Here is a 57,671-nt window from a genome sequence, read left to right on the forward strand (position 1 = left end):
CACAAACCTCTGGCGAAGGAGAAATCCGACAAAGGAGGTCTGCGGAAGGGCTGAGAGGCCGAACGGGCACCATGCCTGAACGGCGACCCCCACGACCTGAACCGGATAATGCCGGCGGAGGGAGTTCGCCTCGCAGGTCTTCGCGTGCCGACGGAGACGTAGCAGCCGAGGACACGGCGAGCCCGGCGGGCGAATCCGATGACGGAATTGAGTTCGCCGCGGCGGTGAGGGGCGGGGGATGACTGCTCGGATCGTGCCAGGGACCGCGAATCGTCCGCTCGCGGGTGGCGTGGCGGCGGCACTCGGCACTGAGGTGGTGCCGTGTGAGGTGAAGCGGTTTCCCGATGGTGAGCTCCGGCCGATCGTCGGCGATGTGCGCGGTGAGGATGTCTATGTCGTGCAGCCGACGGGACCTGCCGTCAACGAGCACCTGGTCGAGCTGCTGCTGTTGCTGGATGCCTGCCGTCGAGGCGGCGCCGGTCGGGTCACCGCGGTCGTCCCGTACTTCGGCTACGCCCGGCAGGACCGGCGTGGCCGAGCCGGCGAGGCGGTCGGTGGCCGTGTGATGGCCGACGTGCTGGCAACGGCGGGGGCACAACGGCTGATCGTCGTGGACCCGCACACGGCGGCGCTGGAGGCGATGTGTGGTGTTCCCGCAGAGATGCTGACGGCCGTTCCCGTCTTGGCCGAGGCGCTCACCGCGATGGCGATCCCGGACGAGGCCATACTCGTGGCTCCCGATCTCGGCGCGGTCAAGCTCGCCGAACACTACGCCGCGTTGCTGCACCAGCCCGTCGCCGTGGTACGCAAGACCCGCCTCACCGGCACGGCCGTACAGGCCGATGAGATCATCGGCACGGTCGAGGGACGTCCCGCCGTGATCGTCGACGACATGATCAGCACAGGCGGAACGATCGAGGCGGCCATCCGTGTCCTCCTTGCCCACGGGGCCACCCCCGACATCGTTGTGGCCGCCACGCACGGCCTGCTGGTGGCGGATGCGGCCGATCGTCTGGGCTGCCTGCCGATTCGCCGCCTTATCGTCACCGACACCGTGATGCCGATCCCGGCACCGGACCTGTCGGTCCAGGTGCGACCGGTGGCGACACTGCTGGCCGAGGCGATCGGCCGTGCGCACCAGAACAAGCCGCTGGATGATCTGATGATGCGCACGTGACCCGTCGCGGCCATCCGGCCTCGTGCTCGCAGGGCCGCAGGAAGGAATAGGAGAACGCTGTGACGAGGGAGGAGTCCGCCGGTCACCGCATCGTGCCGCACACGGCCGATCTGCGGATCGAAGCCTGGGCTCCGACACGTGAACAGTGCATCGCCGAGGCCGTTTACGCGATGGTGGGTGCCTTCACCGACCTCACTTCGACCGTACCGGCCGTGCGCAGGGAGTTCGTCGTCCCGGCGGCACCAGCACAAGATCAGCTCGTCACCGTTCTAAATGAGCTGATCTACCGGATGGACACCGATGACGAGGTTCCCCGGGCCGTCGAGGTACGCCGTAAGGGCGCGGATCTGCAGGTGCTCCTGGCGATGGCAGACACCGCGCGGGTGACCGTCATCGGTGCGGCGCCCAAGGCCGTCACTCGTCGCCGATTGTCCTTCGGCCCCATCGACACGGGATGGCGCTGCATCGTGACACTCGACGCCTGAGCGCCGTTCAGCGGCACGGATGCGTTGCCGGCCAGGCTCGGGGACCTTTGGCTCTGCCGCCGGCCACGTCGATCAGGTTGCGTTGAAGGACGAGCTTGGGCGAGCGGAGCCCGGGGAGACGGGGCCGGTGGCGGTATTTCTTGACCGTGTCGATGCGGGTCGGCACCTCGCTGCGGTGATGCGGCACCTGGGCGCCGATGAACCGCTGGTTCTGGGCGTACCGCGTGGCGGTGTCATCGTGGCCGCCGAGGTATCGCGGGCGTTGGATGCTCCGCTGGATGTGCTCGTCGTGGGCAAGCTCAGTGTTCCCGGTCAGCCGGATCTCGTCATGGGCGCCATCGGCGAGGACCAGGTCACCGTCATCAACGACAATGTCGTACGGCTGGGCGGCGTGAGCTCGAAAGAACTCGCGACGGTGGTCTCGCGTGCCCGGGCGGAGCTGGGGGAGCGGGCGGGCCGGTTGCGTGCCGCCCGGCCGGGCATGACGCTGACCGGCCGGGCGGTCATCGTGGTCGATGACGGTATCGCGACGGGCGTGAGTGCCCGTACGGCGTGCCGCATCGCACGGGCGCGGGGCGCGCGCCGGGTCGTGCTGGCGGTACCGGTTGGTGCGGCCGACTCGGTGGCATGGCTGCGCCGCCAAGCTACGGAGATCGACGAGGTGATCTGTCTGGATGCCCCCGAGGACTTCAGCGCGGTCGCCGACAGCTACGCGGATTTCGCCGAAACGACCGATGACGACGTCATCGGCCTGCTGGAACGGCACGGATGCCACTACGGGGGCAGCGATACTGAAAGAGTCCTGGTCACGGCCGGCCGTGCGTGCCTGCCCGGGCGCCTTGCGATCCCATCCGATGCCGCCGGGATCGTCGTGTTCGCCGAAGACTTCGCCGGCACCCGGCTTTCGGCGCGCGGCGAGTTCATGGCCGATGCGCTGCATCGGGCACGGCTGGGCACACTGTGCGTCGACCTGCGCACTCCCGCCGAGGAGTTCTTCGGTCCCGACGTCGTCGACGTGCCGCTGCTGGCGCGGCGTTTGGGTGAGGCCACCGACTGGCTGCGGCGTGATCCGTTGATCCGTGAGCTTCCCGTCGGGTATCTCGGCAGGGGCTTCGGGGCCGCTGCGGCCCTGTCGGCCGCGGCGAGGCCGGTCGCCCCGGTCACGGCGGTGGTGTCCTCGGGCGGCCTGCCGCATCTGGCCGGCCGGCTCCTGTCCTCGGTGCGTGCCGCGATCCTGCTGATCGTGGGCGGCGGGGATCAGCGTACGCTCGACCTGAACCGTCAGGCGCAACAGGAGTTGACGTGTGAGAACCGGCTCGTCGTCATCCCCGGTGCCGCCCATCCGCTCGACGATCCCGCCGCGCTGCGATCGAGCGCTGATCTGGCACGCGAGTGGTTCACCGCCCATCTGATGACGCCGAGCCGCTGACGGCTCTGTTCTCCTCCGGCTCGTCGACGTGATGGCGGCCGTGCTCGCGGGCGATGAGCACCGGGCAGGCGACGTGATGGATGACGGCATATGCGGTGGTGCCCAATGCCAGGGTGTAGGTCCCGAAGCGTTCGCGTGCCCCGACCACCAGCAGTTCCGCTGTTCGAGACGCCTCGATCAGCGCGTGACGGGAGCTGTCGCACACGACCGACTCCACGACGCGCACGCCGGGATGGCACTCGCGCCATGGGACGAGCGTACGGGTCAAGGTCTTCTCCTCGTTCCGTTCGAGTTCGGCGAAGGTCATGGGAGTCAGCCCGCTCGGTCCGGCCGGCATGATCGGCCGCCAGGCGTGGATCACTCGCAGGCGTACGCCGCGGAGCTCGGCTTCGGCGAACGCGGCCCGCAGGGCCGCCTCACGACCGGCACCGACGACGATCTCGCGGTCGTCGATCGGTGGCCGCCATCCGGCATGGGCCAGGACCACCGGGCAGAGGGCGTGGCCGGCGACCTGCAGCGCGACCGACCCGGCCAGCAGGTCGCGGAAGCCGCCACGGCCGCGCTTTCCCAGCACGACCAGGCCCGCTTCGGCCGACCGTCGGATGAGTGTCTCGGCCGGGCCGCCCAGTACCACCTGGCTACGGACGTGCAGCTCGGGCGCGATCTTCTCGGCCCTGCGATGAGCATCCTCCACCGCATGGTGTGCTTCCTCCCAATCGAGGCCGCGACCGATGTCGTCGACCAGCGGGGCACCCGCGAACACGTGGAGCACACGCAGGCCGACGCCTCTCAAAGACGCCTCATGCGCCGCCCATCGCAACGCCGCGTTACCAGGCGCCGAACCGTCGACCCCGACCAAGATCGGACGTAGCGGCACACCACGCTGCCTGGCCCGCCATGGACCCGCCATGAACCCATCGTGGGCCGTCGGACGGTCCTCGACCAGGGACGTTGGCCCCGGTTTCGGCCCTCCCGACCCGAGCAGGGAACCAGGCAGAAAGAGGATCGGAGGAATTGGGGGATCGGTATGACCACGGCACGTGAGGTCATGCATTCCGGTTGTGAGTGCATGAACATCAACGAGAACCTCGCCACTGTAGCCCGGCGCATGGCGGAGCTGGACATCGGCGCGATGCCCGTGTGTGGGGACGACAACCGGTTGAAGGGCATGGTGACCGACCGCGACATCGTGGTGAAGGCGGTGGCGCAGGGCAAGGATCCCGCTCAGGTAAAGGCCGGCGACATCCTCGATGGAGGCACCGTTTGGTGGGTCGACCCGGGCACCGACGTCGAAGAGGTCCTGCACGAGATGGCCGAGCACAGGATCCGCCGCCTGCCCGTCCTGGAGAACGAGGAGCTGGTCGGGATCATCAGCCAGCCCGACCTCGCGGCCAAGCTACCTAAGGACAAGATCGGGGAACTCGTCGAGACCATCTCCGGTTCGTCGCACTGAGCCTGAGTACCTGCGGTACGACGCGAGTGAGAAGGCGCCCGGGACCTTTGGCATGCTGACCCGCCGTCGTACGGCCCTACTGGCCGTGTAGCGGATCCGCCGATGATCGGGTCATGGATCGTTCTCTCGTTCGGGACTACATGACGACGGACGTCGTGGTGTTGCGGCCGGATGACGGTTTCAAGGAGGTCGTCCGGGCGCTGGCCGATCGTGGCGTCAGCGGCGCTCCGGTCGTCAGTGAGACCGGTCGTGTCATGGGTGTCGTCTCCGAAGCAGACCTGTTGCACAAGGAGGCGTTCATGCCGGTCGCGGAAGAGCCTCGGCGGTACTTCGCGAGCCGCAGCAGCACACGTGCGGCGCAGGCGAGGTCGGCCGCGGACACCGCAGCCGACCTCATGCACACGCCCGCCATAACGGTGACGATGGACACTCCCATTACCAGGGCGGCACGCACCATGGCCGTGCAGGGCATCAAGCGGCTCCCCGTAGTAGGGGACGACGGCGCCCTGGTCGGAATCATCAGCCGCGCCGATGTCATGGGGGTCTTTCTCGCGCCGGATGAGGAACTCCGCCGTGAGGTCATCTCCGAGGTCGTCGAACGCAGCCTCTGGGAGGACCCAGAGCGGATCCGGGTGGAGGTCCGCGACGGGGTGGTCACCCTCAGCGGGCGGCTCGCGTCCAAGAGCCTCATTCCGCTCACCGTCGCGCTGACCCAGAGCATCGATGGTGTCGTCGACGTCATCGACGAGCTCTCCTACGAGAGAGACGACACGGTCTTCGACAGGCCAGGGCTGCGGTGATACTCATGCGGCCAGCGGGCTCGTCGTGCCGATGAGGCACCGATGATCACCCGTGTACGGCAGCCATTCTCGGGCAGGCACGAGACGCGGTCGGCCAAGCCCGGACCTCCGAACGAGCCGCCCAAGCCGACTCCGCCCTCGCCGCCGTCCTGGCGTCGCTGGCTACTGCCGATCGGCATCGCCATCACCTTGCTTCTGCTGATCGGCCGGGGGATGTCCGCCGGGCCACTGACCGCCTCACTGCCCTACAGCGACTTCGTCACCGACGTGAACGCGGGCAAGGTCGCCGCCATACGGATCAACGAGACCGGCGACGTCCACGGAACTCTCAAGGACGGCAAGGGCTTCGCCAGCCGGATCCCGACCGCGTTGAACAACACCCAACTCGAGGGCCGGCTACGCGCGAAAGGCGTGAAGATCACCGCGACGCACAGCGGCGATTCCGCCACGGCCTTCTTCTGGATGTTCCTTCCACTGCTGGTCATCATCGGCCTGTTCATGTGGAGCGGACAAGCGGCACAGCGTTCCATGGCGGGTGGAGCCGGCGGGTTCGGCCGGTCCAAGGCGAAGATCATCGAGGCGGAACGGCCCACGACCCGCTTTGCCGACGTGGCCGGCTATGAGGGCGTCAAGCGTGAGATCAGCGAGATCGTCGACTTCCTGCGCCACCCCGACCGGTACGCCGCCGCAGGCGCCAAACCACCCCGCGGTGTGATCATGGTCGGACCACCCGGGACCGGAAAGACCCTCATCGCGCGCGCGGTGGCCGGGGAGGCGGAGGTGCCCTTCCTCTCGGTGACCGGCTCGGCGTTCGTCGAGATGTTCGTCGGCGTCGGCGCCTCGCGCGTACGGGACCTGTTCGACAACGCACGCAAACGCGCTCCGTCGATCATCTTCATGGACGAGATCGACGCGATCGGCGGCAAACGCGGCGCCCGCCTCATCACCGGAGGCCACGACGAGCGGGAACAGACACTGAACCAGCTACTCGCCGAGATGGACGGGTTCGACCAGTCCAGCGGCATCGTCCTGCTGGCGGCCACCAACCGGCCCGAGACACTCGATCCCGCCCTCCTGCGGCCAGGCCGCTTCGACCGGCAGGTCATCATCCCGTTGCCGAACCAGGCCGAACGCGCCGCGATCCTCGCGGTACACGCCAAAAGCACCCATCTCGCCGAGGACGTCGACCTGGACCGCATCGCCCGCGGCACGCCGGGCTTCTCCGGCGCCGACCTGGCCAACCTCATCAACGAAGCCGCCATCAACGCCGTACGCGCCGGACGCACCGTCATCAACGCGGCCGACCTGGACGCCGCACGTGACCGCGTGCTGCTGGGCCGCCGCGAGACCTCCAACGCGCTGCTGCCCGAAGAGCGGCGTGCGGTAGCCGTACACGAATCCGGTCACGCCCTGCTCGCGGCCCTCTGCGAACACGCCGACCCCGTCGCCAAGGTCACCATCCTGCCCGCCGGCCTCACGCTCGGCGTCACCGAGCAGCTCCCCGAAGCCGAACGCCACCTGTACAGCGAGGGTTACCTCACCGACCTGCTCACCGTACGGCTCGGGGGACGGGCCGCGGAACTGATCGTGTTCGGCGAGGGATCGACCGGCGCCACCGACGACCTCGCCGGAGCCACCCAGGTCGCCGCACGCATGGTCCGCGAGTTCGGTCTGTCCTCCACCCTCGGCCCGGTGGGGTACGCCACCGGCAGCCCGCAGTACCTCGGCGCTCCCACCGAAGACGCCCTACCGCGCCCGTACTCCGAACAGACCCAACGGATCATCGACGAGGAGACCGCGCGTCTGCTCCGCCGCGCCGAGGAACGCGCCACCAAGCTGCTCCGCGACCATCGCCGCGCACTCGACCGGCTCACCGAACTTCTCGTCGAATACGAGACCGTCGCCGGCGACACCGTGCTCAGCGTCCTTCGCGACGAGGAGGACGGCGACATCGCGCTTCTTCGAAGATCGAATCCCTTGTCAGCCCGTTCACGCATGTGACGGACCGTGGGAGGAACGGGAACCATGAGAGGTCCTCCTCGCGAGGTTCGCAGGCGGGATGGGACGGTCATTCCCTTCGACCCTGGGCGCATACGGAGGGCGGTCGAGCACGCGGCCGCCGAGGCCGGGTGTAGCGATCCGCGCTTGACGGACGAGGTCACCGGACGTGCGGTGGCCGCGCTGGCCGAAGATTTCGGTGACCGGGTACCCGGTGTCGAGGACGTGCAGGACACGGTGGAGCGCGCGCTCATGGCGGCCGGCGCCGGCGACGTCGCACGCGCCTACATGCTCTACCGGACCCGGCGTACGGAGCTTCGCGAGTCCAAGCGAATGCTGGGGATGCGGGATGAACTCAAGCTCGGCCTCGAAGCCGCCGCCGTTCTCAAGGAGCGGTATCTGCGGCGCGACGAGACAGGGGCGCTGCGTGAGTCGACCGGGGAGATGATGGACCGGGTCGCCCGTCACGTGGCCGCTGCTGAAGAGGCGTTCCGGCCGGGCTCCTCATCGCGCTGGGCCGAAGCCTTCGCCGCGATGCTCCGCGCCTTGGAGTTCCTGCCGAACTCACCGACACTGATGAACGCCGGCACAGAGCTGGGGCTGCTGTCCGGGTGCTTCGTCCTGCCGGTCGAGGACTCGCTGGAGTCGATCTTCACGACGGTCAAGGACGCCGCGCTCATCCACCAGGCCGGCGGGGGAACCGGATTCGCCTTCTCGCACCTGCGTCCCGCAGGCGACATCGTGGGCAGCACCTACGGCTGCGCGAGCGGACCGGTGTCGTTCATGCGCGTCTTTGACACGGCCACTGAAGTGATTCGCCAGGGAGGCCGGCGACGAGGCGCCAACATGGCAGTGCTGGATGTTTCGCATCCGGATATCGCCGAGTTCGTCACGGCCAAGTCCGAGCCTGGCCGGTTCGAGAACTTCAACCTGTCCGTGGCGGCCGGCGATGCTTTCATGCGGGCCGTCGAGGCCGGTCAGTCCTGGACACTCGTCAACCCGCGCACCGGGCGGGCGGCGGCGGAGATCGACGCCGGCGGCCTGTTCGACCTTCTCGCCGCGCAGGCGTGGAGTTCCGGCGATCCGGGGCTGATGTTCCTTGATCGCGTCAACGAGGCGAACCCGGTGCCGTCGCTGGGCCGGATCGAGGCCACCAACCCGTGCGGTGAGGTGCCGCTGTTGCCGCATGAGTCCTGCAACCTCGGTTCGGTGAACCTTCCCCGGTTCGTCACCGGCGGTCGCCTCGACTGGGAACGGCTCACCGCGAGCGTGCGGCTTGCGGTCCGGTTCCTCGATGACGTCATCGAGGTCAATCGCTATCCGATCCCCGAACTCGACTACGCGGCGCGGCGAACGCGCAAGGTCGGCTTGGGCTTCATGGGGCTCGCCGAACTTCTGGCCGCGCTGCGGATCCCGTACGGCTCGGCGGACGCCGTCCGGCTGGCGGGCGATATCGCCCGCCGGATCACCGAGGCGGCCCGGCGCGCCTCCGCCGAACTCGCCACCGAACGCGGCGCCTTCCCCACGTTCGGCGAGAGCGCCTTTGCGAAAGACGGCATGCCACAACTGCGCAACGCGCAGTTGACCGCGGTCGCGCCGACCGGCACGATCTCGATCATCGCCGGAACCACGTCGGGCATCGAGCCGATGTTCGCCATCGCCTTCGTACGTGCGGTGCTCGGCCGGCACCTTCTTGAGATCAACCCGCTCTTCGAACGCACGGCCCGCCGACTCGGGTTCTGGTCCGAGCAGCTCATGACCGATATCGCGGGTACCGGAGTCATCCCGCAGGACGCACGCGTGCCCGCGGACGTGCGGCGCGCCTTCATCACCGCCACCGAGATCTCTCCGTCCGCCCACCTGGCGATGCAATCCGCCGTCCAGCGGCATATCGACGCCGGCGTGTCCAAGACGGTGAACCTTCCGGCATCGGCGTCCGTGGATGACGTGAAACGCATCTACCTTGAGGCCTGGCGTACGGGCGCGAAGGGCATCACCGTCTACCGCTACGGCAGTAAGCCGGGCCAGGTACTCACCTTTCTCGGCGAGCGGCGCAAGCAACCGCCCGTCCAGGTCAACGCTCCGTACGCCGGGGGCTGCATCGGGCACATCTGCGAATACTGAGCCTTCGAGGCGGTCAGTCGGGCGATATCTGTGGGCGGCGTTGCCAGACGTGGTCGGCGCCGGCCGGGCGGATGACCCGCAGGGCGCTCTCGACGGAGGACTCGATCGGCCCGGAGGTGTCGATCAGGGTGGCGTCCGGCCATGGATCCGCGATCTCGGCCATACGCGCGGCGATCGCCGCGTCGGCGTCCGAGACACCCGGGGCTCGCGTCCGCAGACGCTCCTCCGCGAGAGGAGTCTGGCAGTCCAGAGCGATCAGGTCGGCATTGTCGGAGAGCGCGGCGGCATCCACCCGGAACTGGGCGGAGGTCCAGGAGGCATCCAGGATGACCGATTCGCCGTAGGAAAGGAGCCTCGCGGCGCGCTTCAGCATCTCCGCGTAGGTACGCCGGTTCCAGAAGGCCGTGTAGATGCCGGCGCCGAACGCCGCCGCGGCGGAGATGTCGGGGGAGATGTCGGCGAGTTCCTTGCGGATCCGGTCGCTGTTGATGACGGTGAAGCCGAGCCGGTCGCCGAGAGCCTCGCTGAGCGCGGACTTGCCGGTGCCGGGCAGCCCGCCGACGAGGACGAGAGTGACCGCGCCGGCCTTCAGATGGCGGAGCGCGATCTCGGCGTAGTGTCCGGCCGCGGTGGCGGCGCCGGTCTCGCCCTGTCCCCAGCGCAGGCAGGCGACCTTGGCGCGGACGAACGCCCGGTAGGCGACGTAGTGGTGACGCAGGGACGGTGGGGACGGGTCGGCGGCGTATTCGGCGTACCAGGCGGCGAAGTGCTCGGCGAGCCCGGGGGCGCCCAGCCGCTCGAGGTCCATGCAGAGGAACGACGCGTCGTCGAGTCCGTCCAGCCAGCGTAGGTGGTCGTCGAAGTCCAGGCAGTCCAGGATCCGCGGCCCGTCGTCGAGGCAGAAGATGTCGTCGGCCATCAGGTCGCCGTGTCCGTCCACGACGCGTCCTTCGTGGATCCTGGCGTTGAACAGCGGCTCGCGTCCGTCGAGGAACCTCAGCGCGAGCCATTCGATCTCGGTGGCCTCCCCGGTGTCGATCGCGCGCCCGTGGAAGGGCCGGACCTGGTCGAAGCTGTCCGTCCAGCGCCCGCGTAGGGCATCGCGGGTGCCCTCGGCCGAGATGTGGTCTCCTCGCGGCGCGGCGGCGTGTGCGCCGGCGAGGAGGCGGGCGATCGCCCGGAGGGCGTCCGCCATCGGGACACCTGTCTCGACGAGGTGAGAGAGCCGGCGGTCGGCGGGCATCCGCCGCATCACGACGAGATGATCCATGGGCTCTCCGGAGGAGAGCGAGACGTCGGCGACGCCGAGGTAGACGTCGGGAGAGAACCGCCGGTTGAGCTCGATCTCGCGACGGCATGCCCGTTCTCGCCGGTCACGCGTGGAGAAGTCCAGGAAACCGAGGTTGACCGGTTTTTTCAGTTTGAAGGCCCGGTCACCGACGAAGAAGACCACGCCGGCATGCGTCTCCGCGACGTCTGCGGCTGTCATCGCCGTCGCCCCGGTTCGAGGCGGGTGTCCGCCGGCGGTGGTGCTACCGCTAAGCATGTTCCTCCAGGTGGCGATCGGCATGGCTTGTGGCCCGGTTCACGCTGTGAATTCCCACAATGGCTCCGCGACGGGGCACCGGCCAGGGCCTTCCGTCCTGTGTGTTCCGGCCCGAACGGCGCGGACCTGTGTGGATGGGGGGCGGGGCGTTCGGCTTGTCGCACCGGGACCGAAGCCCCTGTCCGGTCGGCTCCGTGAAGAGGGATGGTCGAGATGCATGGAGGGGGGATCGACCGATGCGGACCAGGACCGGCCAGTGTGTGCTCGGAGATCGGACTCAGAGCATCGAGTCGGTGATCTTCGGCGTGGATGCGATCATCGACGGCGAAAAAGCCGCGGCAGCGGCGTGGAAGTCGGTGTTCGATCCATTCCTACGTGGGCATGCGGCGGTGCACGAAACCACGTTCGTGCCGTTCGACGTGCGTGCGGACTATCTGCGGTACCTGCGGGGAAAGCCACGGCTGGAGGGCGTGCGTGACTTCCTGGCCGCCCGTGACATCGCTCTGCCTTACGACGATCTTCGCGGCCTGGCGATGAGCCAGCGGGAGTTCTTCCTCGGCGAGGTTCGCAGGCACGGCCTGGTGCCCTACACCTCCACGATCGCGCTGGTCCGCGAGCTTCGGCGCCGCGGTGTCCGTACAGCGGCGGTGTCGGTACATCGAGATGGCGCCGAAGTGCTCAGAAGGGCTGGAACCGCAGGCATGTTCGATGTGGTCATGGACGGTCTGGACGCGCCAGGTACGGCAGTGCCCGAACACCCGGACGTACACCTGTACCTGCAGGCGGCCCAACGGCTGAACACCCCACCCGCCAAGACGGCGGTCGTCGAGGAGTCGTCCGACGGCGTCGCCGCAGCATACGAGGGGGCTTTCCAGACCGTCATCGGCGTCGACCGCACGGGCGGTACCGCGGCTCTGGAGAAGCATGGTGCGAATCTCGTGATCAGCGATCTGTCGGAGTTGCACCTCACGGACACGCGCGTTCCAGCGCGGCAAGCCGTTTCCTAAGGCGGGTGAGCGCGCTCACTCGCTCTTTCCCTTCTGCTCCTCCCGCTCTTCGCGTAGGGCGGCGACCTCCTCGGTCAGGTCGATGCCGACGGGGCACCACACGATGCAGCGGCCACATCCGACACAGCCGGAGGAGCCGAACTGGTCGTGCCAGGTGCCCAGCTTGTGCGTCAGCCACTGGCGGTAGCGGCTCTTGCCCGAGGTGCGCACGCTGCCGCCGGGCAGGTGGGAGAAGTCCAGGTCGAAGCAGGAGTCCCAGCGCTGCCAGCGTTCGGCGTGCTCGCCGGTCAGGTCGGTGACGTCCTCGACGGTCGTGCAGAAGCAGGTCGGGCAGACCATCGTGCAGTTGCCGCAGGTCAGGCAGCGGGAGGCGACGTCGTCCCAGCGGGCCGCGTCCAGGCTGCCGGCCAGCAGGTCCCGCAGCCCCTCGGGCTCGGGCATCTGGCGTCCCATGCGGTCGGCGGCCGCGGCGACCTCGGCCAGTGCCCGCTCCGTCGTGGTCTCGTCCGCCTCTTCGTGGGGGATCCGCTCCAGCATCGCCGTGCCCGCGCTGGTACCGACCTCGACGAGGAACCGTCCTTCACCGATCACCTCGGTGAGCGCGAGATCATAGCCCGCGTCGGCGCGCGGGCCGGTGCCCATGGACGCGCAGAAGCAGGTCTCGCCGGGCTCGGTGCAGTTGACCGCGATGATGAACGCGCCCGTACGGCGCGCGCCGTACGCCTCGTCGGGGTGCGCGCCGCCGGTCATGACGTGGTCCAGCACACCGATCGCCCGCAGGTCGCAGGGGCGGACGCCGAGAAAGGCATACCGCGGCGGCGTGTCCTCGGCCTCCTGGATCGAGAAGCCGCCGTCTCCGGTGCGCCGGCCCTCCCACAGCTTCACCCGCGGCGGGTGCAGGAACGGTTTCCACGACTGGGGCCCCGCGGAGTGGGCGAACGCCGCGTCATCGTCGCGGCGGCGAGTCCGGTAACCGCCCGGCTCGAGTGTGACGCCCCAGCCGTAGGGGAGATCGTCAGCGGACGCGAGTTCGGCCAGGACGATCGCCCCGTCGCGATGGGTGGGGCCGATCACGGTGTAACCGTCGGCGCGCAGCGCACCGTGCAGATCGGCGAGCCCGTCCAGAATCCATGGCATGGCCACCCTCCTCATCCGTGGGGCCGTACGACCGCCACGGAACACGGCGCGCTGTGCAGCATGGCGCTGCTGACCGAGCCGAGACGCAGGCCCTCGACACCGCCCAGGCCGCGTCCGCCGACCACCAACAGCCCCGCGTCCTCGACCGCGTCCAGCAATGCCTCCCGTGGTGGCCCGGGAACCAGTGACGTGCGGGCGTCAACGTACGGATACTTCTCGCGCCAGGGCGCCACGGTCCGCTCCAGCGTGCAACCCGCCGTTCGGGAAAGTTCCTCCTGGTCGATGTACCCGTCCACGCCCGCGGACATGATCGCCTCAGGCTCCCAGTAGCCGTACACGGCCAGGAGCGGCCGACCGCGCAGGGCCGCCTCCTCGAATCCGAAGCCGACCGCGGCCTCAGAGGCGACGGATCCGTCGACGCCGACCACGATCGGACTCCCAGGGGCGACGGTCGGTCGTCGCACCACGATGACCGGGCAGTGAGCGTAGGACGGGAGCTGGACTGCCGATGAGCCGACGAGCTGCTCGGGGCATCCACTCGCTCCACGCGCACCGACGACGGCGAGCGCCGCGCCGTGTGACTGGTTCACCAGCACCTCTTCTGCCGAACCGACCACCAGGCGGTCCCGCGCGACGGTCCGGGGAGAGGCCTCCCGGGCGATTCGGACGCCGCGGTCCAGGACGTGCTGGGCCATCTTCCGGGCGGTGTCGAGTGCGACCGGTCCCGACGGCGGCACCGGGTAGGGCCAGTCCCAGGCATGGCAGATGAGCAACCGCATCCGGCGAAGCTCCGCCTCACGGACCGCCCAGCACAACGCGCGCTCGCTGCCCGGGGAACCGTCGAAGCCGACCATGACCTGGGAACCGTTCATCGGTTTCAGCATGGCTCGATGGACGCCTCCCCCGGACCGGGCAAAGGTCCTGCGGCCCGAGGCCGTTCGACACTCACCGGCACCTGGTGATGACAACGTGCACCGTGGGTACGGACTCAGTTACTGATGAGGCGTCGGCATGAGGCATGGCTCCAGCCGCCTGGCGTGAACCCCGAAGAAGCCGCCGAGCTGCTACTTCGTGATCTACGCAGTTCACGTCGGGGGTTGTCAAGTGCGGACGCGCGGCGGCGGCTGTTGCAGTACGGCCCCAACGAGCTGCGGCGGCGGGGCGGACGACGCTGGCCGGGGGAGCTGGTCCGTCAGCTCGCCCACCCTTTGGCGTTGCTGCTGTGGCTCGCGGCGGCTTTGCTGTTCACCGTCGGCTCACTCGTCGTGGCCGTCGCCGTCGTATTGATCATCATGTTGAACGCCGCCTTCGCCTTCGCCCAAGAGCTGCAGGCCGAGCGGGCGGTCGAGGCGCTGGCGGAGTACCTCCCGCTGCGGGCGAAGGCCGTACGCGATGGGCGGCCCGTGGAGATCGACGCGACTGAGCTGGTGCCGGGCGACATCGCGATCCTCGAGGAGGGCGATCGGATCGCGGCCGATGTCCGGTTGCTGGCCGGGGCCATCGAGGTCGACATGTCCGCATTGACAGGGGAGGCCGTTCCCGCGCTGCGATCAGCGTCCATCCTGGATGTCAATGTGCCCGTGCTCAGGGCGCACGACCTGGTGTTCAGCGGCACGAGCTGCACCGGGGGCCAGGCGCGCGGCGTGGTGTTCGCCACCGGCATGATGACCGAACTCGGCCGGATCGCCGCGCTGTCCGAACGCGTCAAGCAGGACCCCAGCCCGCTGGAACGGCAGGTCCGGCGGGCCGCTTGGCTGATCGCCGCGGTGTCGGTGGCGCTGGCGTTCGCGTTCATCCCGGTCGCGAGATTCGGCGCCCACCTGTCGCCGGTCAATGCGCTGGTGTTCGCGGCCGGGCTGCTGGCCGGAATGGTCCCCGAGGGTCTGCTGCCCGTCATCACGCTGGCGCTCGCGGTGGCCGTGAAAGTGCTCGCCACACGCGGCGCGCTGGTCAAACGGCTGAGTGCGGTGGAGACCCTCGGCTCCACCGATGTGATCTGCACCGACAAGACCGGCACGCTCACCGAGAACCGCATGCGGCCGATGGGGGTGTGGACGGCCGCAGGCCGCACGGACCTGAACGGCACCGGAGCGAGTCTTGCCGGCGCCCCGCCCGACGCGGCGCTGGACGCCGTGGCCCGAGCCGCCGCCACGTGTAACAACGCGCGGCTTCGGCCGGACCGGGAGCCGAGCGGTGACCCGACCGAGGTGGCCGTACTGCTCGCCGCGCAAGCATTGGGCGCCGACACCGACGCGGACCGTAGGGAGACCGGACGCCGCTGGCAGTTCCATTTCGACCCCGAGCTCAAGCTGATGTCGACTATCGACCAACACGGTGATGGCCTGGTCGTGCACACCAAGGGCGCTCCGGAGGCCGTCTTGCCCCGCTGCTCGGCGTTGCTGGACCAGAAGGGCCGGCGGATGCCGCTGAGCGTTCCAGACGAGGAGCGCATCACCGCGCAGGTGGACGCCTTCGCCTCTGATGGGCTTCGCGTGCTCGCTCTCGCCGAGCGGGCTCTGCCGATCCAGCGACGGCCGCCACATCGGCGCACGGACGCCGAGCGGGATCTGTGTTTCGTCGGTTTGATCGCGATGCTCGACCCTCCGCGTCCGGAGGTCCCGCAGGCGGTCGCGGACTGCCGTACCGCCGGGATCCGCATCATCGTCATCACCGGTGACCACCCGCTGACCGCCGTCGCCATCGCCCGGCGGGTCGGCATCACCGACGGTCATCCCCGGGTGGTGAGCGGCGAAGAACTGGATCGGCTCCACGAGTGTCAGATCGCTGAGCTGGTGCGGGACGAACCCGACATCCTCTTCGCCCGCGCATCGCCGGAGGCCAAACTGCACATCGCCGATGCCCTACGCGAGCAAGGGCATGTGGTGGCGATGACGGGTGACGGCGTCAACGACGCCCCGGCGCTGCGCCGCGCCGACATCGGAGTCGCGATGGGCCGCTCGGGCACCGACGTCGCCCGGGAAGCGTCCACGATGATCCTCACCGACGACAACTTCGCTTCGATCGTGGCGGCCGTACGGTCCGGGCGGCGCATCTATGACAATGTTCGCAAGTTCATCATCTATATCTTTGCTCACGCCACGCCCGAGGTGACCCCGTTCCTGGTGTTCGCCCTCGCCGGTGGGGCGGTGCCGCTACCGCTCACCATCCTTCAACTGCTGGCCTTCGATGTCGGCAGCGAAACACTGCCGGCCCTTGCCCTGAGCCGTGAGCCGGCCGAGCCCGGTCTCATGCAGCGGCCACCACGGCCACGCTCTGAGGGAGTCATCCGTGGCCCCATGCTTCTGCGTGCGTGGTTCTTCCTCGGCGTTCTGGTCTGTTCCCTGCAGATGGCGGGCTTCTTCTACGTGCTGACCCGCGCGGGCTGGCATCCGGGCGCACCGATAGGCGCCGGTACGCATCTGCACCATGCCTATCGGCAGGCGACGACCATGGCGTTCCTCGGGATGATCGCCGGGCAGGTCGGGACCGCCTTCGCCGTACGCACCCAACGAGCGTCGCTGCGTTCCGTCGGCGTGCTGTCCAACCGCTACCTGATGGCGGGAATAGCCGGCGAACTCCTCCTTGCCATGGTGTTCGCCTACACCCCAATGTTCCAGCAACTTCTGGGGACCACCGCGCTCCCTCCCACGGATCTGCTTCTGCTGCTCCCGTACCCGTTCATCGTCTGGGGAGCGGACGAACTGCGCCGTTACCTGACCCGACGCCACGCCGCCCGGCAGTGATCGTCACCGCGATGTACCGGTGGGTTTGGGGAACGATGTCCGGATTCGGAGAGTGTCATGAGAGTGTGAGTGGGAGGCCTTCAGTGTGTGTGTCGGCTCTGACGTGAGCCGCGTTTTCGGGGGGTTTCGTGGCCGAGGAACTGCCACCGGTCGTGGTCGGCGTCGATGGTTCGGATCCGTCGCGCGTGGCGCTGCGGTGGGCGGCCGAGGAGGCCGTGCTGCGTGACCGACCGCTGCGGATCGTGTATGCGGTGGGGCCCTGGGCCTGCGACATTCCCTTTTATCCCGAACCGATGATGGCCGAGTCCCTGCACGAGGCCGGACGGGCGATTCTGGAAGAGTCGGCTGAGGAGGTTCGCGGATGGCATCCCGGGCTGGGGGTGACGACCGTGCTCGGCGTTGAACCCCCGGCCGTGGCGTTGCGACGGCAGGCCGAGGAGGCCTACGAGGTGGTCGTCGGGCATCGGGGGCGTGGTGGCTTCGCGAGCCTGTTGCTCGGTTCGGTGAGTCTGCATATGGCGGGCTACGCGAACGCCCCGGTCGTGGTGGTCCGTGACGGCGAACGAACTGTAAGGCGGGAGATCGTCGTCGGCATCGACCTGTCGAAGCACGCCGCCGCCGCGCTGCGGTACGCCTTCGACGCGGCAATCCTCCGCCAGGCGCTGGTCCGGGTGATCTTCGCCTGGTGCCCGCCCGAGGGCCGGTACGCGGTTCTGGAAGTCGGTGAGCTGGCCGTGGCCATCCGCCAGGAGGCACATCGGATCGTGGCACCCTGGCGCGAGCGGTACCCCGATATCGCGGTGGCGGAGGACACCCCCCGCGACCATCCCGTCAAGACGCTCGTGGAGGCATCGGCGGATGCGGATCTCGCCGTCGTGGCCGCGCGCGGCCACACCGGCCTACGACTCGGCTCGGTCAGCCACGGCCTGATCCACCACGCTCGATGCCCCGTCGCGGTCGTGCCGTCCGGCACGGATGGCGAGGCCGGATGGACGCGACGGGGTCATCCGGACAGACCTATCGTTTAAGCGTAGGGCTGCAGCGCGGAGGTGGGGGCGATGGGGGATAGCCGAGATCCGCGGGAACTGGCGATCGCGCTGGCGGAGGTGGCGCGCCGCCTGGTGTCCGAGCCGTCGTTGCAGGCCACGCTGGACCGGATAGTGGTGTGCGCCATCGACCTGGTTGAGGGTTGTGAGGTGGCGGGGATCATGGCCATTGCGAATCATAAGGTCCATACGCTGGCGGCGAGCGATGAGAAGGTTCGCATCTCCGACCGGATGCAGGGCGACGTTGGTGAGGGGCCGTGTTTCGACGCCGTCCGTTCCGGCGAGGAGGTCTTCCGTATCGCCGATACCAGGGCCGCGGCCCCTGGCTGGCCGCGGTATGCGCCGTGCGCTGAGAAACTGGGGATCCGCAGCATACTCGGCTTCAAGTTGTTCACCGGCGAAGAGACCCTGGGCGCGCTGAACCTGTACTCCACGCAGCCCAGGGCCTTCACCGCACGTTCCGAGGAGACCGGCTGGCTGCTGGCCTCCCATTCGGCCGTGGCTCTCGCCAGCGCTCGCAGCGAAGCTCATCTGCAGGCGGAGATCCCCGTCCGACAAGGCGTCGGCGAAGCCATCGGCATGCTCATGGAACGCCACGGACTTTCCGAGGATGAGGCCTTCGCCGCTTTGGCCAAGGCGGCGCGGGAGCAGAACATCAAGGTGAGTCAGGTCGCACGGTACGTCATCGAAGCTGCTCGATGACCCCGTACGGGGTCCGCCGGCCGCCGTGAAAGCGCATACGATGGGTTTGAAAGCGGGGGGCGGTCTCGCACGTCAAGGCGTGGAGAGGGCCGGGTTGATGTGGCCAGCGATCAGTTCGTTCTGGGCGGTGTCTCGTCTCAAGGTGAGTCGGTGTGCCCGGATCCGTTCGCTGGTCGAACAGCAGCAAGCACTGCGACACGTGGCGACGCTGGTCGCCTCTGGCGCTCGCCCACAGGCGGCTTTTCAAGCGGTGGCCGGTGAGGTCGGCAGCCTGTTCAAGGCGGACTATGTCTCGATCTGTCGCTACGAACCTGGCGATGTCATGTGCCTGGTCGCGTCGCCGGGCTTGTCCGTTGGAGGGCACCCGGTTCCGCCGACCTGGGCTCGCCTTTGGGCGGACGTTGGCTGATGGGTGAGGATTCCTCCTCTGCGGCGGTCCGGCGGAGCGGAAGACCGGCGCGGCTCCCGGCCGTGACGATCACCAGTGAGATCGGCGGCTGGCTCCAGGCCCAGGGAATCGGCCAGGTACTGGCGTGCCCGCTCACCGTCGATGGTCGCCTGTGGGGCGTGATGGTGTTGGAATTCCTCATATCCCGGCCAGTGCCGGCCGATATCGAAAGCCGCGTCGACGAGTTCGTGCAGCTGGCGGCGTGCACCATCGCGCAGGCGGAAGGCCGCGCGGAGCTGATCGCCTCCCGCGCCCGCCTGGTCATGGCCGCCGATGAGGCACGCCACCGGATCGAGCGCGACATGCACGACGGCGCGCAGCAACGTCTGATCTCGCTCGGCCTCATCCTTCAAACGGCGCGGGCGAGCGTGCCACCCGGGATGGAGATACTCAGCAGACAACTGGCGCAGGCCACCGAGGAACTGTCACTGGTCCAGGCGCAGATCCAAGACCTCTCCCACGGACTTCACCCCTCGGTCCTGAACGGTGGAGGCCTGGGCGCGGCCGTCAAAACGCTCACACGCCGCTTCCCGGTACCGGCCGCGTTGGACATCGACGTCGGCCGGCGCCTGCCCGACCCGATCGAGGTCACTGCCTACTACGTGATGTCCGAGGCACTGGCGAACGTCCTGAAACATGCGAGCGCCTCGCTGGTGCGCATCACCCTCAACAGCAATGATGAATCCCTCGACCTGACCATCCACGATGACGGTGTAGGAGGCGCGGATCCGCGAGATGGCTCCGGGCTGGCCGGCCTCATGGATCGCGTGGCGGCTGTCGGCGGCACTATGTGCATCACCAGCCCGACCGGAGCCGGCACATCTCTTCGCGTTCAAATCCCCGCCGGGTCGGACGGAGACGTCTCGACCGCTTAGGGTCACGACCGGCCTGACAGGTCCCGCGCAGGCAGACGTGAGCCGGCACGCCGTGGCACAGGAGTCGAACGCCGCGTGGCACAGGAGATCATCGTGACCCGTCAGCGGATCCGCGCGCTGCAGGACCGATGGATCCCCCTCCTGACCACTGCCATCGAGCACATCGACCTCGCCCTCAACGAGGCCGAACGCTCCGATACCGCCCGCCTCCTGCAGGTCGGCTAGGTCGTTTGGGCGACCGCGCCGGGACTGAAGCCCCTGGCCGGGCATTGCCGTGATCGGTGATGTTGAGAAAACCTTTGGGGGTCTCATGATGCGAACCAGAACCGACGGCCGCTGCGCGCTCCGCGAGCCGGCTCCACCCCGCGAGAGCGGGTTCGCCGCCGTCGTCGGCGTCGATCCCACAAGCGCGATCACACCTCTTCGTGAGCACGGCGCGAGTCCGATGGTGACGGACCTGGCGGAGCTGAGATTCTGGAGTGCACGCGCTGCCTGAACGACCGCTCAGCACGAAGTCCTGGCATGTCGTCTACCAGGGATTCGAGCCGGCCGAAGAACGGCTGCGCGAGGCGCTGTGCACCCTGGGCAACGGCTACTTCGCCACTCGTGGAGCGGCACCCGAGGCGAGCGCGGGAGTCGTCCACTACCCCGGTACCTATGTCGCCGGCTGCTACGACCGGCTGCCTTCACGGATCGCCGGGCGCACGGTGGTCAACGAGGATCTGGTCAACGTGCCCAACTGGCTGCCGCTGACGTTCCGCGCTCAGAACGGTGACTGGTTCGCTCCAGAGCGGTTCGACCTGCTGGACTACCGCCAGGAGCTGGACTTGCGCCAGGGGCTGCTGAGCCGGTGGCTCCGTTTCCGCGACGCCGCCGGGCGCGTGACCGAGGTCGCCCAGCACCGACTGGTCTCGATGGACGACCCGCACCTCGCGGCGCTCCAGACCACGATCCGCGCGGTGAACTGGTCCGGGGCGCTGGAGATCCGTTCCGGTCTCGACGCGCGGGTGAGCAACCGCGGCGTCGCCCGCTATCGCGGGCTGGCGAGCAAGCATCTGACGGTCGGCTCGACCGGCGCGGACGGCGACCTCATCTGGTCGGACGTCATGACGGAGACTTCAGCGGTGCGGATCGCGCTGGCATGCCGCACGGTCGTCCGCGCCAGTGAGCCCGCCCGCGGGGAGACCCACGCTCAGCCCGGCTGGATCGCGCGGCACCTGACCGTCGCGGTAGGCCGCGACGAGGCTGTGACCGTCGAGAAGATCGTGGCCTTGCACACTTCACGTGATCGAGCGGGGGACGGGCCCGCTCCCGTGGCCGCGGCCCGGCGCGCCGTGGCGCGGGCTTCGGACTTCGCCCGGCTGCGCGAACGGCACCGCCTTGCGTGGGCGCGCCTGTGGCGCCGTGCTCACCTCGACATCGGGGGCGGTCCGGCGCAGCGGACGATCAACCTGCACCTGTTCCACCTGCTGCAGACCGTCTCGCCCCACACCGTGGGCGTCGATGCCGGCGTGCCCGCCCGAGGGCTGCACGGCGAGGCGTACCGCGGCCATGTCTTCTGGGACGAGCTCTTCGTGCTGCCCTTCCTCAGCCTGCGGTTCCCCGAGGTGGTCCGGGCCCTGCTGTCGTACCGCGTGCGGCGGCTGCCCGCGGCCCGGCGCGCGGCGCGGGAGGCCGGTCACACCGGCGCGATGTATCCCTGGCAGAGCGGCAGCGACGGGCGTGAGGAGACGCAGGTCCTTCATCTCAACCCTCGCTCCGGCCGCTGGCTGCCGGACAACTCGCGGCTGCAGCGGCACGTCGGGCTGGCGATCGCCTACAACATCTGGCAGTACTACCAGGCGACCGGCGACCTGGACTTCCTGGCGAGCGAGGGCGGGGAGGTGTTCCTGGAGATCGCGCGGTTCTGGGCGAGCGCCGCGACATTCGATCCCTCAACGGACCGGTACGACATCCGCGGCGTGATGGGGCCCGACGAGTACCACGACGCTTACCCGGGCGCGGCAACGCCCGGTCTGGACAACAACGCCTACACCAACGTGATGGCGGCATGGACCCTGTGGCGGGCGCTGGATCTGCTGGACCTGCTGCCGCCCCGGCGGCAGAAGGAACTGTGCGAGCGCGTGGCCCTGACGGAGGACGAGCCGGCACGGTTCGAAGACGTCAGCCGGCGACTGCGGGTGATCTTCCACCATGACGGCGTCATCAGCCAGTTCGAGGGCTATGAGAATCTCGCCGAGTTCAACTGGGAGGGCTATCGGAGCAGGTATGGCGACATTCGTCGTCTCGACCGAGTCCTCGAGGCCGAGGGCGACAGCACGAACCGGTATAAGGCGTCCAAGCAGGCCGATGTGCTGATGCTGTTCTACCTCCTATCCGCCGACGAACTGCGAGCGCTGTTCGCCCGGCTCGGTTATCGCTTCGACCGCGAGACGATCCCCAAGACGGTGGCGTACTACCTGACCCGCACCTCGCACGGCTCGACGCTGAGCGCCGTCGTGCACGCCTGGGTGCTCGCCCGCTCCGACCGCCTCGCCTCCTGGCGGTTCTTCCTGGAGGCCCTGGACAGCGACCTGCACGATGTCCAGGGCGGTACGACCGCCGAGGGCATCCACCTGGGCGCCATGGCGGGAACGCTCGACCTCGCCCAACGCTGCTACACCGGGCTCGAACTTCGTGGCGACGTCATGCGCCTCGCCCCCGCGCTGCCACCCGGTGTCCCGGGGCTGGCCATGGAACTGCGGTACCGCCGCCACGTTGGCCTGCGGCTGCGTGCCGGCCCGGACGGTGTCCGCGTCGGCCTGCCGCCCTCGGCGCGGCCACCGATCGAGGTCGCCCTCGGCGACGGCCCGGTAAGCACACTGCCGCCCGGGCACACCCTCTGGCTCCGGCCGGGCCGTACGGACGGGCGAGCATGACAGGAGACCGCCTGCGCTGTGACCTCGGCCACTGGGGCCCATGGGACTTCCCCGCGGCCCGACCCAATCAAGATGAGGTGAGGTGGGCATGGTGGCGTAGGAACCAGCTCCTAATCGTAGGGAGCGAATTCGCGAGCTGACCGCGGTGGGTGCAGCTTCCTCCGTTCCTCGCCGATCTGTACGAGGCGTTTGTCAACGACGCGCGAATGTGGGCTCTGGCACGGATTCCGTGATCTTGGCCCGGTGGCTCCGTCGGGCTTGGTGATCATGGTCGGTGGCGATCTCGGAGTTGCTGGCGGTCTTGTTTCCGCACCTGGCGTGCTTGTGTATCGATCGGGTGTTCCGTGCGGGCAGGTCGGTGCGGATCCAGGCGAGGACGCGCACGTCGCAGGCGGTGTGTCCGTCGTGTGGGGTCTTGTCGGGGCGGGTTCATAGCCGGTACGAGCGCCGGTTGTCGGACCAGGCGATCGCTGGTCAGGAGACGGTGATTCACCTGCAGGTTCTGCGGTTCCTCTGCCGCAACGAGGTGTGCGCCAAGAAGACCTTCGCCGAGCAGGTGCCGGGCCTGACCGTCCGTTATGGCCGGCGCAGCATCGGGTTGGGCGAGTGCCTGCGGGCGATCGCGCTGGCGCTGGGCGGACGGGCCGGGGCCCGGCTGACGCACCGGCTGGCGGCAGCGGTGAGCCGGATGACGCTGATCAGGATGATCCGGTCACTGCCCGACGCCGCCGCTGATTCCAGGCCGCAGGTCCTGGGCGTGGATGACTTCGCGCTTCGCCGCGGCCACCGATACGGAACCGTCTTGATCGACATGGCCACCAGCCGGCCGATCGACGTGCTGGCCGAACGGTCTGCCGAGTCCCTGGCCGCCTGGCTGCAGGACCACCCGGGCATCGAAGTCGTCTGCCGGGACCGGGCCGGCCGCTACGCCGAAGGCACCACGCGCGGGGCACCAGATGCCATCCAAGTCGCCGACCGCTGGCATATGTGGCGAAACCTCGGTGAAGCCGTCGAACGAACCGTGACCAAACACCGCCACCACCTACGCGAACTTCCTCAGACGACAACGCAGACCGACCCCGCCCCGCCCAGCGATCCACAGCCCGACAGCGACCCGAAGCCACGAGAAGGACGCCTGGCCGAGCGCACCCGGCAACGGCACACCGCCATCCACGACCTGCTCGCCCAGGGGCGCCAGATCAGGCAAATCGCCCGGGAACTCGGACTGGGCCGCAACACCGTCCGCCGGTTCGCCCGCGCTACCAGCCCCGAAGAACTCCTGGTCAACAACGGCACTGGACAACGGCCCCAAGCTCTCGATGAGTTCGCCGACTACCTGCAGCGACGCTGGAAGGAAGGCTGCACCAACGCCGAACAACTCCACCGTGAACTCCGTGCTCAGGGATACCGAGGCGCACGCACCACCGTCCGCCAATATGTCCGGCCCTGGCGCAGCAACGCCGTCCCTCTCAAGCCGCCACCGACACCACCGACCGTCCGGCAGGTCACCGGCTGGATCCTACGCCACCCGGACAATCTCCAACCCGATGAGCGACACCAACTCGAGACACTCACCGCCGCCAGCCCAGCGCCGGCCAGCGTCCGAGAACACGTTCGCGGATTCGCTCACATGATGCTCCACCTGCACGGCGACCAGCTCGAACGCTGGATGAGCGCGGTCGAATCCAGCGACCTGCCCGAACTGCGCTCTTTCGTCACCGGGCTACGCCGCGACCTGGACGCCGCCCGCGCCGGCCTGACCCTGCCCTACAGCTCCGGGAAGGTCGAAGGCCACGTCAACCGCATCAAGATGATCAAACGGCAGATGTATGGCCGCGCCAACCCCGACCTGCTGCGCAAACGCATCCTGCTCGCCGACTGAGAAGGGTCCGCTTCACGGAATCCGTGCCAGAGCCAGTTTTCACGTGTCGTCGACAGCGTTGCTGGAGGACTGCGACCGCTCCTTCGTCTTCGTGGGTGAGAAGGGCGGCGTCCTGCGCCGGAGCAACTTCGGACGGCGGTTTTGGCGCCCAGCGTGGGACGGCGTCGCGCGTGACCGAAGGACGGGCCAGCGGGTCCCGCCGATCCTGCCCGGCTTCACCTTCCACGAAGGGCGGCACAGCCACCGGACGTGGCTGGCCGATGATGGATTCTCGAGATCGGCCGTGCGGCCCGCCTCGGGCAGAAGATGCGCGGCATGGGCGGCATCTACGAGCACGTGACGCCCGAGACCAAGAAGCGGATCCTCACCGTCCTGCAAGCCCGCTGGGAGTCGTCACTCCTCGCACTGCGGCCTCACGAGCAGGCGGGGCTCATCGCGCTCCTGTCGCGGATGGAAGAGACGATCAAGCAACTGACAGCCGTACAACAGGCCGGAGCGGGCAGCGGCGCCAAGATCATCGCCCAAATATCGCCCATGAACGCCTGAGGCCCTGCCCCTCCAGAGAGGAGGCAGGGCCTCTGACCTGCGCTTTCACGTGGTGGGCGATACTGGGATTGAACCAGTGACCTCTACCGTGTCAAGGTAGCGCTCTCCCACTGAGCTAATCGCCCTCGCGAAGCTGAGTGCTTCAGAGGTGGAGACGGGATTTGAACCCGTGTACACGGCTTTGCAGGCCGTTGCCTCGCCTCTCGGCCACTCCACCGAGTGAGGCCTTCGGCAAGACCTCTCCGAGCGGACGACGGGATTCGAACCCGCGACCCTCACCTTGGCAAGGTGATGCTCTACCAACTGAGCCACGTCCGCGTGGTGTCTCCCGGGGGCTTGACCCCCCTGGCGACACGCCAAACACTAGCGGATTCTCAGCCCGACCCCCAACTCGGTAACGCCTTCCGGCCCACCGGCGTGGCGTTCCTTCGACGGACGTCTAAGCGTCCTGGGCGTAACGTCGTCGTATGCCCGAACCGTACGGCTCTGACATCGCGCCGGTGGCGGCGCTGCTCGCCGATCGTGCGCGGGCGGCGATGCTCACGGTGCTCCTCGACGGAAGGCCCCTGTCCGCCGGTGAGCTGGCCCGTACGGCCGGTGTCACCCCGGCCACGGCCAGTTCGCATCTCGGCAAGCTCCTCGACGGTGGTCTCGTGAGCGTCGTCAAGCAGGGGCGGCACCGCTACTACCGGCTCAAGGGCGCCGAGGTCGCCTCGGTGATCGAAGCGCTGAGCCTGATCAGTCCCAAGGTGCAGGTGCGCAGCCTGAGGCAGTCGAGGCACGCGGCGGCGCTGGGGGAGGCGCGTACCTGCTACGACCACCTCGCCGGGCGGGCCGGGGTCGCGTTGTTCGACGCGATGATCGGCCGTGGCCTCCTCGAACCCGCGCTCGACGCCGTCGCCGACGAGCCCGAGCGCAGCGCGTACGAGGTGACCGACAAGGGGGAGGAGAGCCTCGCCTCCATCGGCGTCGACGTGGCCGCGGCCCGGGCGTCGCGGCGGAGGTTCGCCGGGCACTGCCTCGACTGGACCGAGCGCCGCCCTCACCTCAACGGCGCTCTCGGCGCGGCGGTGACGGCCGGCGTGATCGAGCTCGGCTGGTTCGAACGCGGCGCGTCCCGCCGTTCCCTCGTCCTGACCGACAGCGGGCGCGCCGGTCTCGCCGACGTCTTCGGCTGTGTCATCGGCTGAGCGCCGCTCGGCCTCGCCACACGGTGGATCGGAGCCATCACCGCGGCGGAACCGCGGGCTTACGAGGAACCGGCTCGCCCGTTCGCGCGTCCAAGGGCTCGAAGCAAGCGACACCGGGCCTACGGACGTCCTCTTCCACGGAAAACGACGTCCATTTCGGTCACTCACCGTCGCTGGTCAGAGAAGTGTGTCACCAATTGGGCACTACCGACATTTGACCGGCTTGGACACATTAAGGTGACCCTTGCATCACCGATAGGCCGGGGTGTGACGCGCGGGAGGTAGGAACGGGTGAGCGGGGAGCGCAGGTTCTTCCGTCGTGATCGGCTGACCGGGCACATCGCGATCGGAGTCGTTGGCGTGCTGTGTGCCGCCGCCGTCGTGTTCGGCGTCGGAATGGCCAGCGCGAAATACCACCTGTCGGACGTCGGCGGCTGGCTGACGTCCGTCCGGCGTGGCGAGCTCGTCCACGTCAACGGGCTGTCCGGCAAGGTGGACGGCAAGGTCACGCTGTCCGGTTCGAGCGGCCACCCGATGAAGGTGATCCAGCAGGGCGGCGTCGTCCTCATCGTCGACGAGGTGACCGGCGTGGTCAGCCGCGTCGACCCGGCGCATCTCAACGTCGTGCAGGGCGCCACGTACCGCGGTGCCGCCGGCATGCAGGTGGTGTCCGGCTCCGGCCAGGCGTACGCGCTGGACCAGCAGAAGGGAAGCGTCCAGCGGCTCGACCCGATGACCCTCGCGACGATGGGTTCGCCCCTCGCCCTCACCGGCCCGCTCGGCTCTTCCGCCATCGACGCGACCTCGGTGCTGTGGGTCCCGGTTCCCGCCAACGGCCAGGCCGCGCCCGTACGCAGCGGGCAGGCCGCGCAGCCCATCGGCATCGGCCGGGCGGGTGACGACCTGGCGCTCACGATCGCCGCGGGCGCTCCGGTGGTCACCGACTTCACCTCCGCCCAGGCCGTCATCATCGGCAGGAGCGGTACCCAGGTGAAGGTCCGCCTGCCCTCGACCGTCGCCCAGGCGGCCAAGGGCTCGGTGCTGGCGCCCGCGACCACCGACGGCCAGCTCGTCCCGCTGCTCGCCGGCAACTCCCTCGTCGTGCTGAACGCGGGCAGCGGCTCGCTCAGCAGCGTCGCGCTGAAGCTCCCGGCCAAGCACAAGCTCGCCCCGCCGCAGGCGCTCGGCCAGAAGGTCTACATCCCGGACCAGAGCACCGGCAGCCTGATCGTGTACGACCAGGCGACCAACCGGATGGGCCAGCAGGTTCCGGTCACCGGCCAGGCCGGCCCGCTCGACGCGTTCGTCAAGGACGGCCTGCTCTGGGTGAACGGCCCGGACAGCGCCAAGGGCGTCGTGGTCGACGGTGCGGGCGGGCACAAGCCGATCCAGAAGTACACGCCGGACGTGCCGGGCAGCCACAACAGCCCCATTCCGCGAGTGGGCGTGCCGGCCGGCGGTGCCAGCGGCAGGCCGAAGGCCGGCGGCGGTGACGGCCCGCGCGGTGGCCCGACCCACCCGCGGCTGCCCAGCAAGCCGCCCATCACCCCGCCGTCGCACAAGCCCGACCCGCCCAAGGTCACGCCGCCGAACGCGCCGACCAACCTGCGGGCGACCCCGCAGCCGGACGGCACGATCAAGATCGACTTCGAGCCGGGCGGCGGAGGCGACGCGACCGGATACAGGTTGCTCACGTCGGACGGGCTGACCGCCACGCCGGACAAGATCGGGCCGCACGGGCCCGACTACACCTTCACCGTCAAGGGCGGCACCTGCGGCCAGGAGTACCAGTTCGCCGTGGCCGCGCTGTACAACAACCGCGACCATGAGTCGGAGGTCGACTCCCAGTACACGACGCCCACCCTGTCGTGCACCGAGCCGGACGCGCCGAGCAACGTCACCGGTACGGGCACGGCCCAGGGGGCGAAGATCGACTGGCAGGCGCCGCCGAGCGCCGACGCCAAGAAGGTCACCTACGCCGTGAACGTCACCGGGCCGAAGAGCGGCTCCAACCCGAACGTCTCCGGCACCTCGGTGACGTTCGGCAACATCTGGAAGAACGGCACCTACACGGTGAAGGTCACCGCCTCCAACCCGGCGGGCAAGAAGATGACCAGCAACACCGTCGAGCTCGCCGGCCCGGTGAACACCTACGGCATCCACCACGGCGGCCTCAAGCAGGACGTCAGCTACGTCACAAAGACGCCGAACGCCAACGACCTCAGTGACAGCAACGTCGCCGAGGAGATCCCGGACGCCAACAGCCAGACGGTCCAGGTCATATGCCAGAAGATGGGCACGGCCTACAGCCACGGAGGGTTCTCCGGCAGCCTCTACGACTACGTCAAGCACAAGGCCACCGGCTACCTGATCGGTTACCTGCCGAACACGCCGCACACCCCGTGGCAGGAGCTCGCCGGACCGGCCATCTGGGAGTGTGCTGACTGATGACGGCGGAGGCGTACGGGGCGCCTGACGCGGAAGCCTTGGTCGGACGGTTCGCCCAGTTGTTCGGCGCGTTGGCCGGCAACATCGAGCGGGTGATCCGCGGTAAGCGGGATAACGTCGAACTCGCGATGCTCTGCCTGCTCAGCGAGGGTCATCTGCTCCTGGAGGACGTGCCGGGCGTGGGCAAGACCACGCTCGCCCGCGCGATCGCGGCGAGCGTGGACGCGCAGTGGACGCGCATCCAGTTCACGCCGGACCTGCTGCCCTCCGACGTGACGGGTGTCTCGATCTTCAACCAGGCGACCAGCAAGTTCGAGTTCCACCCAGGGCCGATCTTCGCGAACATCGTCGTCGCCGACGAGATCAACCGCGGCTCGCCGAAGACGCAGTCGGCGCTGCTGGAGGTCATGGAGGAGCGGCGGGTGTCCGTTGAGGGGCGGCCGCAGTCGGTGCCGCGGCCGTTCATGGTGATCGCGACGCAGAACCCGGTCGACATGGACGGCACGTACCCGCTCCCGGAGGCCCAGCTCGACCGGTTCCTGATGAAGATCTCCATGGGCTATCCCGACCACACGTCGGAGGTCGCCGTCCTGACCGGGATGCCGTCCGGGCCGGCCGTCGACCACCTGCCCAAGGTCGCCGGGCGCGAGGACATCAAGAACATGATCGACTTCGCGAGCCGGATCCACGTGGCGCCGCCGCTGTACGACTACCTCGTGCACATCGTCGCCGCCACGCGCCAGCACTCCGACATCCGGCTGGGCGCCAGCCCGCGTGCCAGCCTCGCGCTGCTGCGCGCGGTCCGCGTCCGCGCCGCCGCGGCCGGCCGCTCGTACGTCGTCCCCGAAGACATCAAGGCCCTGGCGCCGCACGTGATCGGGCACCGGCTCATGCTCACGCCCGAGGCGGAGCTGCGCGGCCGTACGGCCGGCGACCTGGTCGCCGAGGTGCTCGGCCGGGTTCCCGTGCCCCAGGCGGCCGGGGTCTGACCGTGCTGACGCGGCTCGGCTGGGGGATCGCCGTGCTCTCGGTGCTGCTGTACGCCGCCGGGGCCTGGCTCGGGTACGCCGAACCGGTCGTGCTGGCCACCGGCGGCCTGGTGGCCGTCGTCACGGCCGTGCTGTGGACGCTGCCCCGGCCGCGGCTCGACGTCCGGCGGGAGATCACGCCGGACCGGGTGGCGCGCGGCGAGGCGGCCGGCGGCGTCCTGCACGTCACCAACACCGGGCGGCTCCGGCGCGCCGGGATGCGCGCGCACGACGCGTGCGGCGCTGACGCCATCGACGTGGAGCTGCCCGGCCTGCGGCCGGACCGTCCCGAGACGGTGACGTACGCGCTGCCCACGGACCGGCGGGGAGAGATCCCCGTCGGCCCGCTGCGCCTCGTTCGCGCGGACCCGTTCGGCCTGGCGCGGCGCGTGCGGGAGTACGGCGACGTCCAGAAGCTTCTCGTACGCCCCCGTACGGTCGGGCTTCCGCTGATGCCCTCCGGCCGCAACCACCACCTCGAAGGCCCGACGACCGACACGGCCCCGGCGGGCACGGTCACCTTCCACGCGCTGCGCGAGTACGTCGTGGGCGACGACCTGCGGTACATCCACTGGCGGTCCAGCGCGCGGACGGGCACTCTCATGGTCCGCCAGCTCGTGGACGCGAGCCTGCCCCAGACGACCATCGTGATCGACACGAACGAGAACGCCTATCCCGACCAGGACGACTTCGAGCTGGCCGTCGACGCCGCCGCGTCGGTCGCGGCCGGCGCCTCCGCGGCGAACTTCCCCGTACGGGTCCTGACCGGCGACGGGACTCTCGTCGAGACGCGCGGCGGACCGCACGACATCGAGCTGATCCTGGACCGGCTGGCCGTGCTCCAGGCGCACGACGTGCCGCACGAGGCGCTCGACGTCGCCCGCCGGGTACGCGCGGGCGGGTCGCTCGTGGTCCTCACCGGCGCGCGGGGGGACATCACGCGAGCGGGCACACTGCGGCGCCGGTTCGACCGGGTCGTGTGCGTGCGGATCCGCCCGGAGGCCCCTGGACCCGGCCTGCCGGGCATCGCGCTGATCGAGATGGCGAACCTGGACGAGCTGCGCGCGGCATGGGCGGGAGCCGTTCGATGACCACACCGGACGACGTGCCGCCGCCCCCGGCCCGCGGCCCCGTGGACGAGCCCCGTCCCGCGCCGGGTCCGGCGACCGGCCCTCGCGCCGGCGACCGATTCGGAGCCGAGGCTCCGCGCCACGCGGGAGCGCCGTACGACCCGGAAACCGCCCATGACCTCGGCACGGCCCAGGGTCCGCGCATCGACCAGGGTCTGATCACCAATCAGGGCCCGGGCACCGATCAGGGACTGATCACCGACCAGGGTGCAAGCGCCGTCCATGCGGCCCAGGGCCCGGGCGCCGCCGAGCCATCCGCCGGGAACGGCCCGGACCGCCCCGCCGTGAAGCCCTCGCCCGTACGTCGGACTCCGGCTCCCCGGCCCGTCTCCGCCGTACGCCTGGGTCTCGCGCTCGTCGTCACCGCGGCGCTGGCGGCGGCGGCCGGACTCGGCTTCCAGCGCGTCTTCGCCCTTCGCGACATCGCGCCGGTCGTCGCGGTCGCCGCCGTCGTTCCCGTGCTCCTGTCGGCGCTGGTCTCCTGGCCCCGGCGCCGCAGCTGGCCCCTCTGGATCGCGATCCTGCTGACCGTGGGCGGCTGGGTGCTCGTCGCCGGTCTCGTCCTCTTCCACGGCGACTTCGGGGTGATCGGCGGGTCCCTGCGCGACTCCTGGAAGGCCATCCTCACCACGCTCATGCCCGCCCCGGGCCGCCCGGAGCTGCTCGTGCTGCCGCAGGTGCTCACCTGGTTCGCGGCGGCCACCGGGGCCGAGACGGTGCTGCGCTCGAGGACGAAGGCCGTTCCGGCGCTGCCGTCCGTGGCCGTTTTCGGGGTCGCGCTCCTGCTCGGTGTGGGCGGCCCCCGCTCGAACCTGCCGGTGGCGGCGGCACTGGTCGGCCTCGCCGCCGTGCTCATCCTCGTCCGCGGCGAGGGCCGGGCCGGCCGCGCGCCCGCCGGAGTCGCCGCGGCGGTCGCGCTCGGCCTGGTCGCGATGCTCGCCGGGCCCCTGCTGCCCGTCGCCGGCACGCCGTACGACCCGCGTCAGTCCGTCAAGGCGCCGCCGCCGGAAAAGCGCGACAGCGTCAGCCCCCTCGACCGGGTCTCGGCGTGGCTGCAGACACCGGACCAGCCGATGTTCACCGTGCACACCACCGCGCCGGAGAACTGGCGGCTCGCCGTGCTCGACCGGTTCGACGGCGTGAACTGGATCTCCGGGGGGAACTTCGTCGCGGCCGGCAACCGGATTCCGGCGCCGGCGCATGTGACCGAGCACCGGCACGGCACCCGTGTCGACCAGCGTTTCCGAATCCAGGACCTGCCCGGCGTGTGGGTGCCGGCCGCCGACCGGCCCACGACCGTCACGGGCCTGGGCGTCACGGTCGACCCCGAGAGCGGCGTGCTCACCACCGTCCGGCCGCTGCGCACCGGCCAGACGTACTCGGTGCGGTCGACGGCGCGCGACTACGACGCGGACGAGCTCGCCGACGCGGAGCCGGCCCGCGACCCCGAGGCGCTGGCCGCGACGGCCCTGCCCGAGTCGCCCGGCACGACCGCCGCGAACGCCCAGGTGCCCGCCTTCCACAAGCTCGCCGAACAGATCACCGCCGGCCAGAGCACGGGCTTCCTGCGTGCGGCCAAGCTCGCCGACTACCTGCAGAAGGCGGCCACATACGACGTGTCCGGCCTGCCCGGCCACACCTACGCGCAGCTCGACTACTTCCTCACCCGGTCCAAGCGCGGCACGTCGGAGCAGTTCGCCACCGCGTACGCCGTGCTGGCCCGCTCGCTCGGCCTGCCCACACGTGTGGTCGTCGGTTTCCGGCCGGGCATCGGCGGCGACGGTGAGTTCCAGGTGCGCTCGGGCGACGTGCTGGTCTGGCCCGAGGTGGACTTCACCGGGCTGGGCTGGGTGCCGTTCTACCCGACGCCCGAACAACGGGGCCGCTCGCAGAAGTCCGGCTCGGTGCCGGCGGGGAGCGCCCAGCAGAAGCTGGAGCAGGCGCAGAAGAACGCCGCGGCCAAGAACAAGGGCAACGGCGGCTCCACGCAGCCCAAGCAGCCGACCCCGCCGCCCGCCCCCAAGAAGACGCCGCACAAGGCGACTCCCTGGTGGGTGTACGCGGCGGCCGCCGCCCCGCTCATCCCCATCGCGTACCTGGTGGCCGTGCTCGTCCTGCCGATGCTGCGCCGCCGCCGCAGACGCACGGCTGACACGCCGGCCGAGCGGATCGCCGGAGCGTGGGAGCAGACCGTCGAGACGCTGCACGCCGTCGGGCTCCCGCGGGCGACCGCGCTGACCGCGCACGAGGTGGCCGGGTTCGGCGGGCGTACCGTCGCCGGCACCGAACGCCACCTGCGCCCGCTCGCGGACCTGGTCAACCGCGCGGAGTACGCGGAGCGACCGCCGGATCCGGCCGCCGCCGAGGCCGCGTGGCGGCACACGGACCAGATCGGCCGGCTCGTCGCCCGCGCGGCGAGCCCGGTGCGCCGCGCGGGCCGCCGCCTGCACCCGCGCAAGCTGCGAGCGCGCTGACCTCTGGGGCCATCGAAGCGGCGCCGAGGACGCCGCGTCGTCCGGCGGCCTGAGTCGTCGCGTGAGCCCCGCCGCCTGCACCCCTGCAAGCTGCGAGCGCGCTGACGCCCGGGGTCATCGAAGCGGCGCCGAGGACGCCGCGTCGCGGGGACCTATCCGGCGTGCGCGCCGCGGATGCAGGCCGGTTTCGACCAGGCGATCGTGGCGGACTGGCCGTCGCTCTGGCCCATGGCGACCATCGCGCCCACGACGAAGCAGTAGCCCTTCGCCGGGTCGAGGCCGCTGATGGTGGTGCTGAGCGTACGCGGTGGAAGGGCCTGGGGGGCCTCCGAGCCCGCCTGGTCGGCCTGCTGCACCCAGATCGGGTAGTTGTTGTCCTTCGTCAGCTTCCAGCGCAGGCTGACGAGCTGGCCTCGGCCGACCGCGCGGACCGCGCGCGGCGTCGCGGCGCGGAGGACGGCCGTCGGGACCGCGGGAGTCGTGTTCGGCGCGGACGGAGTCGTCGGGGCCGCCTGCGTCGGGGTCGGCTTCGGCGGGGGCGGCTTGTCGTCGCCGCCGAACACCAGCACACCGGTGACGCCGGCGCCCGTACCCACGACCACCACCGCCAGCACGCCGGCGATGAGGCCGCCGCGCCCCTTCAGACCACCGGCCCGGGGCGGGCCGCCGGCCTCCTGGAGCATGCGGGGCGTCGGCGTGTGCGCCGGGGGAGAGGTCGTCTGCGGTGGCCCCGGCTGGGGCGCCCACGCCTGCGTCTGCGGCTGCGCCTGGGACGGTGTCTGGGCCTGGGTGGGCGGCGACGGTGCCGTCGGCGGCTTCGGCGGCGGCCCGGTGTCGGGCCCCGTCCGGTGCGGGGCGGCGTCGGGGTGGGCGGCCGGCACGTGCGGCTCGAACGAGCGCACCAGCATGTCGAACCCGGGCCCGGTGAACCCGGAGTGGTCGACCTCCGGCGAGGACGTGCTCGCACTGGACACCGCGCCACTGCTCGCCAGCTCGGTCACCGGCAGCCGCAGCTCCATCTGCAGATGCTGCAGCCGCGTGGCGAACGCCACCGCGCTCGGGAAGCGGTCGCGGGGCGACTTGGCCATGGCCTTGGCGATGACCTCGAAGACCTGGGGCGGCACGTCGGCGCGTTCGATCGGCGGCGGCGGCTCGTTGAGGATGCGCATCATCAGCGGGCCGATGCCCGAGCCGGAGCCGGCGCGGAAGGCCGGCCGGCCCGCCAGCAGCTGGTACATCGACGAGGCCAGTGCGTAGATGTCGGAGGTCACGCCCGGCGGCTGCCCGTTGACCACCTCCGGCGCGGCGTGGTGCGGCGTGAACGCGTTGGTGTGCGTGGCCTCGGAGGAGTCCACCAGCCGCGCGACGCCGAAGTCGGCCAGCGCCGGCTCGCCGTAGCGGGAGACGAGGATGTTCTGCGGCTTGACGTCGCGGTGCAGCACCTCGGCCTCGTGCGTGGCGGCGAGCGCACCGGCGATCTTCACCCCGATGCGCAGGACGTCCTGCAACGGCAGCGGGCCCTCGCGCGAGAGCCGGTCGCGCAGCGAGCCGTGCTCGAAGTAGTCCATCGAGATGTACGGCTTGCCGGTGCTCGTCATGCCGGTGTCGAGGACCGTGACGACGTTCGGGTGGCCGGTGAGACGCCCGGTGATCTGGCATTCGCGTTCGAACCGGCGCATCGTGTCGTCGTCCACGGCATCGACCGACAGCACCTTCAGCGCGACGATGCGGTCGAGGCGCTCCTGGTGAGCCCGGTAGACGACGCTGAAGCCGCCTTCCCCCGCCCGCTCGAGGATGCGGTAGCCGGGGACCTCGTCGATCATGCGGTCCCTTCTTCGTCGATCACGGGCATGACAGGCAACGGGGGGTGTGTCGTGTTGATGGTAGTACGTGTCCCTGACAACGGAGAGAGGTTGCAGGCATGGACACGACCCCCGTCATCGCGCCCGTTCAAGGCATTGTCGTGAGTATCGACGTGACCCCCGGCCAATCCGTTCCCGCCGGGACCCCGTTGGTCGTGCTCGAGTCGATGAAGATGGAGTACGTCGTGGTCGCGCCGGTCGCCGGTGTCGTACGCGAGGTCGCGGCCGTCGCCGGCGCGCTCGTCGGCGAGGACGAGACGCTGGTCGCCATCGAGGAGGGCGACGTCGAGGCGGAGGCCGCGCCGGCCGAGGCCACGGCGGGGGAGCGGCCCGACCTGGCGGAGGTGCGCCGGCGCCACGAGATCGGCCTGGACGCCGCGCGCCCGGAGGCCGTACGGCGCCGGCGCGCGACCGGGCACCGTACGGCACGGGAGAACGTCGCGGACCTGTGCGAGACGTTCACCGAGTACGGCGCGCTGGCCGTCGCCGCGCAGCGGGCGCGCCGGCCCCTGGAGGAGCTGATCGAGAAGACCCCCGCGGACGGCCTGGTCGCCGGGGTCGGGGACGTGAACGGCCGTCCCGCGGTCGTGCTCGCCTACGACTACACGGTCCTGGCGGGCACGCAGGGCGCGACGAACCACTACAAGAAGGACCGGATGCTCGAGCTCGCCGAGCGCCGGCGGCTGCCCGTCGTCCTGTTCGCCGAGGGCGGCGGCGGGCGGCCCGGCGACACCGACACCGCCTCCGTCTCGGGCCTGGACACCATGGCGTTCCACCTGTTCGCGCGCCTCAGCGGCCAGGTGCCGCTGATCGGCATCGCCTCGGGGCGGTGCTTCGCCGGGAACGCCGCGCTGCTCGGCTGCTGCGACGTCGTGATCGCCACCGAGGACGCCAACATCGGGATGGGCGGCCCGGCGATGATCGAGGGTGGTGGGCTGGGCGTGTTCGCGCCGGAGGAGATCGGCCCGATGGCGGTCCAGGTGCCGAACGGCGTCGTGGACGTCCCGGTCGCCGACGAGGCCGAGGCCGTACGTGTCGCCCGGCGGTACCTGGCCTACTTCCAGGGACCGGCCGGCACCTGGGAGGCCGCCGGGCAGGAGGCGCTGCGCGGCCTCGTCCCGCTGGACCGCAAGCGCGTCTACGGCGTCCGCATGGTGATCGAGACGCTCGCCGACACCGGCTCGGTGCTGGAGCTGCGGGCGGCGTACGGGCCCGGGATCGTCACCGCCCTCGCCCGGATCGAGGGCGTGCCGGTCGGCGTGATCGCCAACAGCCCCGCCCATCTCGGCGGCGCGATCGACGCCGACGGCGCGGACAAGGCCTCCCGGTTCATGAAGCTGTGCGACGCGTTCGGCCTGCCGCTGGTGTCGCTGTGCGACACACCGGGGTTCATGGTCGGCCCGGAGGCCGAGAAGACCGCCACCGTGCGGCACTTCGCCCGCATGTTCGTCACCGGCGCGAACCTCGGCGTCCCGCTCGTCATGGTCATCCTGCGCAAGGCGTACGGGCTCGGGGCGCAGGCCATGGCCGGCGGCAGCCTCAAGGTGCCGGTCGCGACCGTGGCCTGGCCGACCGGCGAGCTCGGGGGCATGGGCCTGGAGGGCGCCGTGCGCCTGGGGTACCGCCGGGAACTGGCCGCGGCCGAGGACCCCGACGCCCTGTTCGACGAACTCGTCGCCCGTGCGTACGAGCGGGGTAAGGCCCTGTCCGCCGCGACGGTCTATGAGATCGACGACGTGATCGACCCGGCCGAGACCCGCCGCTGGATCGGCACCGCGCTGCGCTCGGCGCCGCGCCGCGAACGCCGGATCCCGCTCGACACCTGGTGACTCGGCAGACTGGTGTCATGTTCGCCCATGCCGGGGGGTTGCTGGCCACCGAGCTGACCGATGTGACCGATGATCTGGCCGCCCTCGACTCATCGGGGTACTGGGCCGTCGTCGTCACCTATGAGGGCCAGGTCACCTGCGCGCGGTTCGGCACCGTACGGCGGGCGCCGCTCCCGTACGCGCCCTGGCAGGGGCCGCCGCGCGAGTCGTGGACCAGCTCGCTCGGCCGGGACGCCTACGTCGCCGGGGTGGAGACGATCCGCGCGGCGATCGCGGAGGGCACGGTCTACCAGGCCAACCTGTGCCGCGTGCTGTCCGCCCCGCTGCCGGAGGACGACCTCGTCGGCCTGGGCCACGCCCTCGCCCGCGGCAACCCGTCCCCGTACGGCGCGGTCATGCGCTTGCCGGGGCTCCAGATCGCCTCCGCCTCGCCGGAGCTTTACCTGTCCCGCGCGGGCGACGTGGTCGAGTCGCGCCCGATCAAGGGCACCGGCCGCACACCAGAGGACCTTCTGCCCAAGGACCGCGCCGAGAACGTCATGATCGTGGACCTGGTCCGCAACGATCTCGGCCGGGTGGTCGAACCAGGTTCGGTTTCGGTCCCCGCCCTGTGTGCGCTGGAGGAACATCCCGGTCTGGTGCACCTTGTCTCGACCGTACGGGGCCGGCTCCCGCCCGGAGCGGGCTGGCCGGAGCTGATCGCCGCGACCTTCCCGCCCGGATCGGTCACCGGCGCGCCGAAGTCCAGCGCCCTGACGCTCCTTAATGAGCTCGAACCGGTGGCCCGCGGCCCGTACTGTGGAGCCATCGGCTGGGTGGACGCGGACTCCCGGCGTGGTGCGCTCGCGGTCGGCATCCGTACGTTCTGGGCGACCGATGATCGGCTCAGGTTCGGCACCGGGGCGGGCATCACGTGGCACTCCGACCCCCGGCGCGAATGGCAGGAGACCGAGCTGAAGGCGGCTCGGCTATTGGAGGTAGCTTCACGATGAGTTCCGGTCCGGTATGGATCAACGGGGCGCTGCACGCCCCGGAGGACGCGCGAGTGTCCGTGTTCGACCACGGCATCCTCGTGGGTGACGGGGTCTTCGAGACGATCAAGGCCGTGCGCGGCCGGTCGTTCGCCCTCACCCGCCACCTGGACCGGCTCGCGGTCTCGGCCGCCGGGCTCGGCCTGCCCGAGCCGGACCTGGACGCCATCCGCCAGGGCACACTCGACGTCCTCGACGCCTCACCCAAGTGGGACCTCGCCCGCATCCGCATCACCTACACCAGCGGTGAGGGCCCGCTCGGCTCCGACCGCGGCACGACCGGCGCGACCGCGATCGTGGCCGTCGCGGAGCAGCGGCCGTTCCCGGCGACCGGCGACGTCTCGGTCGTGCCGTGGCCGCGCAACGAGCGGGGCGCCCTGTCCGGGCTGAAGACGACCTCCTACGGCGACAACGCCAAGGCCCTCGCGTACGCCCACGAGCACGGCGGCGCCGAGGCGATCTTCGGCAATCTCGCCGGGAACCTCTGCGAGGGCACCGGCTCCAACGTCTTCCTCGTCCGCGGCGGCCGGCTGATCACCCCGCCGCTGTCCTCCGGCTGCCTCGCCGGGATCACCCGCGCCCTCGTGCTCGAGTGGGTCGGCGGGGAGGAGACCGACGTGCCGCTGGCGGAGTTCGCCGAGGCCGAGGAGGCCTTCCTGACCTCCACCACCCGTGACGTGCAGCCGATCAGGGCGATCGACGGCACGGTCCTGCCGGCCGCGCCGGGGCCCGTCACCCGCAAGGCCATCGAGGTGTTCGCCGAGCGGGGTGCGGCCGACCTCGACCCGTGAGCCGGGTTCCGCTCGCGGCGCCGCAAGCGGGCGCCGCGGGCGGCGGCGCCGTAATGGTGCGTACGGCCCCGCGCCGTCGGGTGTGGGCCAGCGCTGGGAGGCGCTTGGCACGGGGCCGTACGGTCCTTGACGTCAGGAGTGCCAGAGCAGGTCGTCGAGTTCCGCCTCGATGTCGATGAAATCCGACTCCCGGCCCGCGGCCACGATCTCGTACGTACGGTTGAGAAAGTCGGTCAGGGGCGTGAGCGGAGCCTCGAAGTGGGCGGTACCAAAGGGTGACGAAAGAGACAGGTTCAGCGAGCGGTCGCGGACGTCGTCCGCCGGCCACACCTGAACGTCCCCGTCCCCGACCCGCCGCACCACACCAACGGTCAGCAACTCGCGAGCGAAGATCCACTCCACTGGATCGTCGTCACCGACGTGAAAAGCGACACGGATGGCATAGGGGTCGTCGGCGGCGTACTCCAGGGTCGCGAGCAGCGGGACCGTCGTGCGGTCGGGAACGACGAGCCGAAGGCCGACCTCGGCCGAGGCGGTGCTGCTGCTGTTCATCGGGCCATTCCTTCAGGCATCGGACCCGCATCGCGGGCTCTGGGTGAGGACGTCGCTCCCTCCAACGGGTGTCCCCTTCGGTCTCTGACCCGTAACTGCGAGAAGTCCTAAGAACATTCCGCCCCCCGAACACCTGAGCTGACCGGCCTCTCCCACCTGATACCCGCTCTGACCTGCGCGGAAGCGCTATGGTCGATGCGTGTCCGAGTACCTGACCCGCTGGCGCGAGCGCGTACGACGCAACGCTCTGTTGAACAACGCGTGGCGTGTCGCGGTGTTCACCGTGGGCATGGCGGTGCTGCTGGCGGGCATCGCGATGCTCGTCCTGCCGGGCCCGGGCTGGGCCGCGATCTTCGTCGGCTTCGCCATCCTGGCGACGGAGTTCGCCTGGGCCCGCGTCGCCCTGCTGTGGGCCAAGGACAAGGCCGTCAAGGCGAAGGACAAGGCCCTGGCCCCGGAGACCCGCAGAAGGAACCAGCTGATCGCCGTCGCCGGGGGAGTGGTGGTCGCCGCCGGCGTGATCTTCTACCTGGAGCGGTACGGCCTGAACGTGCCCTGGGCCGTGGGCTGATCGCGTCCACACCACCGGCGGCGCGCGAAGAGGTGCCGGAATGCGCTAATCTTTGCTGGCGACGGGGGAACCCGTCCGGGGCGATTAGCTCAGTGGGAGAGCGCTTCGTTCACACCGAAGAGGTCACTGGTTCGAACCCAGTATCGCCCACCCTGTTGGCCCGGGGGGACGACCCCCCGGAACCCCCCTTCGGTTCTAGGAGTCGTCGCAACGCCCTGTCTGAGGGGATGCGATGGGCTTCGAGATTCGTGCAGATCGCACACAGCGTGGGCCTAAGGCCTTGGTGCGTGAGCGGGAGGAATACTTCCGGCTTATGGATCAGGGCCTGAGTAGCAAGGAGGCTTGCCGGATCGTGGGCATCAACCCGCGGACCGGTAAGCGTTGGCGTAACGGGGTGAAGGCCACCGCCCATAACAAGGCCCGCCCGCCGATCAGCAGACCGTCCGCGCAGGCCGGTTGCTCGCGTTACCTGCGTGAGGAAGAGCGTGTGCACATCGCTGACCGGCTGGGTGAGGGAGTCTCGCTTCGCCTGATCGCGGCCGAGCTGGGCCGAAGCCCGTCCACCATCAGCCGTGAGGTGCGCCGGAACCGGCACCTGGCCAGCGGGCAGTACCGGCCGCACGCAGCCCAGGCCCGCGCGGATGCGCGCCGGCCCCGTCCCCGCCCGGGCAGACTCGCCACCAACGATGAACTGCGTGGTGTCGTCCAGGGCTGGCTGGAGATGAACTGGAGTCCGGAGCAGATCGCCGCCATGCTGCGTGAACGGTTCCCTGACCGGCCGGAGATGCGCGTGTGTCACGAGACCATCTACCAGGCCCTGTACGTCCAGGGCCGCGGTCAGCTACGCCGCGAGCTGATCAAGGCGCTGCGCACCGGCCGCACCTACCGCAAACCCCGCCGCCAGGCCCAGACCCGCCGCCCCCGCTATGCCACCGCGATGGTGATGATCAGCGACCGTCCCGCCGAGGCCGCCGATCGCGCCGTGCCCGGCCACTGGGAAGGCGACCTGATCATCGGCAAGAACCAGGCCTCCCAAATCGGCACGCTCGTCGAACGCGCCACCCGTTACCTCCTGCTGGTTCACCTGCCCACCGACCGCACGGCCGAGATCGTCCGCGACGCCCTGGCCGCAACGATGCAGACACTCCCCACCGAGCTGAAGCGATCGCTGACCTGGGACCAAGGCTCGGAGATGAGCCTGCACCAGGAGTTCTCCATCGCCGCTGACCTGCCCGTCTACTTCTGCGACCCGCACTCACCCTGGCAACGCGGCAGCAACGAAAACACCAACGGCCTGCTCCGCCAGTACTTCCCCAAAGGCACCGACCTGTCCATCCACACCCGCGAACACCTGGACGCCGTCGCCGCCGAACTCAACTCCCGACCACGCAAAACGCTCGGCTGGCAAACCCCAGCCGAGCGACTCGCTAAACTCCTCACCCCAGCCAGTTGACCACCGGTGTTGCGACAACCGGTTGAATCCGCCCCCCGATGTGGGGGGCTCCGCCCCCCACAGCCCCCCACGGGCTGGGGTCGGAGGTTACGCGGTGGCCGAGAAGGTCTACCGTCACCAGCTCAACTGGTGATCGTTAAGGCGGCCGAGACCGTGAACTCCATCTTCAAGACCAAGATTCGCAAGACCCCGGTCCCCGGTGACCGGCTGGCCTGACGGTCACCGGCTGAATTGACGGTTGGCCCGCGCACACCCTGCAGCGTCTGTCAGCCCGTCCGGCGCCGGAAGGCGGTGCGGTAGTCGCGTGGGCGTCGTCCGGTGTGCCGGGCGAAGAGGGCTGCGAAGGTGCCGGAGTCCCGGTAGCCGACCGTGGCGGCGATGGCGGCGACGGTGCCGTCCGTGGTCTCCAGGAGGTGGCGGGCGCGGCGGACGCGGGAGGTCTGCAGGTACTCCAGCGGGCTCTGTCCGGTCTCCTGCGCGAAGCGGCGCAGCAGCGTCCGGGTGCTGACGTTGAAGGTCTCCGACAGTGTGGTGAGGTCGTATCGGGCGGTGAGGTTCTGGTCGAGCCACCGCATGACCCTGCGGGAGAACTCGTTCCCCGGCTGCGGGAGAAGCCCGGCGTCGATGTAGGGGGCCTGGGACGATCGTGCGTCGTCGACGAGCGCCACCCGCGCGGTCCTCCGCGCCACGCCGGCGCCGCTATGGCGGCGGATCAGTTCCAGGGCGAAGTCGTACATGGCGCTGAAGGCCGCGGTCGTCGTCACTCCCGTGTCGGTGACGACCATCTGTTCGGGCCGGACGTCGGCGTCCGGGCAGCGCCGTGCCAGTTCGTGCGCGAAGAGCCACGCCGTCGTCGCCCGCCGCCGCTCGAGCAGGCCCGCTTCGGCCAGCAGGAACGCCCCGACGCAGATCGAGACGACGGCCTCGCCCGAGGCGGCGTGGGAGCGGATCGCCGCGATCTCGGGGGCCAGCGACGCCAGTTTCACGTCCACATCAAGGCCGGGCGCGAGTTCGAAGCCGGGCACGACCAGGACATCGACGTCGCGCAGCGGAGAAACGGCCAGCACGGCGCCACCGGATGCGGCGACGCGACGGCGGGGCGAGACGACCGACACCTTGTAGCCGTCGCGGTCCGGGCCGGCGATGTGCGCGGCCATCGTCAGGAGATCGGGGACGCCGAACACCTCGGACGCGAAGCACCCCGGATAGGCCAGCACCCCGACCCGCAACGCGCTCATATCGGCCTCCTCGTCCGTGGCGAGATTACCGTTATAAATGGCGATCCGGCCTATCCCGGTGCAAGGGGATGGCAGTCCAGGCTTGTCCCCATGAACGCAGCCAACGGGCGTCTTGACGACGCGATCACGGACTTCTCCCGTCGGCGGGTGGACGTTGACGGGGTGGTGAAGACGGTGTACGTCTCGGGGGCCGGACCTGGTGTCGTATTGATGCCGGAGATGCCCGGCATCAGCCCGGACGTCCTCCGGCTGGCGCGGTGGGTGCGGGACGCGGGGTTCACCGTGTACGTCCCGTCGCTGTTCGGCGTCGACGGGGCCTACCCCACGGCCGAGGACGGGGAGAAGGTCGTCCGCCGCGCGTGCGTCAGCGCCGAGTTCCGTGCGTTCGCGGGGGGCGGCACCAGCCCCGTCACCGCGTGGCTGCGCGGCCTCGCGCGGCAGGCGCACGGCGAGTGCGGCGGTCCGGGAGTCGGCGCGATCGGTCTGTGCTTCACCGGCAACTTCGCCCTGACCATGACGCTTGAGCCGTCCGTCATCGCGCCGGTGGTCAACCACCCGTCGCTGCCCCTGGACGACCCCGCGGGGCTTGAGCTCAGCGACGAGGACGCCCGCGCCGTCCAGGATCGCGTCGAGCGCGACGGGCTCACGGTCCTTGCCTACCGGTTCGACAACGACCGCTGGTGCACCGGCCAGCGCTTCGCCGCCTACCGGGCGCTGCTCGGCGACGCCTTCGACGGCCGCGTCCTACCGGGCGGCGCCGCCAACACCGACCCGCCCCCGTTCTTCCGTGACGTCGTCGGAACCCCCCACAGCGTCACCACCGCCCACCTGATCGACGAGGACGGCCACCCCACCGTGAAGGCAAGGGACGAGATCCTCGCCCACCTGACCGCCCGCCTGCACCCCTAGCTCGCCGCACGCTCGATCAGGTGGCGGTCCGGAGCAGGCGGTCCCTCCGAAGACGGGCCGCACGGCCGGCCGAGCAGGGGGTGCGGCCCAAGGGCCGCAGACATGGGATCGACGCGGCCCCGCCTTGGGGCATGCTGCGCGACCCAGCCCTCCCGAAGGTCGCCCCCGTCGGCTCGCCCGGATAGTGGAAGATCAGGCCGCGTGAAGATCACAGAGTTGGGCACGGGCCCGGAGGGGCGCTGGCCGGTTCCCGACTTGCACGGGGACCCCTCGCAGGGCCTCATGACGGGCCATCGCGGCCCGAAAGCTTCCAAACTGGGGCTGCAAGCAAGACAGTCGCCGGCTGAACCATTGGACGGCCCGCTGACCGATCAGGCATGCCTCCGGGGGACGGGTCTTGTCGCGAAGCGCCATGCGGGCCTCGTACCGCTGTTCCGATGCCTGTATTCACGGATGCCCGTGGGATGCCGCGGCGGCGAGCCGCCGGCGTTATCACGCGTCGGTGATTGGGATCTCGGCGAGTAGTGAGGTGCCGTCTCCTACCGGGCTCATGATCTGGAGTCTGCCGCCGAGTGCCTCGACACGGTCTGTGATGTTGAGGAGTCCTGATCCGCGGCGGGGATCGGCCCCTCCCTTCCCGTCGTCGCGGATGGAGAGCCAGATGCTGGCGTTCTTGACGCTGAGGTCGACGTGTACGACGGATGCGTCGGCGTGCTCGGCCGCGTTGGTCAGCGCCTCCGATACGACGTGGTAGGCGGTCACTTCGCTCCGCTCCGCCAGATGCCGGTCGGCGCACATGTTGAGCTCGACCGGGACGGCGCAGCAGCGTGCGAGCGCCTTGACCGCGGGTTGGAGGCCCTGCCGAGACAGAAGCGCCGGATGGAGGCCTCGGGCGATTTCCCGCAGATCTCCGACGGTTTCGTCCAGTGCTTGAGTCGTGTGGGACAGCCGTCCTTTGAGTTCTTCCAGCTCGGCCGGCACCGTGGCCTCCATGGCACGCAGTTCGAGCATCACCGCGACCAGATGCTGTTGGGCTCCGTCGTGCAGGTCGCGTTCGATGAGACGGCGGGTCGCGTCGGCCGCGGCGAGGACGCGAGCCCGGGAGGCTTGCAGCTTCGCTTGGCTATCGGCGTTCGCGATGGCGGTGGCCACCAGGTCGGTGAAGTCGAGCATGCGTTTCTCGGTGTCTTCGGGCAGCGGCTCGGACGTCGACCCGGCGACCACCGCGCCCCACAGGCGCCCGCCGACCGTGATGGGGCAGGCGACGGCAGAGTTGATCCCCAGATCGCGCAGCAAGGTGAGGAGCTCGCCGGCGTCGAGGGGGGCTTGGACGTCGTCCATGCGCCCCGGTGCCTTCGTCCGGGCCACTAGTTCCACGATGGTCCCCTTCAGCGGCCAGCGCGAGCCGAGAGGCACGACGCTCCAGCCGCCGACCAGGGTCATGGTGGCGTCGGGTTCGTGGCGGAACACTCCCGTATTCCGTACTCCCAGGACGTGCTCCACCTCGCGTGCGACCGCGTCGAAGATCTCGTCCGGGGGGGCACCGCGTGCGACGAGTGTCGCCAAGCGCCGCAACGCCGCCTGCTCGTCCGTGACCCGCTGGCGTTCCCGTGCCGCCTGCAGCAGTACCTCCAGGGAGGGCACCACTCGATCCCGCAGGCGCCGCAGCGTCGGCCTCGGCAGGCCGGCGGGGACGAGGAGTGAGCGCACCGGGACGCCCCGGTCATGCAACGGGAACGCCACGTGATTCTCGTCACCGCGGCTCGCGCCGCACCGGATCTCCGCGAACGGAAGCTTGAGGGCTCGCGCCAGACGCCGCGCGGCCTCCGGCTGCGCGGTCTTCACATCCGGCATGTGCAGCAGGATGCGGGACAGGTCGGCCTCCGCGCGTGCGTCGACCTCGACGGTCAGTGACCGGGCCAGCTTGTAGATCGAGCCGGCCAGCAGCGTACCGGCGAGGAAGCATGCGAGCACCGTCCAGGTCTCGGCCTTGTCGAGGGTCAAGCTCCCGGTCGGCGGGATGAGAAAGTAGTTGAAGGCGAGGGCGCTGACCGTCGCCGTCGCCAACCCGGGCCACAGACCCCATACGGCTGCGACCAGCACGATGCCCAGTAGATACACGATTCCCAGGGAACGCACTGGTGCGATCTGCTTGAGAAGATCGGCAAGAAGCGTCTCCGCCACGACGCACGAGATCGCTACCAAGATCCCCAGTGCGAGGGGCGGGAGTGTTCGGCGCCGAATCATCGCCAGTGGTCCCGCTCCACCAGCGTCATCCCGGCCGTTCCCGCAGCCTGGCCCGTCACCACAATCGCCTTCATCCCGCACCTCCCTGTATCCAGTCCTCGCCGCCACACTCTGTGTCCGATTATGTGGACGATATCGTCCATTTGTTCCGGTGTAGGGGTACCGGCCAGACGGGGGCGTACCACCACGACCGTCAGGCGCGCTGTGGCGCTCAGCCGCTGATGGCCGGCGGAGGCTTGCCGATCGATGTCGCGCCAGTCTATTTTGGACGCGATAGTCCAGTTGATTGACGCCGGCTTGTGGGCGACCAGGTTCTCACCGCGGAGAACCTCATCACCGGGTCTCTCGCTGACGATGACGTCGCCATCGGTGGATACCACATCGGGATCCACCGGCCGAGTGGAAGTGGGTGGCGGTGGGATTGCGGCCGCTCGACCACAGGAGGAGGGTTGCATGGGCTGGCGCCGGGGGTCGGGGGCCCTGTCGGCTACTCGGCCGAGTGACCGCAACGCCCGGGAGCGGGCGGCGTTGCGACGGGTGGCGACGCTGGTGGCCCGGGCGGCGGCTCCGGAGGAGGTGTTCGCCGCGATCGCCGAAGAAGCCGGGCGGCTGCTGGGCGCCGACCACGCGACGATGAGCCGGTACGGCCCCGACGGCGTCATAAGGATGGTCGCGGCATGGAACAGCACCGGCGCCGCCGTCCCCGTCGACACCCCGTGGAACATCGGCGGGCGAAACCTGCACACGCTCGTGTCCCAAACGGGCCGAGCGGCGCGGATCGACGACTACACCAACGCCACGGGCGAAAGCGCCGCCATCGCCCGCAAGATCGGCATCCGCGCGGCTGTCGGCGTACCGGTCACCGTGGAGGGACGCCTGTGGGGCGTCATGATCGTGGAATCTCGCGGCGAGCCGCTGCCGGCCGATATCGAGGCGCGACTGGCCGGGTTCACCGAGCTGGCCGCCACCGCGATCGCCAACGCGCAGGCACGGATGGAGCTGCGCGGGTTCGCCGAGGAGCAGGCGGCGCTGCGGCGGGTAGCGACGCTGGTGGCCCGGGCAACGGCGTCGCATGAGGTGCTCGCCGCGGTCGCCGAGGAGTCTGGGCGGCTGCTGGCCGCCCACCACACGACGATGATCCGGTACGACCCCAACGGCGCGAGCACGGTGGTCGCCGCGTGGCGCAGCACCGGCGGCGCCCTCCCCGTCGGCACCCGGGCGAGGCTCGGCGGGCAGAACGTGTCCACGCTGGTGTTCCAGACCGGCCGTCCCGCGCGAATCGACGACTTCGCCGATGCCTCGGGCCCCATCGCCGAGGCCGCCCGCGAGTCCGGCGTCCGCGCCGCCGTCGGCGTGCCGGTCAGCGTCGAGGGGCGGCTGTGGGGGGCTATCGTCGTGTGTTCCAGCCGGGCGCCGCTGCCGACTGGTAACGAGGGGCGGCTGGCCGGGTTCACCGAACTGGCCGCCACCACGATCGCCAACGCCGAAGCCCAGACGGCGCTGGCCGCCTCCCGCGCGAGGATCGTGGCCACCGCCGATGCCACCCGCCGCCGGATCGAGCGTGACCTGCACGATGGCGTCCAGCAGCGCCTTGTCTACCTCGCCCTGCAACTACGGGCCGCGCAGGAGGCCGCCTCCCCCGGGGCCGCTGAGCTGGCGCAGCGGCTGGAGGACGCGGTGACGGAGGTGACCGGCACGCTGGAGGAAGTGTGTGAGATCGCCCGAGGCCTGCATCCGGCGATGCTGGCCAAGCGCGGGCTGCGCCCGGCGCTGAAGGCGCTGACCCGCCGTTCGGCCGTCCCGGTCCGCCTGGATATCCAGGTGGTGGGGCGGCTGCCTGAGCAGATCGAGATCGCCGCCTACTACGTGGTCTCTGAGGCGCTGACCAACATCGCCAAGTACGCGCATGCCACCGCCGGCGACGTCCAGGTGGCCACTGGTGACGGTGTGCTGGAGGTGCGCGTCCGCGATGACGGCCGCGGGGGCGCCGACGCCACCGGCGGCTCGGGCCTGGTCGGGCTCAGGGACCGGGTTGAGGCGCTCGGCGGTCGACTCTGGCTGCACAGCCCGCCCGGCCGGGGCACCACCCTTCAGGCCCAGCTCCCGGTAGGCCAGGCACGCCCGCCCACGGTTGGTGATCCAGGCCTAGACGCCGCGCACAGCGCGCAAGCGGTGCCACTGCAACCGCACATGACGACATGATCAAGCGAGAAAGACTGAGAGTTCTGCTCGGTACCCGTTCTCGCCCTGCCCATGTCAGTTAGGGGCTTTCATCCCCTTGCGTCCCACTTCGGCCTGACACAGAGGGCGTCCTCGATCACCGGCCGGATCATGAGCTAACCGGAGGTGTGGTCGAAGCGGAGTCTGGAGGTGATGCGGTAGCGGTCGCCGCGGTAGACCGAGCGGACGTGCTCGATGACGCGTCCGGTGGTGTCCTGGGTGGTGCGTTCCACGCACATGATGGGGAAGTAGGGCGGGACGTCGAGCAGGTCGGCCTGCTCGGGGTCGGTGACGCTGGGTTCGAGGGTCTGGGTGGCCTCGGCGACCTGGATTCCGTACCGCTCGCGCAGAAGGCGGTAGAAGTTGCCCGACTCCATGTCGGCCGGTTCCAGACGCGGGACCAGATGGGCGGGCAGTTCGAGGCGTTCGATGGCGATCGGCTCGCCCTCGACCAGGCGTACCCGCGTCACTCGCAGCACCGGCGCGTCCGGGTCGAGGTCCAGGCGCGACGCGCGCGGCCTGCCCGCCGGGGTGGTCTCGAAGGAGACCACGTGACTCGTCCAGTCGCCCTCCGCCGGTGGGACGCCCAGGCCGCTGACCGTGGCCTGGGACAGCTGCTGGGTGATCTTGTGCGGACTGGTGAACGTGCCGCGGCCGTGCCGGCGGACCAGGAGGCCCGAGCGAGTCAGTTCCTCGATGGCCGCGCGTACGGTCGGGCGTGACACGCCCAGGCGGAGGGCCAGCTCGCGTTCGGACGCCAGGCCGGTACCCGGGCCGGCGCCCTCGATGACGTCGAGTATGTAGCGACGGACCCGGTCGCGTTTGGCCGCGCCCGGCCGGCCGTTCAGGCCGGTCACACCATCACTCCCCGTGCGGCGAGCGCGCCGAGGACGCGCAGCCGCTCGATGTGGGCTGCCAGGCGGTCGCGGAATTCCTCGTAGTCGCGCGTCCCCTCGCTCCACGCCGCCTCGGCCAGGGCGCACAACCGTGGATAGGCGAGATAGCGGACGTGGTCGGGCGTCGGGGCGAACTCCGTCCACAGCTGCGCCTGGGTGCCGAGGACGCCGGGGCGACGCCCGTCGAGCGGATCGGCGATGGGGGCGTCACCGGCGAGCGGGTCGAACCGGTACACGTCCTCCAGGGTGGTGACGAGGTCGGGCTGGCCCGCCGGCTCGCCGGGACGGTCGCTCTGCGCGTAGTCGAAGTAGGTCGACCGGTACGGCGCCATGATGACCTGATGGCCGCGTCTGACGGAACGCACGCCGTGAGCCGGGTCGCGCCAGGCCGTCAGGGTCATGTCCGCGGGGAGTTCGCCGTTGCGCTCCGCCTCGTCCCAGCAGATCGCGCGCCGGCCGTGTTCGGCGAGCGTGTCCTGCATCTGGCTTAGGAACCAGCCGTGCAGCTGCGCGGTGTCGGTGAGCCCCAGTGAGGCGGCGCGGCGGCGCGCGGCCGGGCTGGTCTCCCACTGCGTGGTCGGGCACTCCTCGCCGCCGATATGGACGTAGCGCGAGGGGAACACCTCAGCGGTGCGGGCCAACACCGTACGGCAGAACTCCAGGGCCTCGTCGTGCACGCCGAGGATGTCCTCGCTGACGCCCCAGCTGGACCAGACCGGGCGTGTCACCTCCGGGTCGTTGCCCAGGTGGGGGTAGGCGGCCAGGGCCGCACGAGTGTGGCCGGGCATCTCGATCTCCGGCACGATCGTCACGCCGCGGTGTTCCGCGTACGCGACCAGGTCGCGCAACGTGCGGCAGGTGTAGTAGCCACCGTGCGGCGTGCCGTCGAAGCGTGTGCTGCCGGCCGGGCCCACCATCGACTCGGCCCGCCATGCACCGACCTCGGTGAGCCGTGGCAGATCCTCGATTTCGATGCGCCAGCCCTGGTCGTCGGTCAGGTGCAGGTGCAGGACGTTGAATTTGTGCAGGGCGATCTGGTCGACGAACTCGTGGAGGAACTCCGGCGGCATGTGGTGGCGGGCGACGTCGAGCATGACGCCGCGCCAGGGCAGCCGCGGCGCGTCCCGTACCGTCGCGCACGGCCACCGCCATACGTCCGGCGGCGCCGTACGCGGGTCGAGCGCCGCCGGCGGCAACAGCTGGCGCAACGTCTGAACGCCGTGGAACAGACCTTCCTCGGCGGGGGCGGTGAGCACCACCTCGCCGGGGTCGATCCGCAGCGCGTAACCCTGCCGGGGCAGGTCCGGCTCGCCGAGCGACAGGCGGACGCGCGGCCCGTACGCCACGCGAGGCCGATCCGGCCCGAGGTAGGCGGTGAGCAGGCCGGCGGCTCGCTCGGCGCCCTCCCCGGCCGACAGGTGCAGGGCCGGGGGAATGACGAACTCGCCTGGGTGGGGCGTGAGCGCGGTGGGGCGAGGAATGATCACGATGGCCTTTCGGGACGGCGCCTAGCCCTTGACGGCTCCGGCGGTCATGCCGGCGACCAGCCGGCGTTGGATGAGCATGAAGAACACGACGATGGGCAGCGCGAAGAGCGTCGAGCCGGCGATGAGCCCGCCGTAGTCGACGCCGATGTTGGTGGAGAAGGAGGCCAGCCAGACCGGCAAGGTGTACCGGGACTGGTCCTTCATCATCACGTAGGCGTAGATGTAGTCGTTCCACGCCACGATGAACGAGAAGACGCTCGCGGCGATGATGCCGGGCATGACCAGGGGCAGCAGGATGCGGCGGATCACCGTGAACCGGTCCGCCCCGTCGACCATCGCGGCCTCTTCCAGCTCCACCGGGATGCCGTGCAGGAACCCGCGCAGCACCCAGATCGTCAGCGGCAGGACGAACGCCGAGTACGTCACCATCAGCCCGAGCAGCGTGTCGAGCATGTCGAGGCTCTTCAGGCTCAGGAAGAGCGGGATCAGCAGCGCCGGGCCCGGGATCATCTGGATCACGAGGATCCCGACCAGGAACCCGCGGCGGCCGAAGAACCGGAAGCGCGTCAGCGCCGTCGCCGCGAGGAACGCCACGACGATCGACAGCGTCACGACCACGCCGGTCACGATGACGCTGTTGAGGGCGTACGAGGCGAAGTGCGGCTTGTGCACCGCGTCGGCGAAGTTCGCCAGGCTGAGGGGGAAGGGCAGGAAGCGCGGGGTGGGCGCGACGATGTCCCCGGCCGGCTTGAACGCCGTGTTGACCATCCAGTAGACCGGGAACAGCCAGATCGCGCAGAACACCAGGGTGCCCGCGTTCAGGGCGACACGGCCCGGCCGGACCCGCCGGGTCACAGGCCCTCACCCGCCCGCACGAGCCGGCGCACGTAGTAGCCGGTCAGCGCCACGAGCAGCGCCGTCGCGAGGACCGCGATCGCGGCGCCCTGGCCGTACGACTGGCCGGCGAACGCGCGGGTGAACGACCAGACCACCAGTGTCGTGGTCCCCTCGTTCGGGCCGCCGTTCGTCAGGAGCCGGATCTGGTTGAAGACGTTGAAGTCCCAGATCACCGAGAGCACCGTGACCAGCAGCAGGATCGGCCGCAGGAACGGCACGGTGACCATGCGGAAGCGCGTCAGATAGCCGGCGCCGTCGATCGCGGCCGCCTCGTAGTAGTCGGCCGGGATCTGGGAGAGCCCGGCGTACAGGGTCAGCGCGACGAACGGCACGGACTGCCAGACGACGAGCAGCCAGACCAGCAGCAGCGCCGACGGCGCGTGTGCGGTCCAGTCGTACTGCCCGAAGCCGCCGGACACGTGGGTGAGCAGCCAGTTGACCACCCCGTACGTCGGCTGGAAGAGCCAGGTCCACAGCATCGTGGCGGCGACGTTCGGCACCGCCCAGACCGCGATCAGGCAGAACGTGACGAACGTCCGCATGCGGCGGCCCAGCTCGCGCATCGCCAGGGCGGCGCCCATACCGATCACGAGCGTGCCGGCCGCCATCGCGACGCAGAGCAGGGCGGTGCGGACCAGCATCGGCGCGATCTCGTCGCCGTGCAGGACGGCGGTGTAGTTCGCCAGGCCGATCCACCGCGTCCGGCCGGTGAACAGCGCGCGCAGCCCGTAGTCCTGAAAGGAGATCAGCACGAGCCGTACGAGCGGATAGCCGATCACCAGAGCCAGGACGACGGCGGCGGGAGCGAGCAGCGCGTACGGGGTGAGGGCCACGCGCCGCCGCGCCGGCGGGGCGGGTGCGGCGGCCGGCGGGACGACGGGAGGCGCCGCTTCGAGGGTCTCCATGGAGGTCACTGCGCGGCGTTCAGCGCCTGGGTCAGGTGCTGGTCGAAGGACCGGGCCGCGTCGGGGATCGCGGACTTCCCCGTGGAGATGTCGCCGAAGAAGGCCTGCAGCGACTTGTCGCTCTCGATCGTCGCCCAGCCCGGGCTGGCCGGGGTCGCGACGCTGCGCTTGGCCGCCGCCGAGAACGCCTTGAGCAGATCGGAGCGCGACCCGGACGTCTGATCGATGAGCTGCGCGGAGACCGGCGTCCAGCCGTCGATGCCGGCGATCGCGCCGGTCTGCGCCGCGGTGCTCGTCGCGGTCTTCAGGTACGCGAGCGCGAGCGCCTGGTGAGGGCTCTTGGCCGCGATGGCGAGATCGGAGCCACCGAGGAAGACCGGCTGGTTCGTGCCCGCCCTGGCGCCGGGGAACGGGAAGGTGCCCAGGTGTCCCTTCAACGACGGCTTGATCTTCAGGATCGCGTTGACGCTCGTGTTGAGGATCGCCGAGGTCTTGCCCTGGGCGAAGACCGCGTTGTAGTCCGGTGACAGGTTGAACAGGTTGCGCGAGGCGACCGTGGAGTAGGTGTTCTGGAACTGCTTCCAGGCCCGCAGGCCCTGCTGCGCCTGCGGCGACTCCAGCGCGCCGGTCCAGCGGTCACCGGTCCTGGTGGCCAGCTGACCACCGGCGTCCCAGACGAACTGGACACCGCCGAACCAGTACTGGCCCGGCATGTAGAACGCCGAGAAGTCCGGGGCCGGGTGAGCCGCCTTGATCTTGTCCAGGTCGGCGGTGAACTCCGCCAGCGTCGCCGGCGGCGCCGTCACTCCCGCGTCGGACCAGATCTTCTTGTTGTAGACCACCGCCCGCTCACCCGCGAAGAGCGGCGCGGCGTACAGCCGGCCGCCGACCGTGGCCGGGCCGACGAGGCCGGGCAGCCAGCTCTGGCCCTGCGCCATGGTCTTCGCCGGCCCGGAGATGTCGGACAGGCCGCCGGTGGCGGCGAACAACGCCACGTCGGTGTTGCCGATCTCGATGACGTCCGGGGGGTCGTTCTGTGCCAGCGCGGTGGTGATCTTGGTGTTGATGTCGTCCCACTGCTGGATCTGCACGCGCACGGTGGCGCCCGTCTCCTGGGTGAACCGCCGGTCGATCGCCGCCACCGCGGCGTCGGACAGGTCACCGTTCATGTACCAGACGGTGAGGGTCTTCCCGGCGCCGGTGCCCGGGCCCGCGATGTCCGCGGCCGGCGGTGACTTCGCGCCGCCGTCACCGCCTCCGCATCCCGCGACCACGAGTGTGGCGGCCGCCGCCAGCGCGGCCGGAATTCGCCTGTGCATGTCGATCCTCCCTGGACTGACGGCACGAGGCGCGTCGCCTCGGCGCCGGGTCGGCAGCGCCCCCTCGCTCGGTGCCCCGGATGGTGACACCTGTCCACTGGTCATGTCAACGCCATGAACCTCCTGACCTGTTCTCGGCGGCACGTCCTGTCAGAGGATCCGAGAGTGCTGGTAATCCGGGGTTGACAAGTGGAAAAGCGGAGTTCATCTTGATGCCCATCGGTCGCAGCGGAACTGACCTCTGGTCAATTACCCGCCGCTCACCGCGCGCGCTCGGGGTCCGACCACTTCACCCGCCACCCCTTGAAGGAGAGACCACCGCATGCGGCATCACCCTGCCCTCAGACGCCTCCGGTCCAGACGTGGCCGTGCCGCCCTGCCGGCCGCGCTCGGCCTGTTCGGCGCCACCGTCGCGGCCGCCGGCGTCCTCGCCGGAACCCCGGCCCAGGCGGCCTCGGGGTTGCAACTGCAGTACAGGACCACCGCGGCCGGCGCCACCGCAGGTGACATCGAGCCGTGGTTCCAGATCACCAACACCGGCTCGTCGTCCGCGTCCCTGTCCGGCGTGGCCATCCGCTACTACTTCACCGCCGACACCACCGTCCCTTACGTCTTCACCTGTGAGTGGGCGCAGATCGGCTGCGCGAAGCTGTCCGGCACGGTCGGCACGCTGGCCACCGCCTCATCGACGGCCGACCACTACCTGGAGGTGGCGTTCGGCTCGAACGCCGGCACGCTGGCGCCCGGCGCGTCCACGGGCGACATCCAGCTGCGCCTCAACCGGCAGGACTGGCAGTCGGTCGACCAGGCGAACGACTACTCGTTCACACCGAGTCGCAGCTCGTACGGCACCGTGAGCACGATCACTCTGTCCGTGAACGGCGCCATCGTCTCGGGCACGGCCCCGCCGGGCGGCGGCACGACCCCGCCCACCTCACCGCCGCCCAGCGGGAACGGCGTCCTGTTCGACGACTTCCACTACACCGGACCCGGCGACTCCGCGCTCGCCGCCCACGGCTGGTCGATCCGTACGGGCGGGGGCGGCCCCGGCATCCAGGGCACCTGGTCGGCGAACGCCATCACCTTCCCCTCCGACGCGACCGCCCAGGGCGGCAGGGTGATGAACCTGGCCGCCACCACCGACGGCACGACGTCGGGCACGACGCAGGCCGAGATCGATACCGTGCAGCGCAAGTTCTTCGAGGGGACGTACGCGGCACGGGTGTACTTCAACGACGCCCCGACCACCGGGCAGAACGGCGACCACGTCAACGAGACCTTCTACACGATCACTCCGGACGACTCGCTGTACAGCGAGCTGGACAACGAGTACCTGCCGAACGGCGGCTGGGGAGCCCCGGGCCCGACGCTCTACACCACGACCTGGTACAGCGCGGACGCCATGGACCGCCAGACGCACAACGTCATCTCGAGCCTCCAGGGCTGGCACACGCTGCAGATGACCGTCGCGGGCGGCACCGTCACCTACTACGTCGACGGGAACGTCTACTTCTCCACCACGGGCAAGTACTACCCGCGGGAGAAGATGACGATCGACTTCAACGAGTGGTTCATCGACTTTCCCTTCACCGGGGCGCGCACCTGGAACGAGAAGGTCAACTGGGTGTACTACAACGCGTCCGGCGCGCTCACGCCGGCGCAGGTGACCAGCGCGGTGAACGGCTACTACAGCGCGGGCACCCACTTCACCGACACCGTGCCGAACTGACCGTCTGCGCCACGGCCGGCACCCGTCCCCGGGATGCCGGCCGCGGTGCTCGCGGCCACAGCGCGTGAGTTCGCCTGAGACGATGGGGGCGTGACCAGGCCCGAGCCCGAGCAGAGAGCCACCCGTACCCCCTCGACCCCGAAGCGTGACCGGGTCCGCCGCTACATTCTCGACGTCATCGACAATGCCGGTCCGGGCACGGGTCTGGCGTCCGAGCGAGACCTCGCGAACGAGCTCGGCGTCTCCCGCCCGACCATCCGCGCGGCCATCGACGAACTGGTCCGCTCGGGCCTGCTGGTCCGCCAGCACGGCCGCGGCACGTTCACCAGCCCACGGAAGATCACCCAGGAGCTGTCGGGGGCCGGGTCGCTCGCGGTGCCGCCCGCCGAAGGCGACTGGACGAGCCACGTGGTGTCCTTCGACACGGCTCCGGCGGGGTGGCCGCGTGCGGGCCGGCTGGGCCTGTCCCCGGACGCCCCGGTGCTACGGGTGACGCGGATACGCCTGGTCGACGCCGAACCCATCGCCATCGAACGCCTGGAACTGCCCGCCGCCCTGGTGCCGGGACTGCGACCGGCCGACATGGAGACCGGCAACTTCTACCGGCTGCTCCGCGAGCGCTACGACATCCACGTCGCCGAGGCCACCCAGACCCTCGAACCCAGCGTCACCAACCCCGAGCAGGCCGACCTGCTCGACGTCCCGTCGTACTTTCCCATCATGTGCGTGGAACGCACCACGCAGGACACCGCCGGACGCGTCATCGAGCACGTCCGCTCGGTCTACCGCGGCGACCGCTACCGCATCACCTCCAAGCTCCACTTCGATCACACCTCGGGCTGAGCGGGGAGGGCACCGCTCCGGGCGGCCGGCCGACCCGCGGGGGAAGCGTCGCGGGTGAGGCGCCACATACGGCAGGCGAGCTGGAGAGCGAGGCGGTCGTCCGGGTCGGTCAACGGGACGCCGAGCAGTGTCTCGGCTCTCTGCACGCGACGGGTGACGGTATTGCGGTGCGTGCCGAGCCGGTGCGCGGCCTCGGAGGAGGAGCACCCGCTGTCGAGATAGCAGTCGACGGTCTCCAGCAGCGCTTCGTGGCCCTCGCGCAGCAGCGGGGCCAGCATCCGCTCGGCCTCTTCGCGGACCACCGATGAGCCGTACCAGTCGAGCAGCATCCGTTTCGTGCCGAGTTCGTCGCCGCGCTGCACCGTGCCCGCGCGACCGGTCGCGGCGGCGACCAGGGCGGCTCGCCGTGCCTCGGCGAGCGTCGTCACGAGGCCGTCCGGTCCCGGGGCCGCGTGTCCGGTACCCGCCACGATCGGGGGGACGTTCGACGTCGCGTGGTAGTCCGCGAGGGCCCGGCACACGGTCGTGACGAGTGACGCGACGGCGTCCGGCGGCCGTTCTCCGGTGTGCCAGGCGGACCAGCCGTCCGCGCGTTCGACCAGTGGCACATCGATGCCGTGGGCCGTGAGTCCGGCGGAGAGGATGGGCGTGACCGTGGCGGGCGCCGGTGGAACGCTTCCGACCAGCGTGAAGTGGATGCCGGTGTGCCAGCCGTCCAGCCGCCAGCCGAGGCGGGCCGCCTGTCCCGCGACGTGCGGTGGGGGAGGACCGTCCAGGCTCAGGATCTCGTTCAGCAGGCCGCCGCGGATCCGGGCGTCACGTTCGGCGTTCAGGCGCTCTGTCGCGAACCAGGCGCCGGCGTATGCCGCCGCCATGTCGAGCAGGCCGAGAGCCGTGTCGCGCCAGAGCGGACCGGATCGCTCGCACTGGCACACGATCCACAGCCGTGGCCCGCCCTCGGTGTGCGGCACGGGACACAACGCGGTCGACACACGGCCCGTACGGTCGACGGCCGGCACCGGTGTGCCGGCCGGTACGGCGAACGGGTGGCGGGGCCGGCTCCCGGCGAGCGACGTCCCGTCGGTGGTGGCCAGCGACGTGCGGGCATCCAGCACCGCGTCGAGGACGGACAGGACGCGCTCCAGGGACCCGGCCGTGCGCAGCCGCGCGGCGCCCGCGGCCAGGCGCCGGCCCAGGGCCAGCTCCGGCGCGTGGACGACCGAGAGCAGGCGCGCGGCCAGCGCGTGCGGTGCGGCGTCCGGCGCCACGACGACGGGCAGTCCGAGCCGGTCGGCCAGCCGGACGG

General features: G+C 70.2%; 46 protein-coding genes and 4 tRNA genes (1 of these 50 cut by a window edge). 32 read left to right on the forward strand and 18 right to left on the reverse strand.

Annotated elements, in window-relative coordinates; genetic code table 11:
- Positions 1-238: 238 nt before the first annotated feature.
- The 3 genes from OG417_RS25445 to OG417_RS25455 all read left to right on the forward strand — a co-directional run bounded on the left by OG417_RS25445 (position 239) and on the right by OG417_RS25455 (position 3,091).
- Positions 239-1,177 (forward strand): ribose-phosphate diphosphokinase, encoded by a 939-nt coding sequence (locus OG417_RS25445; RefSeq protein ID WP_329260991.1) that lies wholly within the window; start codon positions 239-241, stop codon positions 1,175-1,177.
- Between the two features lie 59 nt (positions 1,178-1,236).
- Complete coding sequence (locus OG417_RS25450) at positions 1,237-1,662, forward strand: archease (RefSeq protein ID WP_329260994.1); 426 nt, start codon at positions 1,237-1,239, stop codon at positions 1,660-1,662.
- 127 nt (positions 1,663-1,789) lie between these two features.
- On the forward strand, positions 1,790-3,091 hold the full coding sequence (locus OG417_RS25455) for a phosphoribosyltransferase family protein (protein ID WP_329260997.1): 1,302 nt from the start codon (positions 1,790-1,792) through the stop codon (positions 3,089-3,091).
- Here the strand turns inward: OG417_RS25455 and OG417_RS25460 are convergent.
- Positions 3,060-4,145, reverse strand: a complete 1,086-nt coding sequence (locus OG417_RS25460) for a universal stress protein (protein WP_329261000.1) — start codon at positions 4,143-4,145, stop codon at positions 3,060-3,062. The genes OG417_RS25455 and OG417_RS25460 overlap by 32 nt on opposite strands.
- Between OG417_RS25460 and OG417_RS25465 the strand changes: the two genes are divergently transcribed.
- The 4 genes from OG417_RS25465 to OG417_RS25480 all read left to right on the forward strand — a co-directional run bounded on the left by OG417_RS25465 (position 4,140) and on the right by OG417_RS25480 (position 9,466).
- Positions 4,140-4,544 carry a CBS domain-containing protein gene (locus OG417_RS25465; RefSeq protein WP_329262572.1) on the forward strand — a complete coding sequence of 135 codons (405 nt, stop codon included), beginning with the start codon at positions 4,140-4,142 and terminating at the stop codon, positions 4,542-4,544. The genes OG417_RS25460 and OG417_RS25465 overlap by 6 nt on opposite strands.
- Before the next feature lie 113 nt (positions 4,545-4,657).
- Complete coding sequence (locus OG417_RS25470; RefSeq protein WP_329261003.1) at positions 4,658-5,344, forward strand: CBS domain-containing protein; 687 nt, start codon at positions 4,658-4,660, stop codon at positions 5,342-5,344.
- Between the two features lie 42 nt (positions 5,345-5,386).
- A complete protein-coding gene (gene ftsH, locus OG417_RS25475; protein WP_329261006.1) occupies positions 5,387-7,345 on the forward strand; it encodes an ATP-dependent zinc metalloprotease FtsH in 1,959 nt (652 codons plus the stop codon).
- A gap of 24 nt (positions 7,346-7,369) precedes the next feature.
- Entirely contained in the window at positions 7,370-9,466 is a 2,097-nt protein-coding gene (locus tag OG417_RS25480; protein WP_329261009.1) for an adenosylcobalamin-dependent ribonucleoside-diphosphate reductase, read from the forward strand.
- A 13-nt stretch (positions 9,467-9,479) separates the two neighbouring features.
- Here the strand turns inward: OG417_RS25480 and OG417_RS25485 are convergent, their stop codons facing one another.
- Positions 9,480-10,955 carry a bifunctional aminoglycoside phosphotransferase/ATP-binding protein gene (locus OG417_RS25485; RefSeq protein WP_329261012.1) on the reverse strand — a complete coding sequence of 492 codons (1,476 nt, stop codon included), beginning with the start codon at positions 10,953-10,955 and terminating at the stop codon, positions 9,480-9,482.
- A 350-nt stretch (positions 10,956-11,305) separates the two neighbouring features.
- Here OG417_RS25485 and OG417_RS25490 point away from each other — a divergent pair, with 350 nt between their 5' ends.
- On the forward strand, positions 11,306-12,019 hold the full coding sequence (locus tag OG417_RS25490; RefSeq protein ID WP_329261015.1) for an HAD family hydrolase: 714 nt from the start codon (positions 11,306-11,308) through the stop codon (positions 12,017-12,019).
- A gap of 15 nt (positions 12,020-12,034) precedes the next feature.
- On the opposite strand, the gene OG417_RS25495 is transcribed toward OG417_RS25490, so the two are convergent.
- Complete coding sequence (locus tag OG417_RS25495) at positions 12,035-13,156, reverse strand: 4Fe-4S dicluster domain-containing protein (protein WP_329261018.1); 1,122 nt, start codon at positions 13,154-13,156, stop codon at positions 12,035-12,037.
- A gap of 11 nt (positions 13,157-13,167) precedes the next feature.
- The gene (locus tag OG417_RS25500; RefSeq protein WP_329261020.1) at positions 13,168-14,028 is read right to left on the reverse strand and encodes a universal stress protein; all 861 of its coding nucleotides are present in this window, start codon (positions 14,026-14,028) and stop codon (positions 13,168-13,170) included.
- A 126-nt stretch (positions 14,029-14,154) separates the two neighbouring features.
- Between OG417_RS25500 and OG417_RS25505 the strand changes: the two genes are divergently transcribed.
- The 8 genes from OG417_RS25505 to OG417_RS25540 all read left to right on the forward strand — a co-directional run bounded on the left by OG417_RS25505 (position 14,155) and on the right by OG417_RS25540 (position 25,316).
- A complete protein-coding gene (locus OG417_RS25505) occupies positions 14,155-16,899 on the forward strand; it encodes a cation-translocating P-type ATPase (protein WP_329261023.1) in 2,745 nt (914 codons plus the stop codon).
- 128 nt (positions 16,900-17,027) lie between these two features.
- Positions 17,028-17,927: a universal stress protein gene (locus OG417_RS25510; RefSeq protein ID WP_329261026.1), complete on the forward strand. Its 900-nt coding sequence runs from the start codon at positions 17,028-17,030 to the stop codon at positions 17,925-17,927.
- A gap of 30 nt (positions 17,928-17,957) precedes the next feature.
- The gene (locus tag OG417_RS25515; RefSeq protein WP_329261029.1) at positions 17,958-18,647 is read left to right on the forward strand and encodes a GAF and ANTAR domain-containing protein; all 690 of its coding nucleotides are present in this window, start codon (positions 17,958-17,960) and stop codon (positions 18,645-18,647) included.
- Between the two features lie 324 nt (positions 18,648-18,971).
- On the forward strand, positions 18,972-19,970 hold the full coding sequence (locus OG417_RS25520) for a GAF domain-containing sensor histidine kinase (protein ID WP_329261031.1): 999 nt from the start codon (positions 18,972-18,974) through the stop codon (positions 19,968-19,970).
- 75 nt (positions 19,971-20,045) lie between these two features.
- On the forward strand, positions 20,046-20,195 hold the full coding sequence (locus OG417_RS25525) for a V-type ATP synthase subunit D (RefSeq protein ID WP_329261034.1): 150 nt from the start codon (positions 20,046-20,048) through the stop codon (positions 20,193-20,195).
- Between the two features lie 254 nt (positions 20,196-20,449).
- A complete protein-coding gene (locus OG417_RS25530; RefSeq protein ID WP_329261037.1) occupies positions 20,450-22,888 on the forward strand; it encodes a glycoside hydrolase family 65 protein in 2,439 nt (812 codons plus the stop codon).
- A gap of 358 nt (positions 22,889-23,246) precedes the next feature.
- Positions 23,247-24,770, forward strand: coding sequence for an ISL3 family transposase (locus OG417_RS25535; RefSeq protein ID WP_329262574.1), 1,524 nt, complete (start codon positions 23,247-23,249; stop codon positions 24,768-24,770).
- 315 nt (positions 24,771-25,085) lie between these two features.
- Entirely contained in the window at positions 25,086-25,316 is a 231-nt protein-coding gene (locus OG417_RS25540; protein WP_329261039.1) for a hypothetical protein, read from the forward strand.
- A 50-nt stretch (positions 25,317-25,366) separates the two neighbouring features.
- Here the strand turns inward: OG417_RS25540 and OG417_RS25545 are convergent.
- The 3 genes from OG417_RS25545 to OG417_RS25555 form a co-directional block, all read right to left on the reverse strand.
- Positions 25,367-25,441: transfer RNA gene (locus OG417_RS25545), tRNA-Val, on the reverse strand.
- 21 nt (positions 25,442-25,462) lie between these two features.
- Positions 25,463-25,533 (reverse strand) — tRNA-Cys (locus tag OG417_RS25550).
- Positions 25,534-25,561: 28 nt separating this feature from the next.
- Positions 25,562-25,634 (reverse strand) — tRNA-Gly (locus OG417_RS25555).
- A gap of 149 nt (positions 25,635-25,783) precedes the next feature.
- Here OG417_RS25555 and OG417_RS25560 point away from each other — a divergent pair.
- The 5 genes from OG417_RS25560 (at position 25,784) to OG417_RS25580 (ending at position 33,586) form a co-directional block, all read left to right on the forward strand.
- The gene (locus tag OG417_RS25560; protein WP_329261042.1) at positions 25,784-26,506 is read left to right on the forward strand and encodes an ArsR/SmtB family transcription factor; all 723 of its coding nucleotides are present in this window, start codon (positions 25,784-25,786) and stop codon (positions 26,504-26,506) included.
- 291 nt (positions 26,507-26,797) lie between these two features.
- Positions 26,798-28,954 carry a fibronectin type III domain-containing protein gene (locus tag OG417_RS25565; RefSeq protein WP_329261045.1) on the forward strand — a complete coding sequence of 719 codons (2,157 nt, stop codon included), beginning with the start codon at positions 26,798-26,800 and terminating at the stop codon, positions 28,952-28,954.
- Positions 28,954-29,943, forward strand: coding sequence for an AAA family ATPase (locus OG417_RS25570; protein WP_329261047.1), 990 nt, complete (start codon positions 28,954-28,956; stop codon positions 29,941-29,943). Before OG417_RS25565 ends, OG417_RS25570 begins: the two co-directional genes overlap by 1 nt.
- Positions 29,944-29,945: 2 nt before the next feature.
- Positions 29,946-31,073 carry a DUF58 domain-containing protein gene (locus OG417_RS25575; RefSeq protein WP_329261050.1) on the forward strand — a complete coding sequence of 376 codons (1,128 nt, stop codon included), beginning with the start codon at positions 29,946-29,948 and terminating at the stop codon, positions 31,071-31,073.
- Positions 31,070-33,586 carry a DUF3488 and transglutaminase-like domain-containing protein gene (locus OG417_RS25580; protein ID WP_329261053.1) on the forward strand — a complete coding sequence of 839 codons (2,517 nt, stop codon included), beginning with the start codon at positions 31,070-31,072 and terminating at the stop codon, positions 33,584-33,586. The genes OG417_RS25575 and OG417_RS25580 overlap by 4 nt, the downstream gene beginning before the upstream one ends.
- 152 nt (positions 33,587-33,738) lie before the next feature.
- On the opposite strand, the gene OG417_RS25585 is transcribed toward OG417_RS25580, so the two are convergent.
- A complete protein-coding gene (locus tag OG417_RS25585) occupies positions 33,739-35,409 on the reverse strand; it encodes a serine/threonine-protein kinase (RefSeq protein ID WP_329261056.1) in 1,671 nt (556 codons plus the stop codon).
- A gap of 140 nt (positions 35,410-35,549) precedes the next feature.
- On the opposite strand from OG417_RS25585, the gene OG417_RS25590 reads away from it, so the two are divergent.
- Genes OG417_RS25590 through OG417_RS25600 form a run of 3 tightly spaced genes read left to right on the forward strand, consistent with a single transcriptional unit; the run spans position 35,550 to position 39,099 of the window.
- Positions 35,550-37,277 carry a carboxyl transferase domain-containing protein gene (locus OG417_RS25590; RefSeq protein ID WP_329261059.1) on the forward strand — a complete coding sequence of 576 codons (1,728 nt, stop codon included), beginning with the start codon at positions 35,550-35,552 and terminating at the stop codon, positions 37,275-37,277.
- 17 nt (positions 37,278-37,294) lie between these two features.
- Positions 37,295-38,269, forward strand: a complete 975-nt coding sequence (locus tag OG417_RS25595; RefSeq protein WP_329261062.1) for an anthranilate synthase component I family protein — start codon at positions 37,295-37,297, stop codon at positions 38,267-38,269.
- Positions 38,266-39,099, forward strand: coding sequence for an aminotransferase class IV (locus OG417_RS25600; RefSeq protein ID WP_329261064.1), 834 nt, complete (start codon positions 38,266-38,268; stop codon positions 39,097-39,099). The genes OG417_RS25595 and OG417_RS25600 overlap by 4 nt, the downstream gene beginning before the upstream one ends.
- A gap of 132 nt (positions 39,100-39,231) precedes the next feature.
- On the opposite strand, the gene OG417_RS25605 is transcribed toward OG417_RS25600, so the two are convergent.
- Positions 39,232-39,651, reverse strand: a complete 420-nt coding sequence (locus OG417_RS25605) for an SsgA family sporulation/cell division regulator (protein WP_285581039.1) — start codon at positions 39,649-39,651, stop codon at positions 39,232-39,234.
- A 199-nt stretch (positions 39,652-39,850) separates the two neighbouring features.
- On the opposite strand from OG417_RS25605, the gene OG417_RS25610 reads away from it, so the two are divergent.
- The 3 genes from OG417_RS25610 (at position 39,851) to OG417_RS25620 (ending at position 41,675) form a co-directional block, all read left to right on the forward strand.
- Positions 39,851-40,222 (forward strand): TIGR02611 family protein, encoded by a 372-nt coding sequence (locus tag OG417_RS25610; RefSeq protein WP_329261067.1) that lies wholly within the window; start codon positions 39,851-39,853, stop codon positions 40,220-40,222.
- A 78-nt stretch (positions 40,223-40,300) separates the two neighbouring features.
- Positions 40,301-40,372, forward strand: a tRNA-Val gene (locus tag OG417_RS25615).
- An 82-nt stretch (positions 40,373-40,454) separates the two neighbouring features.
- Positions 40,455-41,675 carry an IS30 family transposase gene (locus OG417_RS25620; protein WP_329261070.1) on the forward strand — a complete coding sequence of 407 codons (1,221 nt, stop codon included), beginning with the start codon at positions 40,455-40,457 and terminating at the stop codon, positions 41,673-41,675.
- Between the two features lie 266 nt (positions 41,676-41,941).
- On the opposite strand, the gene OG417_RS25625 is transcribed toward OG417_RS25620, so the two are convergent.
- Positions 41,942-42,913 carry a GlxA family transcriptional regulator gene (locus OG417_RS25625; protein ID WP_329261075.1) on the reverse strand — a complete coding sequence of 324 codons (972 nt, stop codon included), beginning with the start codon at positions 42,911-42,913 and terminating at the stop codon, positions 41,942-41,944.
- A 90-nt stretch (positions 42,914-43,003) separates the two neighbouring features.
- Here OG417_RS25625 and OG417_RS25630 point away from each other — a divergent pair, with 90 nt between their 5' ends.
- Positions 43,004-43,822 carry a dienelactone hydrolase family protein gene (locus OG417_RS25630; protein ID WP_329261078.1) on the forward strand — a complete coding sequence of 273 codons (819 nt, stop codon included), beginning with the start codon at positions 43,004-43,006 and terminating at the stop codon, positions 43,820-43,822.
- Between the two features lie 492 nt (positions 43,823-44,314).
- Here OG417_RS25630 and OG417_RS25635 read toward each other — a convergent pair whose 3' ends face one another.
- Complete coding sequence (locus tag OG417_RS25635) at positions 44,315-46,069, reverse strand: sensor histidine kinase (RefSeq protein ID WP_329261081.1); 1,755 nt, start codon at positions 46,067-46,069, stop codon at positions 44,315-44,317.
- Positions 46,066-46,461: a hypothetical protein gene (locus tag OG417_RS25640; RefSeq protein ID WP_329261084.1), complete on the reverse strand. Its 396-nt coding sequence runs from the start codon at positions 46,459-46,461 to the stop codon at positions 46,066-46,068. The genes OG417_RS25635 and OG417_RS25640 overlap by 4 nt, the downstream gene beginning before the upstream one ends.
- Here OG417_RS25640 and OG417_RS54430 point away from each other — a divergent pair.
- Positions 46,369-46,572: a hypothetical protein gene (locus OG417_RS54430; protein WP_442875729.1), complete on the forward strand. Its 204-nt coding sequence runs from the start codon at positions 46,369-46,371 to the stop codon at positions 46,570-46,572. The genes OG417_RS25640 and OG417_RS54430 overlap by 93 nt on opposite strands.
- The gene (locus OG417_RS25645) at positions 46,523-48,271 is read left to right on the forward strand and encodes a sensor histidine kinase (RefSeq protein WP_329261087.1); all 1,749 of its coding nucleotides are present in this window, start codon (positions 46,523-46,525) and stop codon (positions 48,269-48,271) included. The genes OG417_RS54430 and OG417_RS25645 overlap by 50 nt, the downstream gene beginning before the upstream one ends.
- 134 nt (positions 48,272-48,405) lie before the next feature.
- Here OG417_RS25645 and OG417_RS25650 read toward each other — a convergent pair whose 3' ends face one another.
- From OG417_RS25650 to OG417_RS25670, 5 genes are read right to left on the reverse strand one after another with little or no spacing between them, the layout of a single operon-like run.
- Positions 48,406-49,146 (reverse strand): GntR family transcriptional regulator, encoded by a 741-nt coding sequence (locus OG417_RS25650; RefSeq protein ID WP_329261089.1) that lies wholly within the window; start codon positions 49,144-49,146, stop codon positions 48,406-48,408.
- Positions 49,143-50,672, reverse strand: a complete 1,530-nt coding sequence (locus OG417_RS25655) for a beta-N-acetylhexosaminidase (RefSeq protein ID WP_329261092.1) — start codon at positions 50,670-50,672, stop codon at positions 49,143-49,145. Before OG417_RS25655 ends, OG417_RS25650 begins: the two co-directional genes overlap by 4 nt.
- A 21-nt stretch (positions 50,673-50,693) precedes the next feature.
- A complete protein-coding gene (locus tag OG417_RS25660) occupies positions 50,694-51,527 on the reverse strand; it encodes a carbohydrate ABC transporter permease (RefSeq protein ID WP_329261095.1) in 834 nt (277 codons plus the stop codon).
- Positions 51,524-52,474, reverse strand: coding sequence for a carbohydrate ABC transporter permease (locus OG417_RS25665; RefSeq protein ID WP_329261099.1), 951 nt, complete (start codon positions 52,472-52,474; stop codon positions 51,524-51,526). Before OG417_RS25665 ends, OG417_RS25660 begins: the two co-directional genes overlap by 4 nt.
- A 5-nt stretch (positions 52,475-52,479) precedes the next feature.
- Positions 52,480-53,793: an extracellular solute-binding protein gene (locus OG417_RS25670; protein ID WP_329261101.1), complete on the reverse strand. Its 1,314-nt coding sequence runs from the start codon at positions 53,791-53,793 to the stop codon at positions 52,480-52,482.
- A gap of 322 nt (positions 53,794-54,115) precedes the next feature.
- Between OG417_RS25670 and OG417_RS25675 the strand changes: the two genes are divergently transcribed.
- Both OG417_RS25675 and OG417_RS25680 read left to right on the forward strand, forming a co-directional pair.
- Positions 54,116-55,522, forward strand: coding sequence for a cellulose binding domain-containing protein (locus tag OG417_RS25675; RefSeq protein ID WP_329261104.1), 1,407 nt, complete (start codon positions 54,116-54,118; stop codon positions 55,520-55,522).
- Between the two features lie 90 nt (positions 55,523-55,612).
- Positions 55,613-56,365, forward strand: a complete 753-nt coding sequence (locus OG417_RS25680) for a GntR family transcriptional regulator (protein WP_329261106.1) — start codon at positions 55,613-55,615, stop codon at positions 56,363-56,365.
- Here the strand turns inward: OG417_RS25680 and OG417_RS25685 are convergent.
- Positions 56,350-57,671, reverse strand: the 3' portion of a protein-coding gene (locus tag OG417_RS25685) for a helix-turn-helix domain-containing protein (RefSeq protein WP_329261110.1). Its footprint extends 289 nt past the window's final position; only the last 1,322 of its 1,611 coding nucleotides appear in the window; the start codon falls outside the window, past its right edge — the gene reads right to left on this strand; the stop codon is at positions 56,350-56,352. The two genes, OG417_RS25680 and OG417_RS25685, sit on opposite strands and share 16 nt — an antisense overlap.

It is taken from the genome of Actinoallomurus sp. NBC_01490 (assembly GCF_036227085.1).
In the GTDB taxonomy this organism is placed as follows: Bacteria; Actinomycetota; Actinomycetes; order Streptosporangiales; family Streptosporangiaceae; genus Actinoallomurus; species Actinoallomurus oryzae.

Bases quoted from the DNA above. Each gene is read 5' to 3' on its own strand.
- OG417_RS25445 (WP_329260991.1), top strand. From the start codon at position 239: ATGACTGCTCGGATCGTGCCAGGGACCGCGAATCGTCCGCTCGCGGGT.
- OG417_RS25465 (WP_329262572.1), top strand. From the start codon at position 4,140: ATGCATTCCGGTTGTGAGTGCATGAACATCAACGAGAACCTCGCCACT.
- OG417_RS25460 (WP_329261000.1), bottom strand. From the start codon at position 4,145: ATGCATGACCTCACGTGCCGTGGTCATACCGATCCCCCAATTCCTCCG.
- OG417_RS25470 (WP_329261003.1), top strand. From the start codon at position 4,658: ATGGATCGTTCTCTCGTTCGGGACTACATGACGACGGACGTCGTGGTG.
- ftsH (WP_329261006.1), top strand. From the start codon at position 5,387: ATGATCACCCGTGTACGGCAGCCATTCTCGGGCAGGCACGAGACGCGG.
- OG417_RS25480 (WP_329261009.1), top strand. From the start codon at position 7,370: ATGAGAGGTCCTCCTCGCGAGGTTCGCAGGCGGGATGGGACGGTCATT.
- OG417_RS25485 (WP_329261012.1), bottom strand. From the start codon at position 10,955: ATGACAGCCGCAGACGTCGCGGAGACGCATGCCGGCGTGGTCTTCTTC.
- OG417_RS25495 (WP_329261018.1), bottom strand. From the start codon at position 13,156: ATGCCATGGATTCTGGACGGGCTCGCCGATCTGCACGGTGCGCTGCGC.
- OG417_RS25500 (WP_329261020.1), bottom strand. From the start codon at position 14,028: ATGAACGGTTCCCAGGTCATGGTCGGCTTCGACGGTTCCCCGGGCAGC.
- OG417_RS25505 (WP_329261023.1), top strand. From the start codon at position 14,155: ATGAGGCGTCGGCATGAGGCATGGCTCCAGCCGCCTGGCGTGAACCCC.
- OG417_RS25515 (WP_329261029.1), top strand. From the start codon at position 17,958: ATGGGGGATAGCCGAGATCCGCGGGAACTGGCGATCGCGCTGGCGGAG.
- OG417_RS25540 (WP_329261039.1), top strand. From the start codon at position 25,086: ATGGGCGGCATCTACGAGCACGTGACGCCCGAGACCAAGAAGCGGATC.
- OG417_RS25560 (WP_329261042.1), top strand. From the start codon at position 25,784: ATGCCCGAACCGTACGGCTCTGACATCGCGCCGGTGGCGGCGCTGCTC.
- OG417_RS25570 (WP_329261047.1), top strand. From the start codon at position 28,954: ATGACGGCGGAGGCGTACGGGGCGCCTGACGCGGAAGCCTTGGTCGGA.
- OG417_RS25580 (WP_329261053.1), top strand. From the start codon at position 31,070: ATGACCACACCGGACGACGTGCCGCCGCCCCCGGCCCGCGGCCCCGTG.
- OG417_RS25585 (WP_329261056.1), bottom strand. From the start codon at position 35,409: ATGATCGACGAGGTCCCCGGCTACCGCATCCTCGAGCGGGCGGGGGAA.
- OG417_RS25595 (WP_329261062.1), top strand. From the start codon at position 37,295: ATGTTCGCCCATGCCGGGGGGTTGCTGGCCACCGAGCTGACCGATGTG.
- OG417_RS25600 (WP_329261064.1), top strand. From the start codon at position 38,266: ATGAGTTCCGGTCCGGTATGGATCAACGGGGCGCTGCACGCCCCGGAG.
- OG417_RS25605 (WP_285581039.1), bottom strand. From the start codon at position 39,651: ATGAACAGCAGCAGCACCGCCTCGGCCGAGGTCGGCCTTCGGCTCGTC.
- OG417_RS25620 (WP_329261070.1), top strand. From the start codon at position 40,455: ATGGGCTTCGAGATTCGTGCAGATCGCACACAGCGTGGGCCTAAGGCC.
- OG417_RS25625 (WP_329261075.1), bottom strand. From the start codon at position 42,913: ATGAGCGCGTTGCGGGTCGGGGTGCTGGCCTATCCGGGGTGCTTCGCG.
- OG417_RS25630 (WP_329261078.1), top strand. From the start codon at position 43,004: ATGAACGCAGCCAACGGGCGTCTTGACGACGCGATCACGGACTTCTCC.
- OG417_RS25635 (WP_329261081.1), bottom strand. From the start codon at position 46,069: ATGATTCGGCGCCGAACACTCCCGCCCCTCGCACTGGGGATCTTGGTA.
- OG417_RS25645 (WP_329261087.1), top strand. From the start codon at position 46,523: ATGGGCTGGCGCCGGGGGTCGGGGGCCCTGTCGGCTACTCGGCCGAGT.
- OG417_RS25665 (WP_329261099.1), bottom strand. From the start codon at position 52,474: ATGGAGACCCTCGAAGCGGCGCCTCCCGTCGTCCCGCCGGCCGCCGCA.
- OG417_RS25670 (WP_329261101.1), bottom strand. From the start codon at position 53,793: ATGCACAGGCGAATTCCGGCCGCGCTGGCGGCGGCCGCCACACTCGTG.
- OG417_RS25675 (WP_329261104.1), top strand. From the start codon at position 54,116: ATGCGGCATCACCCTGCCCTCAGACGCCTCCGGTCCAGACGTGGCCGT.